Source organism: Streptomyces sp. CB02366, from assembly GCF_001905905.1.
Classification (GTDB): Bacteria; Actinomycetota; Actinomycetes; order Streptomycetales; family Streptomycetaceae; genus Streptomyces.
In genome coordinates, this window is record NZ_LIVT01000001.1 from 1,191,178 (window position 1) to 1,248,848 (window position 57,671).

The 57,671-nt window shown below is 71.6% G+C and carries 44 protein-coding genes, 3 pseudogenes, 3 CRISPR repeat arrays and 1 riboswitch (1 of these 51 running past the window's edge); of the genes and pseudogenes, 26 read left to right on the forward strand and 21 right to left on the reverse strand.

The annotated features are described in order from the left end of the window. Positions 1–204, forward strand: a pseudogene (locus tag AMK24_RS33900) (sugar kinase); the annotation flags it as partial. A 34-nt stretch (positions 205–238) separates the two neighbouring features. Here AMK24_RS33900 and AMK24_RS05285 read toward each other — a convergent pair. Both AMK24_RS05285 and AMK24_RS05290 read right to left on the reverse strand, forming a co-directional pair. Continuing rightward, positions 239–511, reverse strand: a complete 273-nt coding sequence (locus AMK24_RS05285) for a DUF4031 domain-containing protein (RefSeq protein WP_073765360.1) — start codon at positions 509–511, stop codon at positions 239–241. Continuing rightward, positions 508–879 carry a hypothetical protein gene (locus AMK24_RS05290; RefSeq protein WP_073765361.1) on the reverse strand — a complete coding sequence of 124 codons (372 nt, stop codon included), beginning with the start codon at positions 877–879 and terminating at the stop codon, positions 508–510. The genes AMK24_RS05285 and AMK24_RS05290 overlap by 4 nt, the downstream gene beginning before the upstream one ends. Before the next feature lie 105 nt (positions 880–984). Here AMK24_RS05290 and AMK24_RS05295 point away from each other — a divergent pair, with 105 nt between their 5' ends. From AMK24_RS05295 to AMK24_RS05310, 4 genes are all read left to right on the forward strand, one after another. After that, positions 985–1,902, forward strand: coding sequence for a MurR/RpiR family transcriptional regulator (locus tag AMK24_RS05295; RefSeq protein ID WP_073765362.1), 918 nt, complete (start codon positions 985–987; stop codon positions 1,900–1,902). A 94-nt stretch (positions 1,903–1,996) separates the two neighbouring features. Continuing rightward, positions 1,997–2,977 carry an N-acetylmuramic acid 6-phosphate etherase gene (gene murQ / locus AMK24_RS05300; protein ID WP_073765363.1) on the forward strand — a complete coding sequence of 327 codons (981 nt, stop codon included), beginning with the start codon at positions 1,997–1,999 and terminating at the stop codon, positions 2,975–2,977. A gap of 50 nt (positions 2,978–3,027) precedes the next feature. Continuing rightward, positions 3,028–4,602, forward strand: a complete 1,575-nt coding sequence (locus tag AMK24_RS05305; protein WP_073765365.1) for a PTS transporter subunit EIIC — start codon at positions 3,028–3,030, stop codon at positions 4,600–4,602. Positions 4,603–5,015: 413 nt separating this feature from the next. Next, positions 5,016–6,125, forward strand: a complete 1,110-nt coding sequence (locus AMK24_RS05310; RefSeq protein ID WP_073765367.1) for a hypothetical protein — start codon at positions 5,016–5,018, stop codon at positions 6,123–6,125. A 121-nt stretch (positions 6,126–6,246) separates the two neighbouring features. Here the strand turns inward: AMK24_RS05310 and AMK24_RS05315 are convergent, their stop codons facing one another. The 4 genes from AMK24_RS05315 to AMK24_RS34575 form a co-directional block, all read right to left on the reverse strand. Continuing rightward, positions 6,247–6,786, reverse strand: a complete 540-nt coding sequence (locus AMK24_RS05315) for a hypothetical protein (RefSeq protein WP_143203689.1) — start codon at positions 6,784–6,786, stop codon at positions 6,247–6,249. A gap of 199 nt (positions 6,787–6,985) precedes the next feature. Continuing rightward, complete coding sequence (locus AMK24_RS05320; RefSeq protein ID WP_073765713.1) at positions 6,986–7,453, reverse strand: hypothetical protein; 468 nt, start codon at positions 7,451–7,453, stop codon at positions 6,986–6,988. A gap of 152 nt (positions 7,454–7,605) precedes the next feature. After that, positions 7,606–7,950, reverse strand: coding sequence for a hypothetical protein (locus AMK24_RS05325; protein WP_073765371.1), 345 nt, complete (start codon positions 7,948–7,950; stop codon positions 7,606–7,608). 211 nt (positions 7,951–8,161) lie between these two features. Continuing rightward, positions 8,162–8,398: a hypothetical protein gene (locus AMK24_RS34575; protein WP_073765373.1), complete on the reverse strand. Its 237-nt coding sequence runs from the start codon at positions 8,396–8,398 to the stop codon at positions 8,162–8,164. A gap of 137 nt (positions 8,399–8,535) precedes the next feature. On the opposite strand from AMK24_RS34575, the gene AMK24_RS05335 reads away from it, so the two are divergent. The 4 genes and pseudogenes from AMK24_RS05335 (at position 8,536) to AMK24_RS05360 (ending at position 15,727) form a co-directional block, all read left to right on the forward strand. Next, positions 8,536–9,894 carry a hypothetical protein gene (locus AMK24_RS05335; RefSeq protein WP_073765375.1) on the forward strand — a complete coding sequence of 453 codons (1,359 nt, stop codon included), beginning with the start codon at positions 8,536–8,538 and terminating at the stop codon, positions 9,892–9,894. A 751-nt stretch (positions 9,895–10,645) separates the two neighbouring features. Further along, positions 10,646–11,772: direct repeats of the CRISPR family, unit length 29 nt; unit sequence GTGGTCCCCGCGCACGCGGGGGTGGTCCC. Positions 11,773–11,841: 69 nt separating this feature from the next. Then, positions 11,842–13,185: a transcriptional regulator gene (locus AMK24_RS05340; RefSeq protein ID WP_073765377.1), complete on the forward strand. Its 1,344-nt coding sequence runs from the start codon at positions 11,842–11,844 to the stop codon at positions 13,183–13,185. 619 nt (positions 13,186–13,804) lie between these two features. Then, positions 13,805–14,545: an alpha/beta hydrolase gene (locus tag AMK24_RS05350; RefSeq protein WP_073765381.1), complete on the forward strand. Its 741-nt coding sequence runs from the start codon at positions 13,805–13,807 to the stop codon at positions 14,543–14,545. 376 nt (positions 14,546–14,921) lie between these two features. After that, positions 14,922–15,727 (forward strand): annotated as a pseudogene (locus AMK24_RS05360) (transposase family protein). Positions 15,728–16,247: 520 nt separating this feature from the next. On the opposite strand, the gene AMK24_RS05365 reads toward AMK24_RS05360, so the two are convergent. Then, the gene (locus AMK24_RS05365; RefSeq protein ID WP_073765383.1) at positions 16,248–16,907 is read right to left on the reverse strand and encodes a peptidase inhibitor family I36 protein; all 660 of its coding nucleotides are present in this window, start codon (positions 16,905–16,907) and stop codon (positions 16,248–16,250) included. A gap of 849 nt (positions 16,908–17,756) precedes the next feature. Next, positions 17,757–18,580: a CRISPR direct-repeat array (repeat unit 29 nt; unit sequence GTGGTCCCCGCGCACGCGGGGGTGGTCCC). 84 nt (positions 18,581–18,664) lie between these two features. On the opposite strand from AMK24_RS05365, the pseudogene AMK24_RS05370 reads away from it, so the two are divergent. From AMK24_RS05370 to AMK24_RS05380, 3 genes and pseudogenes are all read left to right on the forward strand, one after another. Next, a pseudogene (locus AMK24_RS05370) lies at positions 18,665–19,851 on the forward strand (dihydrofolate reductase family protein). A gap of 423 nt (positions 19,852–20,274) precedes the next feature. Continuing rightward, positions 20,275–21,423, forward strand: coding sequence for a MarR family transcriptional regulator (locus AMK24_RS05375; protein ID WP_073765384.1), 1,149 nt, complete (start codon positions 20,275–20,277; stop codon positions 21,421–21,423). Between the two features lie 250 nt (positions 21,424–21,673). Continuing rightward, positions 21,674–22,434: a CRISPR direct-repeat array (repeat unit 29 nt; unit sequence GTGGTCCCCGCGCGTGCGGGGGTGGTCCC). Positions 22,435–22,674: 240 nt separating this feature from the next. Next, positions 22,675–23,295 carry an NADPH-dependent F420 reductase gene (locus tag AMK24_RS05380; RefSeq protein ID WP_073765386.1) on the forward strand — a complete coding sequence of 207 codons (621 nt, stop codon included), beginning with the start codon at positions 22,675–22,677 and terminating at the stop codon, positions 23,293–23,295. 12 nt (positions 23,296–23,307) lie between these two features. Here the strand turns inward: AMK24_RS05380 and AMK24_RS05385 are convergent, their stop codons facing one another. After that, positions 23,308–23,919 carry a Uma2 family endonuclease gene (locus tag AMK24_RS05385; RefSeq protein ID WP_073765388.1) on the reverse strand — a complete coding sequence of 204 codons (612 nt, stop codon included), beginning with the start codon at positions 23,917–23,919 and terminating at the stop codon, positions 23,308–23,310. Positions 23,920–24,358: 439 nt separating this feature from the next. Here AMK24_RS05385 and AMK24_RS05390 point away from each other — a divergent pair, with 439 nt between their 5' ends. Together AMK24_RS05390 and AMK24_RS05395 are read left to right on the forward strand one after the other, a co-directional pair. Next, entirely contained in the window at positions 24,359–26,170 is a 1,812-nt protein-coding gene (locus AMK24_RS05390) for a PP2C family protein-serine/threonine phosphatase (protein WP_073765390.1), read from the forward strand. After that, positions 26,167–26,616 carry a response regulator gene (locus AMK24_RS05395; protein ID WP_073765392.1) on the forward strand — a complete coding sequence of 150 codons (450 nt, stop codon included), beginning with the start codon at positions 26,167–26,169 and terminating at the stop codon, positions 26,614–26,616. The genes AMK24_RS05390 and AMK24_RS05395 overlap by 4 nt, the downstream gene beginning before the upstream one ends. Here the strand turns inward: AMK24_RS05395 and AMK24_RS05400 are convergent. Next, positions 26,582–29,137 (reverse strand): ATP-binding protein, encoded by a 2,556-nt coding sequence (locus AMK24_RS05400; RefSeq protein ID WP_073765394.1) that lies wholly within the window; start codon positions 29,135–29,137, stop codon positions 26,582–26,584. The two genes, AMK24_RS05395 and AMK24_RS05400, sit on opposite strands and share 35 nt — an antisense overlap. A 310-nt stretch (positions 29,138–29,447) precedes the next feature. Here AMK24_RS05400 and AMK24_RS05405 point away from each other — a divergent pair, with 310 nt between their 5' ends. Then, positions 29,448–29,801, forward strand: coding sequence for a PRC-barrel domain-containing protein (locus tag AMK24_RS05405; RefSeq protein ID WP_073765396.1), 354 nt, complete (start codon positions 29,448–29,450; stop codon positions 29,799–29,801). Between the two features lie 172 nt (positions 29,802–29,973). On the opposite strand, the gene AMK24_RS05410 is transcribed toward AMK24_RS05405, so the two are convergent. Then, entirely contained in the window at positions 29,974–30,225 is a 252-nt protein-coding gene (locus AMK24_RS05410; RefSeq protein ID WP_073765398.1) for a hypothetical protein, read from the reverse strand. Further along, positions 30,215–30,457 carry a hypothetical protein gene (locus tag AMK24_RS05415; RefSeq protein ID WP_073765715.1) on the reverse strand — a complete coding sequence of 81 codons (243 nt, stop codon included), beginning with the start codon at positions 30,455–30,457 and terminating at the stop codon, positions 30,215–30,217. The genes AMK24_RS05410 and AMK24_RS05415 overlap by 11 nt, the downstream gene beginning before the upstream one ends. Before the next feature lie 311 nt (positions 30,458–30,768). Here AMK24_RS05415 and AMK24_RS05420 point away from each other — a divergent pair, with 311 nt between their 5' ends. Continuing rightward, positions 30,769–31,812, forward strand: a complete 1,044-nt coding sequence (locus AMK24_RS05420) for a LacI family DNA-binding transcriptional regulator (protein ID WP_073765430.1) — start codon at positions 30,769–30,771, stop codon at positions 31,810–31,812. Positions 31,813–32,007: 195 nt separating this feature from the next. Here AMK24_RS05420 and AMK24_RS05425 read toward each other — a convergent pair whose 3' ends face one another. After that, positions 32,008–34,833, reverse strand: coding sequence for a glycosyl hydrolase (locus tag AMK24_RS05425; RefSeq protein WP_073765432.1), 2,826 nt, complete (start codon positions 34,831–34,833; stop codon positions 32,008–32,010). Between the two features lie 234 nt (positions 34,834–35,067). Between AMK24_RS05425 and AMK24_RS05430 the strand changes: the two genes are divergently transcribed. The 8 genes from AMK24_RS05430 (at position 35,068) to AMK24_RS05465 (ending at position 43,795) form a co-directional block, all read left to right on the forward strand. Then, positions 35,068–36,372: an ABC transporter substrate-binding protein gene (locus AMK24_RS05430; RefSeq protein WP_073765434.1), complete on the forward strand. Its 1,305-nt coding sequence runs from the start codon at positions 35,068–35,070 to the stop codon at positions 36,370–36,372. Between the two features lie 168 nt (positions 36,373–36,540). Next, positions 36,541–37,521 (forward strand): carbohydrate ABC transporter permease, encoded by a 981-nt coding sequence (locus AMK24_RS05435; protein ID WP_073765436.1) that lies wholly within the window; start codon positions 36,541–36,543, stop codon positions 37,519–37,521. Further along, complete coding sequence (locus AMK24_RS05440) at positions 37,518–38,432, forward strand: carbohydrate ABC transporter permease (protein ID WP_073765438.1); 915 nt, start codon at positions 37,518–37,520, stop codon at positions 38,430–38,432. Before AMK24_RS05435 ends, AMK24_RS05440 begins: the two co-directional genes overlap by 4 nt. A gap of 277 nt (positions 38,433–38,709) precedes the next feature. Continuing rightward, positions 38,710–40,134, forward strand: coding sequence for a GH1 family beta-glucosidase (locus AMK24_RS05445; protein ID WP_073765440.1), 1,425 nt, complete (start codon positions 38,710–38,712; stop codon positions 40,132–40,134). Between the two features lie 884 nt (positions 40,135–41,018). Beyond that, positions 41,019–41,633, forward strand: a complete 615-nt coding sequence (locus AMK24_RS05450) for a DUF417 family protein (protein WP_073765442.1) — start codon at positions 41,019–41,021, stop codon at positions 41,631–41,633. A 106-nt stretch (positions 41,634–41,739) separates the two neighbouring features. Further along, complete coding sequence (locus AMK24_RS05455; RefSeq protein ID WP_073765444.1) at positions 41,740–42,165, forward strand: hypothetical protein; 426 nt, start codon at positions 41,740–41,742, stop codon at positions 42,163–42,165. Further along, positions 42,165–43,307: a hypothetical protein gene (locus tag AMK24_RS05460; RefSeq protein WP_073765446.1), complete on the forward strand. Its 1,143-nt coding sequence runs from the start codon at positions 42,165–42,167 to the stop codon at positions 43,305–43,307. Before AMK24_RS05455 ends, AMK24_RS05460 begins: the two co-directional genes overlap by 1 nt. Next, complete coding sequence (locus AMK24_RS05465; RefSeq protein ID WP_073765448.1) at positions 43,304–43,795, forward strand: hypothetical protein; 492 nt, start codon at positions 43,304–43,306, stop codon at positions 43,793–43,795. The genes AMK24_RS05460 and AMK24_RS05465 overlap by 4 nt, the downstream gene beginning before the upstream one ends. Before the next feature lie 334 nt (positions 43,796–44,129). Here AMK24_RS05465 and AMK24_RS05470 read toward each other — a convergent pair whose 3' ends face one another. From AMK24_RS05470 to thrC, 8 genes are all read right to left on the reverse strand, one after another. Beyond that, the gene (locus AMK24_RS05470) at positions 44,130–45,449 is read right to left on the reverse strand and encodes a mannosyltransferase family protein (RefSeq protein WP_073765450.1); all 1,320 of its coding nucleotides are present in this window, start codon (positions 45,447–45,449) and stop codon (positions 44,130–44,132) included. A 122-nt stretch (positions 45,450–45,571) separates the two neighbouring features. Continuing rightward, positions 45,572–46,117 carry a hypothetical protein gene (locus AMK24_RS05475; RefSeq protein ID WP_073765452.1) on the reverse strand — a complete coding sequence of 182 codons (546 nt, stop codon included), beginning with the start codon at positions 46,115–46,117 and terminating at the stop codon, positions 45,572–45,574. Continuing rightward, positions 46,110–46,613, reverse strand: a complete 504-nt coding sequence (locus AMK24_RS05480; protein WP_073765454.1) for a SigE family RNA polymerase sigma factor — start codon at positions 46,611–46,613, stop codon at positions 46,110–46,112. The genes AMK24_RS05475 and AMK24_RS05480 overlap by 8 nt, the downstream gene beginning before the upstream one ends. Positions 46,614–46,854: 241 nt before the next feature. Further along, positions 46,855–49,290: a hypothetical protein gene (locus tag AMK24_RS34580; protein WP_073765456.1), complete on the reverse strand. Its 2,436-nt coding sequence runs from the start codon at positions 49,288–49,290 to the stop codon at positions 46,855–46,857. A gap of 410 nt (positions 49,291–49,700) precedes the next feature. After that, positions 49,701–51,323 (reverse strand): chaperonin GroEL, encoded by a 1,623-nt coding sequence (gene groL / locus AMK24_RS05490; RefSeq protein WP_003967345.1) that lies wholly within the window; start codon positions 51,321–51,323, stop codon positions 49,701–49,703. Positions 51,324–51,734: 411 nt separating this feature from the next. After that, positions 51,735–51,941: a cold-shock protein gene (locus AMK24_RS05495; protein ID WP_003967346.1), complete on the reverse strand. Its 207-nt coding sequence runs from the start codon at positions 51,939–51,941 to the stop codon at positions 51,735–51,737. A gap of 569 nt (positions 51,942–52,510) precedes the next feature. Then, complete coding sequence (locus AMK24_RS05500; protein ID WP_073765458.1) at positions 52,511–52,789, reverse strand: MoaD/ThiS family protein; 279 nt, start codon at positions 52,787–52,789, stop codon at positions 52,511–52,513. Between the two features lie 35 nt (positions 52,790–52,824). Continuing rightward, positions 52,825–54,126: a threonine synthase gene (thrC, locus tag AMK24_RS05505; RefSeq protein ID WP_073765460.1), complete on the reverse strand. Its 1,302-nt coding sequence runs from the start codon at positions 54,124–54,126 to the stop codon at positions 52,825–52,827. Between the two features lie 19 nt (positions 54,127–54,145). Continuing rightward, a riboswitch (SAM riboswitch) is annotated at positions 54,146–54,273 on the reverse strand. Positions 54,274–54,426: 153 nt separating this feature from the next. Between thrC and AMK24_RS05510 the strand changes: the two genes are divergently transcribed. Both AMK24_RS05510 and AMK24_RS05515 read left to right on the forward strand, forming a co-directional pair. Beyond that, positions 54,427–55,377, forward strand: a complete 951-nt coding sequence (locus AMK24_RS05510; protein ID WP_073765717.1) for a glucosyl-3-phosphoglycerate synthase — start codon at positions 54,427–54,429, stop codon at positions 55,375–55,377. Between the two features lie 63 nt (positions 55,378–55,440). Beyond that, on the forward strand, positions 55,441–56,832 hold the full coding sequence (locus AMK24_RS05515; protein ID WP_073765462.1) for an alpha,alpha-trehalose-phosphate synthase (UDP-forming): 1,392 nt from the start codon (positions 55,441–55,443) through the stop codon (positions 56,830–56,832). A 157-nt stretch (positions 56,833–56,989) separates the two neighbouring features. On the opposite strand, the gene otsB is transcribed toward AMK24_RS05515, so the two are convergent. Then, on the reverse strand, positions 56,990–57,671 hold the 3' portion of the coding sequence (gene otsB / locus AMK24_RS05520; RefSeq protein WP_073765465.1) for a trehalose-phosphatase. It continues 170 nt past the right edge of the window; 682 of the gene's 852 nt are visible here — the last part of the coding sequence; its start codon lies off the right edge, out of view — the gene reads right to left on this strand; its stop codon occupies positions 56,990–56,992.

Consider the following 57,671-nt stretch of genomic DNA (forward strand, 5'->3'; position numbering starts at 1 on the left):
ATCGCGAAGAGCACGGGGAGCGGCACGGCCCGCGCGGCGGACGGTACGGGCCGGGCAGGGGACGGTACGGGTCGGACGGCGGACGGTACGGACCGCACGGCGGACGCCGATCCGCGCGGCCGGGCCCGGGTCGCGGAGGCCGTCGAGCAGGCCGAGCGCCCCCGGGCGGCCGACTGCGCGGCGGGCGGCGCGGCCCCGGCCTGACGCACCCGGCCGAAGGGGCGGCCGGCCCCGGGAATCACCCCGGGGCCGGCCGCGCCTTCGGCCTTCGCAGGCCGGCTGCCGTGAGCCTCCGGACCAGCTCCTTCGACCCGATCTCCCGCGCCCCGGCCCGCACCGCGTCCGCGTAGTGCGCCTCCGGTACGTCGTAGTGGTCGCGCTCGAAGGCGCGCGGCGGGCAGCCGATCGCGGCGGCGAAGGCGTGCAGCTCCTCGAACGAGACGTCGCTGACCAGGTGCGACCAGAGGCGGCCGTGGCCGGGCCAGGTGGGCGGGTCGATGTAGAGCGTCACCGCCGCAGTACCTCGCCCAGCGCCCCCACCGGGGCCACCGCGACGGCCGCCTTGGTGCAGACCCAGTGCGGGTCGGGGCCCAGCTCCGGTTCCACGTCCAGCGCGTGCGGCTCGTCCTCCGCCGAGCACGCGGGGCACAGCGGCCACCGCCCGTACCGCTCCAGCAGCGCGTCCTGCACGTCCTGGGCGACCAGACCGGCCAGGAACTCCGCGCCCTCCGGCCACTGCTCCACCCACCACCGCCGGTGCGTCACCGCGTCCTCGACCAGCGAGACGATGTCCGCCTCCGCCACGCCGGCCGCCACCAGGTCGGCCATGACCAGCGCACGGGCGGTGTGCAATGCCTGCTCCAGGGGGTTCAACTCCATGCCCCCATTGTGCGCCCGCGCGCGGAACGTCCCGCCGCGGGCTCCGCCAGAGGTAGAGACCGCTGAGGGGTTGACGGGCCCCAGGGTTGAAAATATCTTTCAGGTGTGACCAGTGACGTGAAGGAAAGTTTCAACAGCGAATCTCCGCCCGCCCCCGCGGCGCTCGCCGCCAAGGTCCGGACCCTCGCCCCCTCCATGACCCGCTCGATGCAGCTGGTCGCCGAAGCCGTGGCGGGCGACCCGGCCGGCTGCGCCGCCCTCACCGTCACCGGCCTCGCCGAGCGCACGGGCACCAGCGAGGCCACCGTCGTCCGCACCGCCCGCCTCCTCGGCTACCCCGGCTACCGGGATCTGCGCCTCGCGCTGGCCGGCCTCGCCGCGCACCAGGAGTCCGGCCGGGCCCCGGCCGTCACCGCCGACATCGCGGTGGACGACCCGATCGCCGACGTCGTCGCCAAGCTCGCCCACGACGAGCAGCAGACCCTCGCCGACACGGCCGCCGGGCTCGACACCGTACAGCTGGGGGCCGCCGTCGCCGCCGCCGCGACCGCCCGCCGCATCGACGTCTACGGCGTCGGGGCCTCCTCCCTCGTCGGCCAGGACCTGGCACAGAAGCTGCTCCGGATCGGCCTCATCGCCCACGCCCACATGGACCCGCACCTCGCGGTGACCAACGCGGTGCAGCTCCGCAGCGGCGACGTGGCCATCGCGATCACGCACTCCGGCTCCACCGGCGACGTCATCGAGCCGCTGCGGGTCGCCTTCGACCGGGGGGCGACCACGATCGCGATCACCGGGCGGCCCGACGGGCCCGTGTCGCAGTACGCGGACCACGTGCTGACCACGTCCACCGCGCGCGAGAGCGAGCTGCGCCCGGCCGCCATGTCGAGCCGGACCAGCCAGCTGCTCGTCGTGGACTGCCTGTTCATAGGCGTCGCGCAGCGGACCTACGAGACCGCCGCGCCCGCCCTGGCCGCCTCCTACGAGGCGCTGGCCCACCGCCACACCCCGCGCGCCCGCTGACCGGGCCCGCACCCGTACGCGTACGCATCCCAGCACACCGAACAGCCCAGCACCCCGAACAGCCCAGCACTCCGAGAAAGCCGAGCCGCACCCCATGACCTCCACCACCGACGCGAACACCCCCGCCCCCGGCGCCCCCGACGCCTCCGGGACCTACGGCGAGCTGCGCGCCCAGCTGGCCACCCTCGCCACCGAGGCGTTCCGCCCCGAGCTGGCCGAGATCGACCGGCTGTCCACCGAGGAGATCGCGCGGATCATGAACGGCGAGGACGCCACCGTCCCCACCGCCGTCGCCGAGCGGCTGCCGCAGATCGCCGCGGCCATCGACGCCACCGCCGAGCGCATGGCCCGCGGCGGCCGGCTGATCTACGCGGGCGCGGGCACGGCGGGCCGCCTCGGGGTGCTGGACGCCAGCGAGTGCCCGCCCACCTTCAACACCGACCCGTCCGAGGTCGTCGGCCTGATCGCGGGCGGCCCCTCCGCCATGGTCACCGCCGTCGAGGGCGCGGAGGACAGCAAGGAGCTGGCCGCCGCCGACCTGGACGGGCTGAAGCTGACGGCCGACGACACGGTGGTCGGCATCTCCGCCTCCGGCCGCACGCCGTACGCGATCGGCGCGGTCGAGCACGCCCGCGCCCGGGGCGCCCTGACCATCGGGCTCTCCTGCAACGCCGGGTCCGCGCTGGGGGCCGCCGCCGAACACGGCCTGGAGGTCGTCACCGGTCCCGAGCTGCTCACCGGCTCGACCCGGCTCAAGGCGGGCACCGCGCAGAAGCTCGTCCTCAACATGATCTCGACGATCACGATGATCCGGCTCGGCAAGACGTACGGGAACCTCATGGTCGACGTCCGCGCCTCCAACGAGAAGCTGCGGGCCCGCTCCCGGCACATCGTCTCCCTGGCCACCGGCGCGTCCGACGCCGAGATCGAGGCCGCCCTCGCGGCCACCGGCGGCGAGGTCAAGAACGCGATCCTCGTCGTCCTCGGCCAGGTCGACGGCCCCACCGCCGCGGCCCGCCTCGCCGAGGCGAACGGCCACCTCCGCGCCGCCCTCACGGCCGTCCGCACCACCTGACCCACCCCAGGGGCACCCCCCACCCCCCGCACAGCAAGGCACCGAGCACCATGGCCACTGAAGACAAGAACCGCGCCACCGCCGCCGCGATCCTGCCGCTCGTCGGCGGCCCGGCGAACGTCGCCTCCGTCGCCCACTGCATGACCCGGCTCCGGCTCGGGCTGCACGACCGGTCCCTCGTCGACGACGAGGCGCTGAAGGCCCTGCCCGCCGTGATGGGCGTCGTCGAGGACGACACGTACCAGATCGTGCTGGGTCCGGGCACGGTCGCCCGCGTCACCCCGGAGTTCGAGCAGTTGGTCGAGGAGGGCCGCGAGGCCGCCCCGGCCGCATCGCCCGCGCCGGCCCCCGAACCCGGTACGGCCCCCGCCACGGCGGAGGAGCTGGCCGCCCAGGGCGCCGCGATCAGGGCGGAGCGGAAGGCGAAGAACGCCACCCCGTTCAAGCTGTTCCTGCGGAAGATCGCCAACATCTTCGTCCCGCTGATCCCCGCCCTCATCGGCTGCGGCATCATCGCCGGGCTCAACGGCCTGCTGGTGAACCTGGAGTGGCTGCCCGCGGTGACGCCCGCGCTGGCGGCGATGGCATCGGGCTTCATGGCGCTGATCGCGGTGTTCGTGGGCTACAACACGGCGAAGGAGTTCGGCGGCACGCCGATCCTGGGCGGTGCGGTGGCCGCGATCATCGTCTTCCCCGGCGTCGCGAACATCGACGCCTTCGGCCAGACGCTCTCGCCCGGCCAGGGCGGCGTGCTCGGCGCGCTGGGCGCGGCGGTGCTGGCGGTGTACGTGGAGAAGTGGTGCCGCCGCTGGGTGCCGGAGGCCCTGGACGTCCTGGTCACCCCGACCCTGACGGTGCTGGTCTCCGGCCTGGTGACGATCTTCGGCCTGATGTACGTGGCGGGGGAGGTCTCGTCCGCGATCGGGACGTTCGCCAACTGGCTGCTGTCCAACGGCGGCGCGGGCGCGGGCTTCGTGCTCGGCGGCCTGTTCCTCCCGCTGGTCATGCTGGGCCTGCACCAGGCGCTGATCCCGATCCACACGACGCTCATCGAGCAGCAGGGCTACACGGTCCTGCTCCCCATCCTGGCGATGGCGGGCGCCGGCCAGGTGGGCGCGGCGGTGGCGGTGTACTTCCGCCTCCCCCGCAACGAGTCGATCCGCCGCACGATCAAGTCGGCGCTCCCGGCGGGGCTGCTGGGCGTCGGCGAACCCCTGATCTACGGCGTCTCACTCCCGTTGGGCCGCCCGTTCATCACGGCGTGCGTCGGCGGGGCCTTCGGCGGCGGGTTCGTCGGTCTGTTCAACCAGCTCGGCGACACGGTCGGCTCGACGGCCATCGGCCCGTCCGGCTGGGCCCTGTTCCCGCTCCTGGACGGCAACCACGGCCTGGGCTCCACGATCGCGATCTACGGGGGCGGCCTGCTGGTGGGCTACGTCGCCGGCTTCCTCGCCACGTACTTCTTCGGCTTCGGCAAGGAACTGCTGGCCGAGTTCAACGTCTCCCGGGAACCGGCCCCGTCGACGGTCGCCGCCACGGGGGGCACGCCCCCGGCCCCGACGGCGACCGGCCCGGACCATCCAGACCCGGGCCCCGACCCGGCGAAGGCTCCGGCGGGGGTCTGACGCCGGGCCCGGCAGAGGGCTGAGACCGAGGTGAGCCCGGATCCGCACGGCGGGTCCGGGCTCCCCCGTGTCCGGCCCCGGGGCGCAGCAGCCCGTCCCGCGCCTCAACCCCGCACGGCCCGGCCCCGCCCCGTCCGGACCCGCCCAGACCCGCCCTGCCCCGTCCGGTCGCGTGTCCCGCCGCACCGGTTCGTCCGCGCACCAGGCACAGCGCAGCGACGGTTTCACCCCGACGCAGCAGCGGAAGCCTCATCAGTCCGACGTTCCGATGTTCGCGACGAGGCGGTTCCGAGCACCGCAAGGGGCGGCCCCACCGGGCCACGGGCGTGACCACCTGGGCAGCGGTGCCGCGCAACACACCTGTTCGGCGGTGAATCCCCCGCCTTGCGGCATCGGTCCGCTCCCATTACCGCATGCCGAAAACCCTGCCCCTCCCCCCTGGCGTGCGCCGCGACGTACGACGGTCCGCCGTCCGTGCCGCGCTGGCCGTCACCGCGGCCGCGACCCTGACCGCCGCCGGTTTCACGGTGGCCAGCACCGGTGCCCGGGCCGCCGACGGCGACGTGGCCACCAGCGTCCTGGCCGACCTCACCATCTCCGACGTACCCGCGGCCGGACTGGACGCCTTCAACGGCGTCTTCGGCACCGCCGGCTCCCCTCCGAACGGGGGGCTCGACAACGGAGACCTCTCCGACCCGTCAGGGGTCCTGAACTACCTGACCGTACGCGGCCAGGCGGTGGTCAGAACGAACGCCGAGACCGCGAGGAACTGGGCCCAGGCGCAGGCGTCCGGGTTCACCCTGTCGCTGAACGAGCGGGACTTCCTCGCCGTGGGATCCCTGGACGCCTACGCCGAGTGCATCCCCGCCCCCATCGGCCCGCTGGCCCTGGCCTACGCGCGCACCGACTCCAACACCATCGGCGTCCTGGGACGCCAGGTGCCCACCGGTACGACGCAGATCGAGGTCACGGGAGCGGAACTGGGCGCCGCCGGCGTCAGCACGGCCACCCTCACCGTCCAGTACGACCAGATCGAGGACCCCTCGGGCGGCGGCTACCAGCCGCAGAGCTCCGCCCGCGCCGGCCTCGACATCACCATCTCGGGCGCCCTGCGCGACGAGGAGGGCCAAGAGCTGTACGACGGGCCCCTGGTCGACGTGGAGCTCGGGCACGTGGACGTCACCTGCGACGGCACCACCTCACCGCCGGTCACGACACCCCCGCCCACCTCGCCGCCGGTCACGTCGCCACCGCCCACGGAACCGCCCATCACCATCCCGCCCGTCACCGTTCCCCCGGTCACCGTGTCGCCCATCACCGTGCCGCCGGTGACCGACCCTCCCATCACGATCCCGCCGGTCACGGTCCCTCCCGTCACCGTCCCGCCCGTCACGATCCCCCCGATCACCCTCCCGCCGACGAAGCCGCCGGTCACCAAGCCCCCGACGCCCAGCCCCACGCCGACGAAGCCCGGACCCAGCCACGAGCCGGACTACGGCTACGGCGACCGCGGCGACCACTGAGCACACGCCTCGGCAACCCGGTGACCGCGCTCCACACCGGGTCAGCGGCAAGGGGCTGACACCAGCCTCCGGCAGGGGGCCGGCACCGGGCTGAGCCCGGATCCACCCGGTGGGTCCGGGCTCAGCTCCCGGGCCCGCCCAGCTTCGCGCGGATCGCCCGGTTGAACATGAGGGCGACCCCGACCGCGACGAAGACCAGCCCCAGGACCCGGCTGCCCGCGGAGGCGCCGCCGGAGACGAGGACGGACACACCTCCGAGGACGCCGACGACGAAGCCGAGAACCCGCACGCGCAGCTGGCCGGGCCCGGCGTCGGCCGCCGCCGCCCGCCACTTCCCGCGCGGCTTCGGGGGCCGCGGCTCGTCCGGTTCGGCGGCGACGGGTCGGCGGAAGGTGTGGACGGTGTCGCCCGCGAAGACCCGGACCGCCTGGTGGGCCGGTTGGACGTACCAGCTTCGCCCGGAGACGTGGACGGACACGTCGTCGGGCCGGGGCGGCAGCGCCCGCAGCCGACCTGCGGCATCCCGGCAGTCGTCCTCACCGCTGCGGCCGTCCAAGTGCGCCTTAAGCGCCTCCCGCGCCTGTACGGCGGTCGCATATGTGCGCTTGCTGAACTGGACCCGCTCCCCCTGGACGTGCGCCCAGCCCCAAGTCCCCGCCATCTCCGCCCCCGTTCGCCCGGCTCCGACCGGCGGCCCCTGTCGGGGGCCCTGCCGACAGGCCATCAGACCAGCCGCCCACCCGGAAGATGAGAGCTTTCCGGAATGAGCCGGGTCACGCCACGCCTACGGGACCGGGGCTTCGGCCTGCGCGGCCGGGCGGGGCCCACCCAGAACAGCGGCCGGCGACTCGGCCTGTGGGTCAGCGCTCGTCGCAGTCGCCGTGGGGGCCGGGGTCATCGGCGGCGCTTCCGTACGCCCGCTCGGCGTCGCTCCGGATCTGTGCGTGGTGGGCGTCGCGCAGGGGGTCTCTGACGTGGAAGCTGTGGTTGCCGGGGTGGTCGTCGTACAGGTCGCACCACTGCCGGTAGTTCTCCTTGACGTGGTGGATGCGGACGGGGCACAGGGGAAGGGCGGTGAACCGGTGGTGGACGCGGTGGCCGCCCGGACTGTCGGTCCACAGGAACCACAGGCTTGCGGGCAGTTCCGTTTCCGCGGTCCACAGGCGCGCGGCATGCTCGATCGCCTCGCCGTGCTCGCCCAACTCGCAGAGCACGTAAGGATGGTCGCCAAGAAGATCGCCCGCATCGTCCGGGGCTCCAGCCATGCCCACGAGAGCTGCGAGTGCTTGGTGGGGCGGGAGCGCGGTGACGGCAGTGCATTGCAGCACGGTGAGTCGGATCTCTTTCGTCTGTGCCGGCGCAGCGCGAGGCCCCGCCGACGCGTACGTGGGGCAGTACGACGGCAGGTCCCGCCCTCTCACCACGCCGGGCAGCCGCCCGGCGCCCGCACGGGGCACGTTTCCTGCCGTGACGTGGCCGCTCAGGAGAAACCCTCTCCGGTGTCGGACCGGCCGGACGGGGAGGAACACTGCAGTTCCCGCATCCGCTCGAACTCCCGCGCAAACGATTCGAGTTGAGCTGCCATCGCCCGGGTCTCGTCCACGGCCAGGACGCCGAGCCTGATGCGGTAGGCGTCCTTGACATCGGTGCAGGCGTGACAGACCTTCTCGGCCGATACCTGTTCCAGGTTCACCCCGAACCGCAGCAGGGCGTTGACCAGCCGGACACCGGCCTCCACCGCCACATCCCGGTCGGGGTCGTCCAAGTACTCGGGCCCGACCGGGTCGCATACAGCCAGTCCGTCCACGGGGCTGCGGTGAAGCATCACACGATCCATCTCTCTGTGCGGGACGCCCGCCCGGCCCTCATTCCGGCCAGCCACGGGAGAAATCGTCAGAACATGCCGCCGACCGCGCCCAGGGAAGCGGGGTCGGTCTCGACACGGGCCGACGCGACACGGCGCATCCCGTACGAGTACGCAGGGGAACAACACCTGTGCGCAGCCGACTTGCCGAGCAGCCGTCAGCGCCAGCCGGTCACAGCACCTCGCCCCGGCTCCGGGCGTTCACACGAGCGATCTGAGCACGCAGACACTCGGCAGTCGTCGCCGGCCGTACGCGCTCGGGCACCGGCTCCCACTCGACACCACCGCCCACGGGCCGCAACGACCAGTACGGACCAGCGACTCCACGGAATGCGCCCACGCGATCGGAGCGCCCTATGTCCACCACGAGCGTGCCGACCCTCGGCAGCGGACTCGCTTCCTGTTCCATTTTTCACCTTCGTGGGAACTTGCTTGATTGCACCCGTGCACCTCGTTCGTGCACGCTGAGCTAACCGTGCGAGCCACATTGCCCGGTACCGTTGAGAGGACGCCGGATCATAAGATCCATAAGCCCTAGGGGTTGGGATGGTCGCAGAGCCAGGAGCACGGCGTAACCAAGAACTGTGCACCCTGCTTGAGCAGGCCGGATACTCGGAAACCAAATTCGCCCGCGCTGTGAATCGTGTGGGGGCCGAGGCTGGACTGGTTCTGGCCTACAAGCAGCCCTCCGTGTCTCAGTGGAAACAGGGAACACAGCCGAAACCGCAGGTGAGAGCCGTGATTCTGGCCGTTCTCGAACGCCGGCTGGGGCGCCCGGTGACCTATGCGGAAGCAGGATTGCAACCACCGGCAGGCGACCGGAACGGATCTCGGCGCGACACCGTGGAGTCCTTGATCAATCTAGGGAAGGAAGACATGAACCCCTCCCGTCGCAAACTCTTGACCACGGGCCTGTACTCCGCCGCCCTCACCGTTCCAGCCTTTTCTGCTCTCACTTCCGCCGCAGAGGCTGATGATCGCGACCGTTTCACCCGGCCGACCGGCAGAATTGGCCCCGGAGAAGTCGAGACTGTCCGCCGGATGACGGGCAAGATCGCCGATATCCTCGATGAACTGGGGGGCGGGCACGCCCGGCCGATGGCAGCCGCGTTCATGGTGAACACGGTCGCGGGCTACTTGCGCGCCGCCGCCTCGGAGAAGGTTCACCGCGACATGCTTTCGGCCGCGTCGGACCTTACGTATCTCACTGGCTGGATGGCGATGTACGAACGGGCCCACGGGCTCGGCCAGACCTACTACCTGCGGGCGCTGGACCTGGCTCAGGAGTCGGGTGACCAGCTCACCTACAGCCGCACTCTGCGCGGTATGAGCTTGCAGGCATCCCACCTGCGGTACGGGCAAAAGGCCCTGGACTACGCCGATTCAGCAGCCGAGGCGGCCCCACAGGCGGGCCCGCGTCTCGTCGCGTTCCTGCGCGGGCAGCAAGCTCACGCTTCGGCCATGGTGGGTGATCGGCAGGGAGCGATCGCCCGTCTCAAAGAAGCGGAAACCGCTCTGGCCCGGGCGGATTTCCGACGCGACGCCGTAGGCGGGTACGACCAGGCCGCGTTCCTCTTCCACGTGTCCCACGTGCACTACGAAACGCGCGAACTCGCGGCCTCCATCAAGGCACTTCGGTCCTCCATCCGGATCATGTCCCCCCTGGAGCGGCAAGGAAGGCTCCATGCGCACGCGGTGCTGGCGCAACGACAGCACGAGTACGGGCACGTGGAGGAGGCATGCGCCTCGTGGGGCCGCTTCCTCGACGACTACGAGGGGCTGTCCACAGCGCGGGGCGACGAGCATTTCGACAAGCTGCGCGCCCTGAGCACACCGCGGCCTTCGGCTGCCGTACGCAAGCTCCAGGACCGCATCCAAGCGGTGGCCCGGCTCAAAGCTGCATAACCCCGCTCCGGAAACCGGGACGGCTCCGTCGCGCCCTCATGCCGGAGTGCGGCAAACCCCTTCACACGACGCATGGCCGGGGTTCACTTGCTCCTCTGCGGACGCATCGCTTCACTGCGCGCCCGGGGTCGCCGCGTTCCGAGGACGCGATGGACGACATGCGGCTGCCTGACGCACCCGTCCTCGACGCCACGCACGCGCTACGAACCCGGCTGGTTCGGTAGTGATCGGGGTGCCGCGTGCGGACCGATGGGCATGTTCGCCTGATCCGACCCCAGGCCGCGCAGACTTGGAACGAGTGCGCCCGCTCAGCCGTCCGGCCCGAGCCGGCTCCTGCGGTCAGCGAGGACGGCGTCACCGGGTTCCTCGTCTCGCTCGACCGCATCATCCTGCAACCCGCCTGTCCCCTCAGCACACCTTCCGGAGACGCGTGCCCCACCCGTACGCCCTACCGCCCGCCTGGGCCGCAACGACAACCGTCTCGTCCTCTCCACCGACGACTGCGCCACCCACGAACCCCTCGGAAGCGCGCGGCCCGCTCGCGGCGTGCGCACCGACTGGAACCACGTCCCCCGAGAGGCAGAACCCCGCCTCTTACGCCGAAGCCGGACCGACCAAACTGCCAGCGGGCAGAATGACACCGACTGCACCATGCTCTTGACCGCTTCGTAACGGAAGACCAGATATGCCGGTTTCTCAAGAAGTAAGTAAAAACCGCCACCCCGCCCCCTAAACCCGCAGGTCACGAACTGTGGTCCCCGCGCACGCGGGGGTGGTCCCGCACCGCACCGCCGCGCCGGATGGATATCACCGTGGTCCCCGCGCACGCGGGGGTGGTCCCGCGGCCCTTGAGCGGATGTTCGGCGGCACGCAGTGGTCCCCGCGCACGCGGGGGTGGTCCTCTCGGCGTTGCGCTTGCGGGCCTTGCGCCAGCGTGGTCCCCGCGCACGCGGGGGTGGTCCCCGGTAGAGGGTGCCGACGTCGAGCTGCTCCACGTGGTCCCCGCGCACGCGGGGGTGGTCCCGCCGCGCGCGACGTCGGCGCACCTCTGGCACTGTGGTCCCCGCGCACGCGGGGGTGGTCCCCGACCTCACCCGGGACCGGTACGGCTACGTCAGTGGTCCCCGCGCACGCGGGGGTGGTCCTGCTCGTCGACGAGCGCCTGGCCGTCATCGACCGTGGTCCCCGCGCACGCGGGGGTGGTCCCCGGTTGCGCACCGGGTTGCCGAACCGGTTGTGGTGGTCCCCGCGCACGCGGGGGTGGTCCCGGCTTGACGTGCCCCTTCAGGGCGGGCGCCCGGTGGTCCCCGCGCACGCGGGGGTGGTCCCAAGAAGCTCGCAACTGTCCTCCCGGCCGTCGCGTGGTCCCCGCGCACGCGGGGGTGGTCCCTTGCTCGTCTTGCCATCCGCCTGCGGCGGAACGTGGTCCCCGCGCACGCGGGGGTGGTCCCCTCGGCGCCCGCGAACTGCGCAAGAAGGACGGGTGGTCCCCGCGCACGCGGGGGTGGTCCCATCCGGCGTTGCGATCACCGGGCCCTGGACGGGTGGTCCCCGCGCACGCGGGGGTGGTCCTGGCCGGTGAGCCCTGTGGCCCGCTACCGGGGAGTGGTCCCCGCGCACGCGGGGGTGGTCCCGCCGAGACCCCCCGTCGCGGTGACGGGGGGCCGTGGTCCCCGCGCACGCGGGGGTGGTCCCTCCTCCAGGGCGCGGGCGAACAACTCCCGCGCGTGGTCCCCGCGCACGCGGGGGTGGTCCCTGGGGCAGCCCGCGCTCATCGACGGTGAGCGGGTGGTCCCCGCGCACGCGGGGGTGGTCCCGAGGCGTCACAGTAGGCACAGCTCCACCACTCGTGGTCCCCGCGCACGCGGGGGTGGTCCCGGGTTGGGAAGCGCGCAGGGTTTAAGGGCGTTAAGCGATGGGCTGAGTTGTGCAGGGGGTTGAGCGACCGTGGGCACCAGCGGGCCGAACACAACGTTAGAACGTCTGTTCCGCGAGACCGGCTGGACGCTGCGGCAGTGCGCGCAAGCGATCAACAGGGTGGGAACCGAGCGCGGCACCCCCAAGCAGTACCGCGCGCCCTCGGTGCATCAATGGATGAGCGGGAGTCTTCCGCGCGACGATGCCCGCTCGCTGATCTTGGAAGCGTTCGCCCGACGGCTCGGGCGCCCCGTCACACACGCGGAAGCCGGCTTTCCGCACCCTGCCGAGGCAAAGGGGGCGGAGGTCAGCACAGTTGACGGGATCATCGATCTTGGGAGGCTGGACATGGACCCTTCCCGCCGTGGCGTACTGGGCGTCGCCCTGTTCTCCGTCGCGTTGACCGTCCCCGAGTGGCCGGACGTGGTCGGGCGCATCGAAGCCGCCCAAAACGGCGCGCGGACCCGTATCGGCATGTCCGATGTCCACACGGTCTCCGCGATGACAGAACAGCTCTCCACCATGGACGACCAGTTCGGCGGCCGCACGGCGCGTCCTCTGGCCGCAACCTTTCTCGTGAACACGGTCGCACCGTTCCTGCGTGTGCCAGGACCCGAGGATGTACGGAAAGCCATGATGTCCGCGGCGTCCGATCTCTGCTATCTCACCGGATACATGGCGGTTGACGAGGGCTTGCACGGTCTCGCACAGCGCTACTACCTCAAGGCACTGGAGCTTGCAGGAGCGTCCGAAGACCACTTGACGTACTGCACCACGCTCCGAGGCATGAGCGTGCAGGCCGTCGACCTCGGCCAAGGCCCGGTGGCGAAGCGGCTCGCCGACTCGGCCGCCGCATCGTCGCCGCAGGCCGGTCCACGCATGCGCGCCTTCCTCGCGGGACAACAGGCCCACGCCGCCGCCCAGATCGGGGACCGCAGGTCCGCACTCATGTATCTGCGGGAAGCGGAGACGGCCATGGACAAGGCGGAATCAGGCGCGAAGGTGTTCGGCTCTTACGACCCGGCTTCGCTCAACTACCACACCAGCCAGGTCCGTTATGAGATGGGCGACCTGCGCGGCGCGGTTGAGGCCCTGCAAGAGTCGGACCGGCTTCGGTACAGCGTCTACCGACGCACACGCGTCAAGGAACGAGCGATCCTTGCCGAGCGGCAGCTGTCCATCGGCCACCTGGAGGCCGCATGCCAGACATGGGGGCTCGCGCTGGACGACTATCCATTGGTCAACAGTGGCCGTATCGACAAACGCATGACGGACATGTTCAACCTGATCCGGCCCCACGTCCGTAACCAAGCCGCCCGAGCCTTGAACGAGCGCGCCCGTTCGGTCGTCCGACCCGAGCTGATCCCGGCGTAGCGAAGCCCGCCACTCCCTGAGCCGGGAACGTGCCAGGAGCCACGCGGGCGCGGGCGCCCTGCCCTTGACCGACCGCAACGGCGTGCAGGCCGTAGGCACCCCCGCAGAGCCCGCCTCCGCTCGGATCTTCGATCAGCTCGACCGACTCGACCGACTCGACCAAGCGCTGGCCCCTGCGTTCAGCCAGGACAGCGTCGCCGAGTTCCGCGCTTCGGTCGGCCCCGTGATCGGCGGCTCGGCCGCCGCCTCCGCACACCTTGTCGACGCCGGGGCGACCCTGTCACAACAACACCAACGGGTTTTGTTCACGGAAGCGACAGCATCTGTAAACGAGGTCGGGGGACGGCAGCGGTGCGCTGTGCTCGATATCCATGGGAAGCCACAGCGCCAATGCACCCCGTTTCCTGAGTGGGTCGCTGAAGCGGCGCCACGGAGAACCACAAAACCCGTTGGAGGACGAGGGCGACACCTGCTACGTTCCCGGGAGGCCGTGCGACAGATCGAGGAGGTGGTACCCGTGAACACAGTATTGACATGGGTGCTCCCCTCCGGGGTCACGGTCGGGCGATAGGCAGGTCGTCCGGGAGCGCCGTCCGGTGCACTCCCGAAAGGCACGACCATGCATTTCACTTCCGAGCAGGCCCTCGACGACGGCGTCCTCGAACGCGAGTTCACCCTCGGCGAGGTCCCCGGCATCCTGTGGACGCCTGATTCCGCATCCGCATCCGCACCGGTGCCGCTGATCCTGCTCAGCCCCCCGCCGCTCGGACTGCGCAAGACGTATCCCCGACTGGTGGCCCGAGCCCGGCACGCTGCGGCGGACGGCTTCGCCACAGCCGCCATCGAGCTCCCCGGAAGCGGCGACCGGCCCCGCCTGCCCGGCGCCGAGCGGGCCCTCTCCGACCTGCGCCGGGCGCTGGAAGCCGGCGAGCCGGTCAACGACGAGACCATCGACACCCTCATCCTCCCCCTGGTCGACAAAGCGGTCCCAGAATGGCAGGCCGCCCTGGACGCCATCCTGGCGCTGCCCCAGATCAACGGCCCAGTCGGGTATTCGGGGGGAGTGATCTCCATCGGAACCCGCTTGGCAGTGGTCGAGCCGCGCATCTCGGCTGCTGTTCTGTTCGCCGGAAGTTTCGTGCCTCGCGCGATGTTCGAGGAGGCCCGGCAGGTCACCATCCCGCTGCATGTCCTGCTGCAGTGGGACGACGAAGGGAACGACCGGCAGGCGGCCCTGGACCTGTTCGACGCGTTCGGCTCCAGGGAGAAGACCCTGCACGCCAACATGGGCGGACACACCGGTGTCCCGCAGTTCGCAGGGGACGCCGCGGCCCAGTTCTTCACTCGCCATCTGAAGTGAGTCCGGGCCGTCAGATCGGCAACACACATGAGCTGGTATCGGCCGACATGACGCTCAAGGAAGGTAGGTAGCGGTCCTCCGAAGGGTTCGTCACCGTGGGCCCCTGCTGAACTCTCAGCAGGGGTCTGTTCTTCCCTGAAGCCATGAATCATTCGATTTCTACAGAGCTTCGAGTGCTGCCGAAACCCGTGTACAGGCGCTGCCGGTTCTCGAGTTCCGGCGCAGCTTCTGTGGTGGATCGTTCTCAGGCGGGGAGTGGGCTCGTGGGCTCCGCAGCGTCGTGGACCAACTCAGTGAACCTCTTTCATCCTGTGCTGGAGGGTGAAAGAGGCTGGTCAGCGAGGGTGGTGACGAGACAGGGCCCCTTGTCGTTGGCGTGGTGATTCCACTCATCACACCGGCGACCGAAGGGGCCCTGTTGGTTCCGTATGCTGCCACGCTCGACGTCCCTCATGAGCTGGTCGAGCATGTCGCTTGGCTGCTGCACGAGCACCGCCAGGCCCGCAACACCCGCTGGCGCAAGCTCGGCTGTTTCAAGCAGGCGTTGCTCACGCTGGTGCACCTGCGTAAGAACGAGACGTTCTCGCAGCTCGGGGCCGGTTTCGGGATATCCCAGGCCACCGCCTGGCGTTACGTCGACGAGACCTTGGACGTGCTGGCGGGCTGGGCGCCGGGCCTCCAAGAAGCGCTCACCGGTCTCGGTGAGGGCGATCACGTCATCGTTGACGGCACGCTGATCCCGATCGACCGGATCGGCGCGGACGAGCCGTACTACTCGATGAAACACCGCAAGCATGGGATGAACGTGCAGGTCATCCCCGTCCCGACGGCACACCTCTTTGGTTCTCCCGCGCGACACCCGGCGGACCCACGACCTGACCGCGGCCCGGGCCCACAGCCGTCGTCCAGGCCTGCCTCACCCGGCAGATCCTCGTCCTCGCCGACCGTGCCTACCAGGGCGCCGGCGCCACCTTCCGCACCCCGTACTACCACCACCGCGAACAGCCCGCTCACTATCAGCAGTTCAACCGCGACCACGCACGGCTGAGAGCACCCGGCGAACGCGCCTTCGCACAGCTAAAGTCCTGGCACATCCTCCGCCGAGCCCGATGCTCCACCCGACGCATCGGCACCATCGTCCAAGCCGTCCACACGTTGCTGACCTGCAACTATTCAGGATGAAAGAGGCTCACTGAGGCCGGGCCCACTACGTTGGGCTGACCTCAGAATGTACCTGTGTAAATCAGCTTGCCGTCTCCCCCATACACGGCAACGGGCAAAGACCCAGATTCCGACCGCTGCCACGCCCCAAATGCCCCCGCGAGGAGCTCGCCGTTCTGCTCCGTCGACTGAGCGGCAGACAGCGTCGTCGAGATGAAAGCACGCCCCTGTTTCCTGTCCCAATCGCCGATAATTTTATCAACCGACGGAACCAGCGCGTATACTGCCGCGTCATTCCGACTCGCCTTGCGGAATTCCTCAGCACTCCTTTTTGAATCAGCTGCGTCGTCATCCGGAGGAAGCGTCTTGACTATAGCGGGTGTCTGAGATTCAGCGTCAGGCTCCGCTGTTAGCGAGCAGCCCGTCAAGAGACCGGCGATCAACAAACCAGTAATAATGGCACGAAACCGCATTTACCAATTCCAATCGACTCAAAGTGCCCCTCCATCCGACTCGTGGATGAAGGGGCACGATACAGGACTTACAGACTCAGGTGATCAGCCTTGTTGTTCCAGTCTCCGCCGTACGGGTAGTCCACGTTGTTGAGCTTTCCGCACGTCCCCGTCGGCTGGTAGTAATCAGGATCAGGCAGCCCGGTGCGCCAGTCCGTGAGCTTCACACCGCCGCCGCTTTTGTTGTTGCAGATCGAACCCGTCTTGTCACGGAAGTTATGGCTCCCGAGATTCTTCCCACCACTTACGAACCGAAGCATCCGCCCCGAGTAGGACGTGTAGTCGAATATGCAGCCGTAGCCGAACGGGCAGTCCGCGACAGCTTTCGTACCCACCGACCCCGCCTGAACGGAAGCCGACGCGCCAGGCGCAGCAGGGGACTTCTCAACCAGCGTGCGCTGCTTCATCCCCTTCGTGCTCAGCGCCCCCGGGACCTTAAGGCCTGCGGCTTCTGCGGCAAGGGCATGCCCCAGACTCTCGTCTGCCAGATCGCGCTGTTCATCTTCCACCGTGTCGTAGCAGCGCATGTCCCCCTCGGCTACTTCGGTGCAGATCTGCGCACCCTGCCAGCCCTCACCGAGAATAATGGTTTGACCGTTGTACGTCGCAGTCACCACCTGCTCTACGGACTGCGCCGGATCATCCGGCTCGCCCGAAGCGAAGGCAGACGAAGGTGCCAGCAGCACCATGGATGCTGCCACCGCAGTGGCTGCTATGACTCTACGGAATATCACGAGTTCCCCCCTCTTTTTCCCTGAAGGGCAACTATAAACCCTTTCACAAAACGTCGTACGCTACTCGGCATCATCGAATAATTTCCGCCACATCATTGACTTGAATCGTCCTACGCGTTTTAGGCATCAGACGCAGAAGGGTCGCTGAACCTCTTTCATCCTGTGCTGGAGGATGAAAGAGGTTCAATGAGTTGCAGCAGAAGCCCCTACGTAGCCATTCGGCCGTGGAGGCGGAGGAAGTAAGGCCGGCTGGAACACCTGAAGATCTCCTCGGTAGTGATCGGGGTGCCGCGTGCGGACCGATGGACATGTTCGCCTGATCCGACCCCAGGCCGCGCAGACTTGGAACGAGTGCGCCCGCTCAGCCGTCCGGCCCGAGCCGGCTCCTGCGGTCAGCGAGGACGGCGTCACCGGGTTCCTCGTCTCGCTCGACCGCATCATCCTGCAACCCGCCTGTCCCCTCAGCACACCTTCCGGAGACGCGTGCCCCACCCGTACGCCCTACCGCCCGCCTGGGCCGCAACGACAACCGTCTCGTCCTCTCCACCGACGACTGCGCCACCCACGAACCCCTCGGAAGCGCGCGGCCCGCTCGCGGCGTGCGCACCGACTGGAACCACGTCCCCCGAGAGGCAGAACCCCGCCTCTTACGCCGAAGCCGGACCGACCAAACTGCCAGCGGGCAGAATGACACCGACTGCACCATGCTCTTGACCGCTTCGTAACGGAAGACCAGATATGCCGGTTTCTCAAGAAGTAAGTAAAAACCGCCACCCCGCCCCCTAAACCCGCAGGTCACGAACTGTGGTCCCCGCGCACGCGGGGGTGGTCCCTTGCTGCGGGTGTAGCCGGTGCGGTCCTCCTCGTGGTCCCCGCGCACGCGGGGGTGGTCCCGTGCTGCTGCTCCTGGTCGTGGCCGTCGTCCTGTGGTCCCCGCGCACGCGGGGGTGGTCCCTGCCGCAGATTGGGGCATGAGGTGACGGACCGGTGGTCCCCACGCACGCGGGGGTGGTCCCTGGTCTCGGCTGCGGTCGGCATGTGGACCCGCGTGGTCCCCGCGCACGCGGGGGTGGTCCCCTGGCGGGGGCCTGGTCGAAGCTCGAAGCGGCGTGGTCCCCGCGCACGCGGGGGTGGTCCCCGGCCGCTGCTCCACCACCGGGAGACCTGCTCCGTGGTCCCCGCGCACGCGGGGGTGGTCCTTTTCTCAGGTGGGCGCGGGGCTGAGGTTCTGCGTGGTCCCCGCGCACGCGGGGGTGGTCCCCATGAAGCGCCTCACCGGTGGTGACCCCATCGAGTGGTCCCCGCGCACGCGGGGGTGGTCCCTGATGACGGCCCCGGCGGCGTACCACCGCCCCGTGGTCCCCGCGCACGCGGGGGTGGTCCCCAAGCCGCGAGGTCGCGTCGGAGCCGATGTTCGTGGTCCCCGCGCACGCGGGGGTGGTCCCCGGGACCGCGTCCTGGCGGCCGTCGCCGCCGGGTGGTCCCCGCGCACGCGGGGGTGGTCCCTCGATAAGTTTCGCGGAGATGACCGGGACGAGGTGGTCCCCGCGCACGCGGGGGTGGTCCCGGGTCGAGGAGCGCGGGCGGCTGCTCCTCGGCGTGGTCCCCGCGCACGCGGGGGTGGTGAGGACGGCGTCACCGAGGTCCGCGCATCGCTTGATCGCATCATCCTGCAACCCGTCTGACCCCTCAGCACACCTTCTGGAGACAGCATGCCCCACCCATACGTCCTGCTGTCCGCAGCCGTCTCGATCGACGGCCACCTCGACACCCGTCCTGGGGAGGCCCGGCTCCTGCTCTCCAACAAAGAGGACTTCGACCGGGTCGACTCCGTACGAGCCGGTGTCGACGCCATCCTCGTGGGAGCCGGAACTCTCCGTGCCGATAACCCCCGCCTCCTCGTCAACTCTGAGAAGCGCAGGGCCGCCCGGATCGCAGCCGGTAAGCCGGAGTACCCCCTCAAGGTCACCATCACCGGCACTGGCGATCTTGACCCCGACTGGAAGTTCTGGCATCACGGCGGGGGCAAGCTCGTGCTGGCCGTCGGCGACACGGCCGCGACGAAGGCCCGCTCGAACCTCGGCAATCTCGCCTCCGTTCAGAGCATCCCTGCCGAGAACACGTGGCCCGCCGCTCTCGATCTCCTCGGTGACGTGGACGCCGTCGAGCGGCTCATGGTCGAGGGCGGCGGCACCCTCCACACACAACTCCTCGGATCGGGGCTCGCCGATGAACTCCACCTCGTCATCGCCCCGCTGCTGGTCGGCCAACCGGACGCGGTACGCATGTTCGGCCCAGCCGACTACCCCGGCGGCCCCACCTCCCGGCTCCGGCTCATGGAGGCTCGGCAGATCGGCGACGTGGTACTTCTGAGATACGCGCCCAAGGACACCTCCACGGAGCCCCAATGAGCCCCACTCCTTCGGCCGGCGCCCCTGGTGCAGGCCGCACGCCCAACGCCGCAGACCGGAAGTGGCTCGCGCTCGCATGCGAGCTGGCTGCCCTCTGCACACCCTCCACAACCGCCTTCAGCGTGGGAGCGGTCATCGTCGCTGCAGACGGAACCGAACTGGCCCGCGGCTACTCCCGCGAGAGCGACCCCCACGACCACGCCGAGGAGGCCGCCCTCGCCAAGCTCTCCGCCGCCGATACCCCGCTCACCACCGCCACGATCTACAGTTCCCTGGAGCCCTGCTCCCAGCGCGCATCCCGTCCTCGCCCCTGCGCCCAACTCATCAAGGACGCCGGGCTGCACCGCATCGTCACCGCCTGGAGCGAGCCCGACACCTTCGTCGCGGGCGCGGAAGGCAGTGCGATCCTCGAAGCCGCCGGAGCAACGGTCCTCGCACTGCCCGAGTACGCGACCGCCGCGCAGGCCCCCAACCGTCACCTCCTCTGACAGCCCGGAACTCGAGCTCCGGGGACCGAGACCCGAGACCCGTTCTTCGGGGTGGGACCGGATCACTCGTTCGGAGTACGGGAATGGGGGCTGCGGCCCGAAGCTCGGGGCCCGGGATCCAGGCGTCGGGATACGAGCCCCGAGACCCGAGCGCCTTCTTTAACCGGTAGGGAAATAAGGGGGGTTAAGGAAAACCTCCCACCCTCCCCACCCCGTCACGGCCAGCAAGTATGACTAATGGTGACGGCTTGCGGCACAGCGTGACGACTGTCTACGGTGCGAGAACTAAACGACCCCGACACGGTGTTGCAACCACCGGGCCAGGGTCTCACCGCAAGATCGTTCACCTAGAAAGCCGATCCCGTGGCTACTCAGCACCTTAGCTCCGCCCCGCCCGCTCCAGCAGCCCCCCACGCCTGCCCGATGGCCAAACCCGGCTATGGCAAACGCTCTGCTCCGGGCCAACAACCCCGCTCGCGAGACGATTTCTCTCTGCTTCCGACCCGCGAGCGGTACGTGGCCGGGTTCATCGACCACCTCCCCGAAGGTGCGGCGATGAGCGTGAAGCAGTTAGCCAAGCAACTGCCCCTGTACGGACAGCAGGCGATCGGAACCTCCCTGTCCGTCCTGTCCGTCGCAGGCCACTTGCGCCGCGTACGGTGCCCGGTCGGAGACGGGGAGCAAGTCCGCTGGGTCTACCGCACGTTCTGGTCCCGCACCGCGCGCGACAACGAGTGGTGGAACACCTACCTCGCCACCGAGACCGTCGTACAGGCGATCGCCCCGGCCGGGCCGGAAACCCCCCGCTCCGACACGCCACCTCCACCGGGGGCCCCGACAGTGGAGACGCCGACACGACGGGCAACCGCCGAGGAGCCCCCGCAGGCACCCTCACAGTCGGACGACGCACGTGCGGAAGGGGCCCCGGAACCCACCGCCGCACCCCAGCAACACACCCCGTTCCCGACCTCCTACACCCACCAGCCCCAGCCCGCCGAACAAGGCCCGCCCCCAAGGGCCATGGCGACCGCAACCCCCGTCACCCCGGTGCCCGCCTCTCCCGCCCCTGGTGAAGTCCCGACGGCACTCCGCGCAACCACCGGGCCCCAGCACTCCCCCGCCTACCTGGCGTTGGCCCGCCTGGGCCGCGACGACCACCGCCTCGCCCTCTCCGCCCACGACTGCACCACCCTCGAACCCCTCGCAACCGCATGGCTCGCACGCGGCGTCAGCGTCGACTACCTCACCAGCGCCCTCACCGCAGGACTCCCCGCACAGGTCGACTCCCCCGCCGGCCTCCTCCGCCGCCGCCTCACCGACAAAATCCCACCCCAACTCCCTACGGCGGGAACCATGTCACCGGCCTCCAAAGCCCCCGCACCCGCCCGCCGCATCCTCATCGAATGCACGACATGCGGCCGCCCCGGCCCGGCGGAAGCGCTCCCGGACGGCCTCTGCCGCCCCTGCCACCACACCCACACCGGGACCAGCGAAAGCATTCCCGCCCCCGCCGAAATCACCGCCGTCAAAGCCCACATGGCCAACCTCCGCACCCTCCTCAAGCCCGTGTGACTCGCAACCAGCAGACCAACCCATCCGCCGCACCCTGGGGGCAGGGAAGGCGCCCACAACCCACCTCCAGGACCACGCTTAAGGGGTGCGGAGCCCCGCTTCTTACGCCGAAGCCAGACCGACAGCAGGCAGAATGACACCGGCTGCATCGCACTCGTGACCGTTCCGCAACAAAGGGGCAGCTATGTCGGTTTCTCAAGAAGTAAGTAAAAACCGCCTCCCCGCCGCCTAAACCCGCAGGTCACGAACTGTGGTCCCCGCGCGTGCGGGGGTGGTCCCCTGTACCGCAACCTGGTCAAGTTCCAGCAGGAGTGGTCCCCGCGCGTGCGGGGGTGGTCCCGACCGCGACCGCAGCCGGCCCTTTCGGCTCCCGTGGTCCCCGCGCGTGCGGGGGTGGTCCCCATTTGGGTCGCGAGCTGCACTTGATTCTGGGGTGGTCCCCGCGCGTGCGGGGGTGGTCCCTCTGTCAACCCTTTCCCTAGGTTGTCCGGGGTGTGGTCCCCGCGCGTGCGGGGGTGGTCCTCAAAGAGATGGCCTTGCCATCGCAGTGATGGCGTGGTCCCCGCGCGTGCGGGGGTGGTCCTGGAGCAGCTCCCCACCACCCGCGCCGTACAGGGTGGTCCCCGCGCGTGCGGGGGTGGTCCCAGGGCGCGGATCTCGTCGTCGCTGAGGTCGTCGTGGTCCCCGCGCGTGCGGGGGTGGTCCCCGCCCGAACTTGGTCCCGGCCGGGGTGGTCTTGTGGTCCCCGCGCGTGCGGGGGTGGTCCCCCCTCGAACCAGGTTTACGGCGTCGCCCCGGCGTGGTCCCCGCGCGTGCGGGGGTGGTCCCCGGCCGGGCCCCTTACCCGGCTCGGCCCACTCGTGGTCCCCGCGCGTGCGGGGGTGGTCCCTTTGGTACTCAAGTTTTCCGGGGTTGCCACGCGTGGTCCCCGCGCGTGCGGGGGTGGTCCCGTTTCTGGTAACGGGAGTTCCGGGGCACCGTTGTGGTCCCCGCGCGTGCGGGGATGGTCCAGCCTCCCGCCGAGCCGCGGTCCAGGCGGAGGCTGGGGTCCCTGCGCGTGCGGGGGGGTCCTGGTCATTCCTCCTCACGCTCGCCATGCGCGGGTGGTCCCCGCGCACGCGGGGTCGGCCCCAACACGGACTCCCGACCCGGCCCGCCCGTCCCCCACCCAGCGGACTACGCCGCAGGTACCGGTACGCCCCCGCCCCCGGCCCGATACGCCCGCCCACACCCCCAACTAGCGTCACCCGCATGCGAATCGGACTGCTCGGCACCGGAAATGTCGCCCGCACCCTGGCCCACCGCTGGCGCGCCGCAGGGCACGACGTCCTCCTCGGATCGCGCCGTCCACGGGAGCGGGGCGGCCTCGGTCTGGCGGTCGCGGGGCTGGACGAGACCGCCGCCCACGCGGAAGTCCTCGTCAACGCCACCCCCGGCGGCGTCTCTCTGGACCTGCTCCGCTCCATCGGGGCGCCCGCGCTGGCCGGCACGCTGCTGATCGATGTCGGGGTCGGCCTCTCTGACGACTTCAGCACCCTCACCCATCCCAACAACAGCCTGGGCGAACTGATCCAGGAGGCATTCCCGCTCACCCCCGTCGTCAAGACGCTCTGCACCATGGACGCGACCACGATGGTCGCGCCGGGCGACCTCACCGAGCCGGGCACCGTCTTCCTCTCCGGCGACGACCCCGAGGCCAAGGCCACCACCGGAAAGCTGCTCACCGACCTCGGCTGGCCGGTCTCCTCCCAGCTGGACATCGGCGGCATCACGACCGCGCGCGGGCAGGAGCACTTCGCGTTCCTGTTCATGGGGATCGCGGGCGGGGTGGGCTCCCACACCTTCAACGTCAAGGTGGTCACCCGCCCGTAACCGCACCACGTCTCAGGCGGGTGCCGGGAACTCCCCCGTCAGCAGCTCGACGTCGAACGGGGAGGGCACCGTCAGCGGCTTGCCGAACGGCACCGCGTCCGTGTGCTTGTAGGTGCCGTCCTCGTTCGGCTCGGAGAACAGGGTGGCCATCGGCCCCCGGGTGTCGAACCGATCGATCAACAGGTACATCGGAATGCTCGCGCGGGCGTAGGCGCGGTACTTCTTGGTCCGGTCCTCCCGGGCGTTGCCGCGCGACGTGATCTCGACGACGAGCAGCGCCTCCGAGGCATCCATCGGGTCGCTGGTCTCCGGATCGGCGGCGGCGATCAGCTCGGTGGGCATGACGACCAGGTCGGGGACGTACAGCTTGCCGAGGGGCGCGATGTGGATTCCCAGGGTCTGGTAGATCCCCAGCCCCTCAGGAAGGCCCCGATAGAGGCGGCGCTGCACCGCTTCGGCGATGCCGTTGTGGTGTGCGTGCGGCGGCGGTACCAAAACGATCTGCCCCTCGTCGATCTCGGCGCGCCATCCCTCGGGCACGTCCAGTTCACGCCATGTCTGCAGGAGGTAGTCCCACGCGCGCCCATCCGATGCCTGGCCGTTCTCGACAAACGCTGCGGTCATCGCGGGTCCCTTCTTCCGTGGCCTTGCCGAGCAGGCTAGATCCGGGGGGTCACGGCCGCCGGCCGTTCTCCCCCAGCGTCCCACGGACGGGTGGCCCCACGCAGGCAGCACGCCCCGGGGCGCATCTCGGGGCCCTGCTCCCCGCCGCTCTCGAACCGGGCGGTGGAGGGGAAACCGGCGACTCCGACGACCCGCCCCTCCGCCCCGCCCCTCAAGCCTCGGCGACGGTCCGGTCCCGCCCGTCCGCACCCGTACACCGAGGCTCCGAGCCGCACCCGTACGCCCAGGCCCCCGGCCGCACCCGTACGCCGAGGGCCCCGGGCCGCCGCCGAGCGGCCGGAGCAGTCCCCGTACGGCCCCCGGCTTCACGTATGAGTGTCCGACCCTCCGGTCATACTGGCCGTGGAGACGCGAAAGCGACGGAAGCGGAGGCGGGAGCATGGGCGACGACGACGCCTGGTCCGGTGCGCTGCACCGGCTCTGGCAGGCCGCTTCGCGGGCCGAGGAGGTCGGCGCGCTGGCGGACGACGTCTACGCGCCGCTCCTCGCCACTCCCGGCGTCCACCTCGTCGTGGGCACCCGGTGGGACGAGGACGCGACCCTGCGGTACATGCGGGCCCTCCGCGCCGGGAGCGACACCCCGGTGATCGTCGCGGCGGCCCGCTCGATGCCGGGGGCCGCCGCCCGCGAACCCGACGGGGAGCCGGTCGTGGCCCGGACCGCCGTCGCCGACCTCGACGACGGGGCGTGGCCGGAGGCGGAGTTCCTGCGGCAGTCGCCGGGGGCCTCCGTCGTGGCGTGCACGTTCCGGCTCGACCGGCGCGGCTGGGCGGCCCTCAGCCTCGCCGTGGACCCCTCGGCCGACACGCAAGAGGTGGCCCGCCGCCTGGCGCAGGCCGTCGACGTCATCGTCGCCTGCCACACCGGCATCCTCCAGCGCGGCCGCGAGGCCCGCCGGGCCGCCTCCGACGCGCTGCTCGCCGAGGCGTCGCTCCAGATGGACTCGTCGCTCGACATCGAGGACACCCTCAGACGGGTGGCCCGGATAGCGGTCCCGGCCGTCGCGGAGGGGTGCCTCGTCCACCTGCTGCGCCAGGACGGGCCCGAGTTCGTCGCCGCCACCCACGTGGCCGTCCGGCAGCAGCGCGCGCTGGAGGCCGTGGGCCGCGACGACCCGTGGCTGGCTGCCCTGCTCGGCCGCCGCGGCGACGCCGACCAGGCGGTCTTCCTGAGCGGCGCCGCCCTCGAAGGTTCTCCGTTCGTCGCGTACGGGCCCGCCGGACCGGGACCGGCCGACCAGCACCCCACGGTGGTCAGCGTCAGCACCCTGCGGGCCCGCGGCCGCGTCGTGGGCACCATCACCTTCGTCTACCAGCGCGCCGAGGACCGGCTGCCCGGCAGCGCCTTCCTCGACAGCCTCGCCTCCCGCGCCGCCCTCGCCATCGACAACGCCCTGCTGTACGAGATGCGCCGCCACGCCGTCCTCTCGCTCCAGGAGCACCTGCTCCCCTCGACGCTTCCGGCCACGCCGGGGTGGGACCTGTCGGCGAGCTACGAGGTCGGCGACCCGATGCTCGACGTCGGCGGCGACTTCTACGACGCCGTGGTCCGCCCCGACGGCAGCCTCGCCGTGCTCATCGGCGACGTCTGCGGGCGCGGCGCGGAGGCCGCCGCCCTCACCGGGCTGGCCCGGCACACCCTGCGCACCCTCCTGGAGGAGGGCACCGATCCGGGCACCGCCCTGAGCCGCCTCAACCGGGCGCTGCGCCAGGAGGGGGCGAGCCGCTTCCTCACCGCGGTCGTCGTGACGATGGCGCCCCGCCCCGACGGCACCGCCCTGCTCACCACGTGCAGTGCCGGCCACCCGCGCCCCCTGGTGCTCCGCGCGGACGGCTCCATCGGGGAGATCGTCTCCGGCGGCCTGCTCCTCGGCGTCCTGGACGACGTCGCGTACGAGAGCCACGAGGACTCCCTGGGCCCCGGCGACGCCCTCGTGCTGTTCACCGACGGGCTGACGGAGTCCCGGGAGGCGGACGGCACGTTCTTCGAGAGCGTCCTGCCGCAGCGCCTCTCGGCCCTGCGCGGCGGCGACGCCGCCCGCATCGCGGAGACCCTGGCCCGGCAGGCCAGGGCCTTCCGTGCCTCCGGGCAGGACGACATCGCCCTGCTCGTGGCCCGATGGAACGGCGTCCCGCCCTCCGACGGCCCCCATCTTCTGGAAACCCTGCTCGAACAGGCGGCGACGCGATGACCGGTGACGGACTGATCCTGGTGGTCGAGGACTCGGAGGAGGACACCGAGGCCATCCAACGCGCCCTGTCCCGCTCGCGCCCCCTGGTGGACCTGGAGTTCGCCCCGCGCAGCGAGGCGGTGCTCCCGCGCCTCCTGGACCCGGCCGCCCGGACCCCCGACCTGCTGCTCCTCGACCTCAACATGCCGGGTGTGAACGGCCTGACGCTGCTGTCGCAGCTGCGCGCCCACTCCGCGTGCGCGTCGCTGACCGTGGTGGTCTTCACCTCCTCCACGGCCTCCGCCGAGGAGGACGCCTGCTACGCGGCGGGCGCGGACAGTTACATCTACAAGCCGGTCAACTTCGAGCTGTTCCGGACCGTCCTCCAGGGAGCGGTCGACTTCTGGCTGCCGCGCGGGGCGGCCGGCGGGGTCACCGACCCTCCTCGGACTGCTCCCCCAGCGTGAACCAGACGGCCGTGCCCGGCCCTCCGCCGCAGTCGGGGTCCGGTGCGGCGGCCGGGCTCTCCAGCCACAGGCGGCCCCCGTGCCGTTCCACGATCCGCTTGACCACGGCGAGGCCGACGCCCGAACCGCCGCCCCGCTCGTCGCGGCGGTGCAGCCGCCGGAACAGCTGGAGGACGTCCGCCTGCTGCCCGGCCGGGATGCCGATGCCGTTGTCCCGGACGACGAGGGCCGTCACCGTACCCGTGCCCGTACCCGTACCGGCGCCCGTGCCCGCGTCCGTGCCCGTACCCGTACCCGCGTCCGTACCCGCGTCCGCGCCCGTACCGGCGCCCGTGCCCGTGGTCGCGCCGCCGCCGCCCTCTCCGCGCGTACCGTCACCGGCCGGCGCCGGAACCCGTACCGCCTCGATCCACACCCGGCGCTCCCCCGTGCCCTCGTCCGCCGCGTACTTGGCCGCGTTCACGAGCAGGTTCTCCAGCACCTCGCGCAACCGCTCCCGGTCCGCCCGCAGCCGGGGCAGGGCCGCCGGGCGCACCAGCGTCACCCCGCGCTCGGCGAGCCGCCCCCCGGCCACCTCCAGGGCGTCGTCCAGCACCTCGTCCACCGACAGCGTCTCCCGCACCAGGCCCACCTGCCCCAGGCGGGAGAAGTGCAACAGGGAGTCCAGCAGCCCGTCCATGCGCTCCGCGAGCCGCCGTACGGTGGTCAGACGGCGCAGGGACGTCGCGTCCAGTACGGTTCCGGCGTCCTCGACGATGAACGCGGCGGCGTTGGAGATCCCCCGCAGCGGCTCCTTGAGGTCGTGGGCCGCCGCGTGCGCGAACGAGTCCAGGTCCTCGTTGGTCCGGGACAGCTCCGTGTTCCGCGCCTCCAGCTCCACCACCTGCCGCGACAGCACCCCCGACACCTCCCGCCACAGCTCGGCGGCGACCACCCGCTGGGCCGGGCTCCACGGGGCGCTCCGCCCCCGTACGGTCGCCCGGTAGACCGCCGCCGAACCGCGCGGGGTCAGCCGCTCGCCGCCCGGCCCCGTGCGCACCGGGCGGGCCGGGTCCGCGGCCCACTCCCGGGGTGCGGGCTGTTCGTGGCGCCACCAGGCCAGCAGGTCGCCGTCCCGGTTGAAGGGCAGGAAGAGGAGCCCGGCGGGCACGCCCCGCTCCTCGGCCCCCTCCGCCTCCTCCCGCTCCAGGCCCAGCACCTCGGGCAGCCGGTCGGTGCTCCACACCTCCCCGACCGGCGCCTCCCGGGCGAGCCGGTCCAGCAGCCCGGGCAGCGCCTCGGGCACGGGGTCCCCCACCGTCAGTATCTCCGCTCCCCGCAGCAGTACCGCCCCGTCCGCGGCGAGCAGTTCGGCCATTCCGGAACCCGGGCGCATCAACGCGTCCGGCGCCAGGGAGGCCGAGCGGGCCAGCAACGTGGCGAGCGTCCGCCGGCTGCGGGCCAGCTCGTCCGCCTCCTCGCGCCCGGCGACGGCGGCCAGTTGCAGGGAGAGCGCGATCCCGAAGAACTCGCACGCCGCCCGCACTTCGGGCGTCAGCCGCGTCGGCTCGTCGCCGTGGCAGGCGATCAGCCCCCACAACTCCCCCTCGTGCAGCAGCGATACGGACATGGAGGAGGCCACCCCGATGTTGCGCAGGTACTCCAGGTGGTAGCCGGAGACCGTCCGCAGCACGGACGCCGACAGGTCCAGCGGCTGCCCCGTCTCCTCCCGCAGCTCGGGGACGAGCCCGGCCGTGCGGTCGTCCACGTCGCCGATGACCCGGATCCAGTTGCGGGCGTAGAGGCGGCGGGCCTGCGGCGGGATGTCGGTGGCCGGGAACCACAGCCCGAGCCACGGTTCGCGCCCCTCGTTGCGCGCCTCCGCGATCACCTGGCCGGGCCCGTCGCGGCCGTCGAAGCGGTACGCCACCACCCGGTCGTACCCGGTGAGCGCCTGGACCTCGCGGACCGCGGCCGTGCAGCACGCGGTGACGTCGGTCGCCCCCTGGAGTTTCTGCAGGGCCCGCCGCACTTTGGGGTAGAAGTTCTGGAACACGAACGGTCCGCCCGCGGGGCGGGGTTCGAACTCCAGGACCAGCAGGTCGCCGTTGCGGTGGACGGTCACGTCGTACGACCGGGGCCCGCCCCCGCCCTCCACCGTCAGGGGCAGCACGCCGGAGGAGGCGGTCACGTCCCGCGCCCCGGCGTCCGGGTCCGCGTCGGGCGAGGCGGGGTCCACCGCGGCCTCCAGGACCGATGTGCTCTCCCGGACCAGGGCCCACTGCTCGTCGCCGATCAGCTCCGTGACCGGGCGGCCCAGCAGCTCCCCGGCCTCCCGGCCCAGCACGTCCCCCGCGTTCCGGCTCACGGTGTCCACGACCGCGTCGTCCAGCCGCGCGGCGATCAGCGCCCCGTACGACTGGACGCCGCCCAGCAGGTGGATCGGCTCGCGCACGCACTGCGTGAGGTCGAACTCCTGGCTGACGTCGGCCTCGGCCTCGACCGCCCTCGGGGTCAGCCAACCCCGCACCTCATCGGACACCGTCTGTTCTCCGTCCCTCGGGGTCAGCCCTTCCTACCATTCCGGTTCCGGGCGGCGGCGGCCGGCCGGGGCGGAAATCATCCGAGTATTCCCCGCGCCGGGGAAAACACCGGGAACCGACGCACGGATTCCTTTCCCTCTCCTTTCCGGCCCGCCCTTTCCCCGCCCCTTCCGGCAGGCTCTTCCTCCGGGAGATCCGCCAGGTGTGGGCCGCCCCTTCACGGGCACACGGAGGTCAGCGGAAATATCAAGGGCATATCGATGGTCCGCCGCAGAGAACGAGCTGAGCGATGTCGCGAAAGGAGCCACAATGAGCGACTCCCTGTGGGGCTACCAGCCGTCGAGCGGTCATATCGCGGGCAGCGACCTGACCGGCTATTCGGTCGAGGCGACCGACGGCAGTATCGGAAAGGTCGACAAGCACTCCGACGAGGTGGGTTCGTCCTACCTGCTCGTGGACACCGGCGTCTGGATCTTCGGCAAGGACGTCCTGCTCCCCGCGGGCACGGTGAAGCGCATCGACCCCGAGGACCGGAAGGTCTACGTGGACCTCACCAAGGAGCAGGTCAAGGACTCCCCGGAGTTCGACCGGCACCAGCAGACCGAGGACCCGGCCTACCACGAGCAGCTGTCCGCGTACTACACGGCGTTCCGCGTCGTGTGATCCGGCGCGCTCCCACGAACGGCGGCGGGCCCGACCCCGAGGAGGGGCCGGCTCCGCCGTCCCGCGTGTTCGCCCCGGGGCGCCGGGCGCACGACCCGGCTCAGCCCTCCGGACGAGGCGGCGCTCCCGCCTCCCGTCGCGTCGCGTCGCGCCCGCGCCGGGCGCGTCCGCCTCAACGCGGGAGCTGGCTCTCCCTGTTGGCCTCCGCCACCCGGGCCCTGAGCACCACGCCCGGGGACGCCGGCCGTACCGCGTCGGACGGGCACTCCCACTCCGGTCCGCCCCCGGGCGGACGCAGCCGTACGTTCGTCCCCGCGCGGCCGACCACCCGGCCGACCCGGCCGTCCCGCGCGTCCACCGCGAACGCGCCCGCACCGGCCGCACCCGCCTCGGAAGCGCCCGGTGCGCATCCCTCACCCGTCATGACCGCTCTCCTTCTCCGCCAGCACCTCGCACAGCCGCAGCGCGGTGTCGATGTTGCAGCGCCCCAGGTCGACCAGGGGCGTGGGCTCGTCGCCCGCGCACGAGACCGGATCGACCCGCAGGGACGGCAGCTTCACCCCGGCCCCCGCGAACCCCGCCTTCAACCGCTCCACGGCGTCCTCCGCCGTCCGCACCCGTTCGGCCGCCGCCCTGCGCCGCTCCATCGCTTCCATGCCGCACACCTTCCACTCTGCGTGATGGACATGCATACCCAGCGTGTCCAACGCGCAGGTCGCCCGGAAGAGGCGCACTTCCGGCAACCTCCTCACCGCTACCGTCCGTCACCCTCTCCGGAGCGGCGCCCGGCCGGTCGCTCCCCGGCTCCCCGGGAAGGGCGCTTGGGAGCGCTCTCAGAGCCGTCCGCGCTCGGCGTTAGGCTGTAGGAGGTCAGGCGACGACACCGAGCACACGCACCGCCCCGCGCACCGCTGCGCACCCCGCACCCGCCCGCGTATCGCCGCCCCGTCGACAAGGAGCGACCGCATTGCCCGAGCAGTCCCGCGGGCCCCGGCCCACCCTGGAAGCCGTCGCCGCCCGCGCAGGGGTCTCCCGGGCCACCGTCTCCCGGGTCGTCAACGGGGGCGACGGCGTCCGCAAGCCGCTCGTGGACAAGGTGCTCCAGGCGGTCGAGGAGCTGGGGTACATCCCCAACCACGCGGCGCGGACCCTCGTCACCCGGCGCACCGGGGCGGTGGCCGTCGTCGTCGCGGAGCCCGAGACCCGGTTCTTCTCGGACCCCTTCTTCTCCCAGCAGATCCGCGGCATCAGCAAGGAGCTGACCGCCCACGACACCCAGCTCGTCCTGCTCCTGGTGGAGGGGCCCGGGGACTTCGACCGGATAGCGCGCTACCTGGCGGGCGGGCACGTCGACGGGGCGCTCGCCTTCTCCCTGCACACCGACGACCCGGTGCCCGCGATCACCCGGCGGGCGGGCATTCCGGCGGTCTACGGGGGCCGGCCCAGCTGGACCGCCGACCCGGGCGACCAGGGCGTCCCGTACGTCGACGCGGACAACCGGGGCGGGGCGCGGCTGGCCGTGCGGCACCTGCGCGACCTGGGGCGCGAGCGCATCGCGCACATCGCCGGACCCGCCGACCAGACCTCCGCGACGGACCGCCTCGACGGCTACCGGGACGTGCTGCCGGACGCGGACCCCACACTCGTGGCGGACGGCGCGTTCACCGTGGAGAGCGGGGCGCGCGCCATGGCGGAGCTGCTGGAGCGCCACCCCGACCTGGACGCGGTGTTCGCCGCCAACGACCTGATGGCGTCGGGGGCGCTGCGGGTGCTGCGCGAGCGGGGGATCGCGGTGCCGGAACAGGTGGCGCTGGTGGGGTTCGACGACATGGACTCGGTGGCCGCGGAGACCGATCCGCCGCTGACGACCGTGGCCCAGGAGATCGAGGGCCAGGGGCGGCTGATGGCCCGGCTGCTGCTGCGCGCCCTGGACCGGGACCGTACGGGCGACGGCGAGGCCCCGGAGTCGGTGATCACCCCGACCACCCTGGTGCGCCGCGCCTCCGCCTGAGGGGACCTCTACCTGAGGGGCCCCCGGGGGTGCGCCCCTGGCCGGGTGCGGCCCGGCGGACACGAGGGCGGCGGGCCGCCGCCCTGAGGAGCCGGAGACCCGCCGCACCGATCGTGCCCGTACGTCGTCGTTCTACGCGTACGGGATGCCGTCCCGCACAGGATCTACACGTACGGGATCTACGCGTAGGGGGGCCTACGCGTACGGGATTCTGAGGACCGCCGCGTCCGTGCCGGTCTGCACCTGGGACGTGCCGTTGCCGAGCGCGTTCCAGATCTCCAGCCGGACCGTGCCGTTCCTCAGCTCGCCCAGGCTTCCGGTGACCGCCTTCGTGCCGGACGCCTGGGTGTACTCCTCCCACCCGTTGACCGGGTCGGTCGCGAAGTAGCGGAAGGTCTCGGCCCGGTCGAACGTGCCGTCGCCCGTCAGGTCGTAGCTGACCCGGACCTGCGGGGCGAGGCCGACCTTCGTGCCCGCGTCCACCCGGAGGCGGAACGCGGTGGCCGCGCCCGCGGCGACCTTGCCGTTGACCTTCTTGATCTCGTAGACGTTCGGCCGGTACGGGGTGCCGTCCCGGTTGACGCCGTCCGCCGAGGCGATGGTGTCCACGCCCGCCGGGTCGGTGGTGGATGTGGTGAGGACGCCCCCGGACTTCAGCCGGAAGGCGTTCCCGGTGGACGGCTCGCCGGGCTCCCCCGGGCCCGGGTCGGTGCCGCCGGGCCCCGTACTCGTGGCGGTCGAACGGGCCGGTACGGACAGGGTCTTGCCGTCCGAGAAGGTGACCGTGCGGGCGGTGGAGCCGTGGTTGTGGGCGGTGTAGGTGCGGACCCCGTCCTTCGAGAAGACCGCGGAGGTCGGCAGGTCGCCGCTGACCGCCATGTCGGGCGCGCCGACGGAGGCGAGGGTGGAGAGCCAGTGGTAGGTGTGCGCCCTGGACTCGCCCTGCTCGGGGGTGTAGTTGCCGTTCACCCCGTCCCACTTGGCCTTGGCCGCCGCCGGGTCGGAGAGCGATTCGAACTCCCAGAGCAGATCGCGCCACTCCTGGGCCGGTCCGCCGTTCTCGCGCTCCATCTCGGCGATGTTCCGCTTGACGGCCGCCTTCTCGCGGGCCAGGTGGAGTGAACCGCCCGTCACGGGGAGGACGTTGATGCCGTGGATCTCCTCGGGGTTGGCGGTCCACCAGGTGGAGTACGCGCCGCCGCTGCCCCAGACCATGCCGACCGTGTCGTGGCCGAAGGAGGCGGGGAAGACCTGCTGGTTCGCGTCGAACCAGTACTGGGTGATCGCCTCGGACTCGGTCGTCAGCAGGTAACTGCCCAGGTCCCGCAGCGCGTTGTCACCGGTGGCCGCGCCCCACAGGACGAGGCCGGCGCTGAGGTTGATGGACTCCGACGAGGACTCCTGGTTGTTGCCGGCCGCGAAGCCCTGGTGGCCGGAGGCCCAGCTGTGGCCCGCGTACACGTCGAAGCCGCGCAGGAACGGGTAGGCGGAATCGGTGCGGCTGGGGTTGGCGGTGTCGCGGATCAGGTGCTTGACCATCGTGCCCCAGGCCGGGTCGGCGGCCCATGCCTGGTCGTACTGGGCGATGATCGCCGCCGCGTACACGTAGTAGCTGTAGTGGAAGTGGTGGTCGTTGAGTTCGGTGTCGCTGCCGTAGGAGGCCGGGTAGCCGGTGAGGGTCTTCCAGTCCTTGTCGTAGCTGAACTCACTGGGGCCGCCCGCCGTGAACCACTCCTGGAGCCGGCCCTTCATCAGGCCGAGGAGCTTGTCGCGGGTGGCGGTCTGGCCGATCTGGTCGGCCACGGGCACCAGTTGGGCGAGGCGGCCGAGCGCCTTGCCGGTCCAGTAGGTGTCCGAGGCGCCGGAGAACGGGTCGGCGGCGTTCGCCACCTCGTCGAGGTAGCCGGTCAGCCGGGCCTTGTCGACGCCGCTGGAGGCGGGCAGGGCGGGCACGACGCCGTTGTTCTTCTGGCTGGTGGTGAAGGACGCGGACTCGCGCACCTTCATCGTGCCGCGCGGCGACACGTACGTGTACGGGGTGAGCGCGTCCGTGGTGTGCAGCCACTGGTGGCGGTAGAGGGCCTGGAGCGTGGAGCGCTCGGCGCCCTCCTTGGCCTCGGTGGTCAGGCTGTAGGTCGCCTTCACCGTTCCGCCGGTGGACTGCCAGGCCACCTGGGAGCCGGTGACGAAGCTGAAGGCGTACTTCCGGTAGGTCGCGAGCGCGTCCTGGGAGGGCAGCACGGCGAGCGAGAAGTAGTCCTTCCCGCCGAGCCCGGCCGTGATCGCGGTGCCGGAGACGTTCCAGTCGCTGCCGGTCGGCGCGAAGAGGGCGTAGTGGTGCCCGGCGACGGTGAGGCCGAGGACGTTGCCCTGGTCGGAGAAGACGGTGGGCGTGGAGGCGGTGGTGATGCGGGCGTCGCCGCCGGAGCCCTTGGCATACACGAAGGGCATGCCGTGGCCGATGGTGGCCCGGAAGGTGCGGGAGCCGTCGGCCCAGTAGGGCGTGACCGTCCAGTCGGACCAGGCGTCGGCCTTGGTGTCCGGGGAGTTCAGTCCGCTCAGCCCGACGGTCAGGTCGGCCTTGTGGGCGTACTCGTACTGGCGGCCGTCGCCGACGATCGCGGGCGTGGTCGGATAGCCGACCTCCAGGCCGGACGCCTTGGCCTGGTAGGTGAGCGGGTGGCCGTACATGGGGGTGCTGTACGGGTTGTCGCCGTAGCGCTGGAAGGCGAGCGAGGACCACCAGTCGTTGGTCGGGACCGGCTTGTCGCGCGCGGCGGTGGTGAGTTTCGGGGTGACGGGCGCACCGGTGTTGGTGGTCGGGCCCGAGGCGCCGGCGGGACGGGAGTCGGTGTAGCTGCCGGCGCCGGCGGGGAGGGTGGCGGCGGCAGCGGGAGAGGCGGCGGGCCCCAGGCCCACGGCGGCCACGGCGACGGCGAGGAGCGTCGCGGCCACCGGTCTGGGAGTGGTGCGGAAAGCGGGTCGGGAGAGGGAGGTTCGCACGAGCAGCACCTCGATCATGGGGGGGGAAGAGCGCTTTCGAGAGCGCTCTCAAGTGCCAAGGAACGTAAAACTCCTGAAACGTGAGTGTCAAGAGAACCCGCACGCAGGGCAGTTGGAGCACCTCCCGGGCAAAGCCAAGCCGTTATGCGTTCGAGTCTTGACGGGGCGGAGGTGGTGGGAGACGCTCCAGACGCAGGTTTTGAGAGCGCTCTCAAGGCGCTCGGTTCATCCCGAAGCCAAGGGAGGCTTCCCATGCCCATCGCCCGAGCCGCCAAGAGAGCCACCGCCCGCCTCGGCGCGGTCGTCCTCGCCGGGGCCCTCCTCGCCGCCTGTGGATCCAGCGACCCGTCGGACTCCTCCGGCGGTGCGGGCGGAAAGGTCACGCTCAACGTGGACCTCTTCGGGTCCTTCGGCTTCAAGGAGGCCGGGCTGTACGAGGAGTACCAGAAGCTCAACCCGGACATCACGATCAAGCAGAGCGACACCCAGGACGAGGCGGACTACTGGAAGTCGCTCCAGACGCGGCTGGCGGGCGGCGGCGGTCTGGCGGACGTGCAGGGTGTGGAGGTCGGCCGCATCGCGTCGGTCACCCAGCAGCAGGCGGACAAGTTCCAGGACCTGAAGGAGTTCGGGGCCGATAAGCTCAAGGGCGAGTTCGCCGAGGCGAAGTGGTCGGCGGCGACCACGAAGGACGGCAGGATCCTGGGTCTCGGCACGGACGTCGGCCCCGAGGCGATGTGCTACCGCACCGACCTCTTCGAGCAGGCCGGACTGCCCACGGACCGCGAGGAGCTCGCGAAGAAGTGGGCCACGTGGGACGGCTACCTGGAGCTGGGCAAGGAGTACAAGAAGAAGGCCCCCGCCAAGAGCGCCTGGCTGGACAGCGTCGGCTCGCTCTACGGAATCATGATCGGCCAGGAGGAGGAGCGGTACTACGACGCCTCCGGCGAGCTGATCTACGAGAAGAACCCGGCGGTCAAGGCGGCCTGGGACACCTCCGTCGAGGCGGCCGAGGCGGGGCTGAGCGCCAAGCTCGACCAGTGGTCCCCGCAGTGGAACCAGGCGTTCGCGGCCGGTTCGTTCGCGACGATCCCGTGCCCCGCCTGGATGCTCGGCTACGTCAAGGGCCAGGCCGGCGACGCGGGCAAGGGCAAGTGGGACATCGCGAAGCTGCCCGGCGGCGCGGGCAACTGGGGCGGCTCGTATCTCTCCATCCCGCGCGCGGCCAAGCACAAGAAGGAGGCGTACGCGCTCATCGAGTGGCTGACCGCCCCCGAGCAGCAGGCGAAGGTCTTCCAGAAGCAGGGCAACTTCCCGTCCTCGACGGGCGCCATCGAGAAGATCTCGGGCGCGACGGACGCGTATTTCTCGGGCGCCCCGATCGGCCGGATCTTCGGTGAGGCGGCCAAGGCGTCCCCGGTGCAGGTGCTGGGGGTGCACGACCAGAACGTGATGCAGCAGATCACGAACGCGCTGAGCGAGGTCGAGCGCAAGGGCGTGTCGTCGGACAAGGCGTGGCAGACGGCGAAGAAGGGCGTGGACAACGTGATCGGCTGACCCGCCGGCACGACCGCCCGGCCTTCTCGACCCCGGGCGGGGCCGGTCCGCCCCGCCCGAGGGGGACGGACCGGCCCCGCCCCCGTATCGCACCCCCCTCGTCACACCCCCCGCGCCCGCCCCGCAACGCCCCCTCGCCCGCCCCCCCCGATCCCGAAGGGCCGAACCGTGTCCCTCACCGCCACCGCGAAGGCCGGGCCCCGCGGCCCCGCCGGAAACGGGCCCGGCCCCGACGACGGCCGGGCCGCCGCGCTGCGGCGCACCTGGCGCAAGGCGTCCCCGTACGCCTACATCGCCCCTTTCTTCACCCTCTTCCTGGCCTTCGGCCTCTTCCCGCTCCTCTACACCGCGTTCGTCTCCCTCTACCGGGTCGAGCTCCAGACGAGCGGCGAGATGGAGTGGCGGGGCATCGCCAACTACACGGCGCTGTTCACCGACGAGTACTTCTGGACCGCGCTGCGCAACACGTTCACCATCGGCGTGCTCTCCACGGTCCCCCAGCTCGCGATGGCGCTGGGCCTCGCCCATCTGCTCAACTACAAGCTGCGCGGGCGCACCTTCGTCCGGACCGCGATCCTGCTCCCGTACGCCACCTCCGTCGCCGCCGCCACGCTGGTCTTCGCGCAGCTCTTCGGCAAGGACTTCGGGCTGATCAACTACGTGCTGGGGCTGGTCGGTTTCGACCCGGTGGACTGGCAGACCGGCACCGTGGCCTCGCAGATCGCGGTGTCGTCGATCGTGGTCTGGCGGTGGACCGGCTACAACGCGCTGATCTACCTGGCCGGCATGCAGTCCATCCCGCACGAGCTGTACGAGGCCGCGGAGATGGACGGGGCCTCGCGCTGGCGGCAGTTCATCCACGTGACGCTTCCCGGCCTGCGCCCCACGATCGTCTTCACCGTGATCATCTCGACCATCGGGGCGACCCAGCTCTTCGGTGAACCCCTGCTGTTCGAAGGGTCGATCTCGGGCGGGATCTCGCACCAGTACCAGACCCTCGGCCTGTACATGTACGAGCAGGGCTGGGGCTTCTTCCACCTGGGCCGGGCCGCCGCCATCGCCTGGGTGATGTTCGTCCTGATCGTGGTGCTCGTCGGGGCCAACGCCCTGCTCGTGCGCCGCCGCGCACGCAAGGAGGCCGGCCGATGACCGCGCTCGCCGCACCGCCGACCGCCCCCGAGAAGGACGGTCCTCCGCAGAGCCCGCCGCCCGGCAGGCGGCTCCGCGGAGGAGGCGCGGGCCGCACGATGAAGGCTGGCCTGCTCTCCTACGTCATCCTCGGCTTCGCGCTGCTGATCTCCGCGTTCCCGTTCTACTGGACCATCGTCACGGCCAGCCGGTCCAACGCCGACATGGCGAAGGTGCCGCCGAGCCTGCTGCCGGGGCCGAACCTGATCAAGAACTTCGAGCAGGTCCTCGAAGAGGCGGACATCGGCAAGGCCCTGCTGAACTCGCTGATCGTGTCGGGGTCGATCACGCTCGGCACGGTCCTGTGCTGCACCCTGGCCGGGTTCGCCTTCGCCAAGCTGAGGTTCAAGGGGCGCAACGCGCTGCTGACGCTGACAATCGGGACGATGATGATCCCGCCGCAGCTCGGGGTGATCCCCCTCTTCATGCTGATCGCCGAACTCCAGTGGGTGAACCAGCTCCAGGCGGTGATCCTGCCGGGCCTGGTGTCGGCGTTCGGAGTCTTCTTCATGCGCCAGTACCTGGTGCAGTCGCTGCCGGACGAGCTGATCGAGGCGGCCCGGGTGGACGGGGCGTCGACGGCCCGCATCTTCTGGTCGATCGTGATCCCGATCGCGCGGCCGGGGATGGCGGTGCTCGGGATGCTCACGTTCATGACGGCGTGGAACGACTTCTTCTGGCCGATCATCGCGCTGTCCTCGCAGGAGCCCACCGTGCAGGTGGCGCTGCGGCAGCTCGGCGGCGGGTACGTGAACGACCAGTCGGTGATCATGGCGGGCACGCTGCTCGGCACCCTGCCGGTGCTGCTGGTGTTCGGGCTGCTGGGGCGGCAGATCGTCGGCGGGATCATGCAGGGCGCGGTGAAGGGCTGAGGGAAGCGTCTTCCCCCGGGGGGCCCGGCCGAGGCGTCGCCCCCTCCTCCCGCCCGCCGCCACCTGCTCCCGCTCCCCGTTCCCTGTTCCCTGTTCCCCGTTCCCTGTTCCCTGTTCCCCGTTCCCCTTCCGTTCCCCGTCCCCCTTCCGTTCCCCGTCCCCCTTCCACTCCGCTCCGCTCGTCGCCCTCCCTTTCCTTCCGCAGTCCGCGTCCACCTCGACGCCCCTCGCTCTCTCCTCGTCATCCCTCCTCCCCTCACTCTGGAGTGTCCGTCTCATGACCGCTGTCGATTCCCGCCCGGCGACCGCCGAGGACGCCCTTCCCGAGACCGGTACGGTGCTCCGCTTCCCGACCGGGTTCCGGTGGGGCACGGCCACCGCCGCGTACCAGATCGAGGGCGGGGCCGCCGAGGACGGCCGTACGCCGTCGATCTGGGACACGTTCAGCCGGACGCCCGGCAAGGTGCGCAACGGCGACACCGGCGACATCGCCGCCGACCACCTGCACCGGATGCCCGAGGACGTACGGCTGATGAAGGAACTGGGCGTCACCGACTACCGGTTCTCCGTCTCCTGGCCCCGGGTGCAGCCGACCGGACGGGGCCCGGCGGTCGAGCGCGGTCTGGACTTCTACCGCCGTCTGGTGGACGAGCTGCTGGAGGCCGGCATCAGACCGGTCGCGACGCTCTACCACTGGGACCTGCCCCAGGAGTTGGAGGACGCGGGCGGCTGGCCGGAGCGGGACACGGCATACCGGTTCGCGGAGTACGCGGGCCTGGTGGCGGGAGCGCTGGGCGACCGGGTGCCGACGTGGACGACGCTGAACGAGCCGTGGTGCGCGGCGTTCCTCGGGTACGGGAACGGGGTCCACGCCCCGGGCCGCACCAGCGACCTGGCGGCCCTGCGCGCCGCCCACCACCTGAACCTGGCGCACGGGGCGGGGGCGAGGGTGCTGCGCGACCGCCTCCCGGAGACGGCGGAGATCTCGCTGACGCTGAACCTGCACGCCCTGCGCCCGCTGAGCGACACCGACGCGGACCGGGACGCGGTGCGCCGGATCGACGCGGTGGCGAACCGGATCTTCCTGGACCCGGTCTTCCACGGCAGGCTGCCGCAGGACCTGGTGGCGGACACGGAGGCGGTGACGGACTGGTCGTTCGTGCAGGACGGCGACCTGGAGGTGACGTCGACGCCGATCGACTCCCTGGGCATCAACTACTACTCCCCGAGCGTGGTTTCGGCGGGCTCCTCGGAGTCGCCGTCGCCGTGGGCGGGCGCGGAGCAGCACGTTGCGTTCACCCCGGCGGAGGGGCCGCGCACGGCGATGGACTGGCCGGTGGACGCGAACGGGCTGTACGAACTGCTGACCCGGCTGCGCGACGAGTTCCCGGCGCTGCCGGTGCTGGTGACGGAGAACGGGGCGGCGTACGACGACTACGCGGACCCGGAGGGCGACGTGCACGACCCGGAGCGGGTGGCGTACCTGGACGCGCACCTGACGGCGGTGCACCGGGCGATCGCGGACGGGGCGGACGTACGCGGCTACTTCCTGTGGTCGCTGCTGGACAACTTCGAGTGGGCGTACGGGTACAGCAAGCGGTTCGGCATCGTGCACGTGGACTTCGCGTCCCAGCGGCGCACGGCGAAGGACAGCGCCCAGTGGTACGCCGATGTGATCGCCCGCGGCGGCCTGGAGGGCTGACGCGGGGAGGTCGCCGGTTCGGAGGGCCGCTCCCGGGGGTGTCGGCCTGAAGGACGGGACGGCCTGGAACCGGGGGGTTTCGTGGAGGGTCCGGGACGCGTGTCCCGGACCCTCTCGCATGCCGCGGCCCCTCCCGCGCCTCCCGGACCCCCTCGCGTGTCCCGGGCCTCTCGCGTGTGTCCCGGGCCCTCACGCGCGGCCCGGCCCTCCCCGCCTGTACCGGCGCCCCTCTCGCGTGTCCCGGACCCCCTGGCCGGGCGTACGGTACGGGCGGTGTGCGTTTCGTGCCGGAATGGTCCGGTCGGTTTTCGGCCGGACGAAACCCCGGCGGTGTCCGGCGAGTCGGCGGTCGGCGGGCCCGACCGGCCCAGGTCCGCCCGTATGGCCGGAAGAGACCGCGAGCAGGCCGACGGCCGGGCCCGATCCGGGTAGGTCCAGGACGCCGACCGGGGAAACAGGGCTGATCATCAGCGAGGTCCCGCGGAGCGGTCCGCACCGGCGACGGAGGTGGAGGGCGTACCGCCCCCGCCGACCCGGCGGCGGGGGCGGCGCGAGCAAGCGCGTACCACACGACTTCCGTCCACCCGGTGCAACTTGGCGCGAATGCATGGCCTCCGACCGTGGCGGGTTTCCTCACCTCTTGACCTCCCCGCCCCCGCCCGTATGGTCTAGACCAAGCAGTGAGAGGCAGGCGGCGGCGCACCCGGGCCGCCCCTGCCTCGTCCATCTCTTCCGGCCGACCGCGCCCACCCCGCGCACGGCCCGCACCCCCCGCGCCGAAGCGGCACAGCCGTCGCTCCGCCGCACAGCCCCACCAGGCGGGCCCCGCGGACCCGCCCATGCACGCTTCTTCCCACCCCCACGGACACAGCGGGAGATCGCACATGAGGAGCTACACCGCAGAGCCGAACCTGCCCTCGCCCGGCCGGACCCCCCACGCCCCGCCCCAAGCCGCGCTGCACCGGCCCGGCGCCGGCCCCGGGCCCGGCCGCGAACGCACGCCGATCACAGCGGCGGCGACCGGCGCCCGAGCGCTCCAGCGGCTGGCCGACCACGTCAACACCCACGCACACGCGCTGCTGAGGATGACGGTGGGCCTCGTCTTCGTCGGCTTCGGCGTCCTGAAGCTGTTCCCCTCGGCGAGCCCCGCGGAACAACTGGCCGTGGACGCGGCGACGAAGATGACGCTGGGCCTGGTGCCGGAGACGGTACTGCTGCTCTCGCTCGCGGCATTGGAGACGGCCATCGGCATCGGCCTGATCATCGGCCGACGTCTGCTGCTCCCCGCCCTGATCGCGTTCTTCCTCCACATGGGCGGCGTGTTCTCGACGCTGCTCCTCCTCCCCGACGCCATGTGGCAACCCCACTCGCCCGCCCCGACGATGGAGGGGCAGTACGTCGTCAAGAACGTGGTCCTGGTCGCGGTGTGCCTGGTGGTGGCCGCGCACGAGTGGAGCGGCAGGACCGCTCGCGAGGCCGGCCGGGAGGGGGCGGGCTGAGCCCCCGGACGCGACCCGGGAGCCGCGGCCGTCTCGTCCGCCCCCTTAGCCTGTGGGAAGGATCCGCCTACGGGGGCGTCCTGACGGATGAAAGAGAACCTCACACATGACCAGGGAATCGGCCGCCGGAAGCGGCGACGAACCACTGCCCTACGCGCCTCTGCCGCCCGGTGCGCGCGGCCCGCTGGACCCGCCGCCGCTGGGGGCGCCTCCTCCGGGCTTCGGGCCCCGGCTCGTCATCGCGGAAGGCGTCCTCACCAAGGCGGCGGGTGCGGCCGACCGGATCTTCGACGACTTCCACAAGCCCGCCCGGTCGGTGGACGAGCCGACCGGGAAGGCCGCACGTGAGCTGGCGGGCTGGGAGAGCGCGGCGGCTCTGCGGACCTCGTTGAAGAACTGGCAGAACCAGTCGAAGGCCGCCGAGACGTGGCTGACCCGTATCGCGGAGAGCCTGCGCGCCTCGTCGCACACGTACACCTCGACGAACCAGGGCGTCGAGCAGCAGTTCAGCGTTCTGAGGACCTACGGCTGATGCCCGCCTTCTACCGTGAACTGCTCGACACCGACCTCTCGGTGCTGGACGGCCTCGCCGACGCATGGCAGAACACCCACACCCGTACGGAGAAGCTGCCGAAGCGGATGATGGACGAAGTCCTCAAACCGCTGCGGGACAAAGGGTATTGGGAAGGCGCGGCGGCCCCGCACGCCTGGTCGCTGATCGACGACATCGCCCGCCAGCTGGCCGCCGCGAACAAGGTGGCCAAGGCGCTGGCAGGCGTCATCGACGACGCGGTGGCCGACCTCAAGGTCATCCGACGCGATCTGAAGGACGCGGTGCGGCGGACCCGGGACCAGGGGCTGGCTGTGGACGCCTCGGGCAGGGTCTCCGGATACATCACGGCCGAGCAGCACATCCCCATGGGCCAGCGCGTCTACAGCGCCCGCTACGCCGAACTGGCCCAGGAGGAGATCAACGGGATCGTCCGCCGGGGCATCACGGCGGACCAGAGCCTCTCCATGGCGCTCATGGCGGACGTGGGCCTCGGCGCGTGGTTCAACACCGGCCCCCGGCACAGTTCGATCGACACGACCGACCGGATCAGCGTCGACGAGTACAACGCGTACCACCGCGCCCTGTCGGGGAAGGACCCCTACCCCGAGGCCAAGGACGACAGCCCCTACGGACTGGGGCTGGACTACGTCACCGGCATCGGACCCCGCCACAAGGACTTCACCAACGGCGACCGGATGGCCGACCTGATGCAGTCCATGGAGAGCATGCAGGACATCCGGAAACAGACCGTCGAGCAGTGGGAGGCGACCGGCGACAAGGAGGGGCAGGCCGCCTTCTCCATCTCCGCGTCCGGCAAGGTCGCCGCGGGGAAGAAGCTGCTCACCGAGGACCTGCCGGCCATCGTCACCAACGACCCCGACCACCTGGGCGAGGCGTTCATGGGCTCGTACAACGTCGACTACGTCGTGCGGGGCACGGATCCGGACGGTTCGCTGGTGGTCGAGTACACGCTGAACAACACCACCAGTTCGGAATCGGCGCTGCACTACATCGGCTACTACGACTGGCTGAAGTACGCGGAGATCGCCGACGGCCCGATGACCAGTGCGGTCAGCCAGACGGTCACCTGGACCGAACGCATCCCCGGGAAGACGTCGTGAACCGCGTCCGGCGGACGGCCCGCCGCCGCCTCTTCGCGGCAACCGCCCTGGCGGCGTGCTCCCTCCCCCTCACCACCGGCTGCACCGAGGCGGCCCGCTGCGGACCACCCGCCCTGGACGAGGTCAGCCAGATGGACCTGTACGGCACGTATGCCGGCCCCCACGGGTCACGGCTCACCCTGACGAACACCGGCGGCACGACCGTCACGTTCACGGCCCGCGACTGGCCGGCGGGGAACGGGGCGGGCATCCTCGCGGAGGACGCCCCCTCCTTCGACGGCACGGGGACGTGGTCGGTGGTGAGCGCCCCCGGTGAGCCCGGCCGTGTCCGCCTGAGCTTCGAGAACCGCGAGACCGGACGACCGGGGCCGCCCTTGCAGCAGTTGGAAGTCGGCAAGGGCGAGGGGGACGCGCCGCCGATGCTGTTCGCCAGGCTCGGCGACCCGGATGTGTGCCGGGTGTACGAACTGGAACGAGAGAGGGGATGAGGATGAGGTAGTACCGACACCGCCGCGGTGCTCCCTCGGTCCCGCGCAACGGTACGGGCAACACCCGCTTCGCCTCACCCCCCGGATACCGGCAATCGGCAATCGGCAACCGGTGGACAGGGGATGACGCACCGGCCGCCGACGACACACCGGAGCAGTTGCGCGCGCTCTGGCAGGGGGTGGTCCCCGGGCAGGCGGGGGTGTTCCCGGGTGGCCGCGCAGCGCCCGGTCCACCAGGTGGTGGTCCCCGCACAAGCGGGGGTCGCCCCGGCCCGGGCCTGAAGGGCTGGGGCGTACGGCAAGAGGTCGTGCCCCCGCGCGGGCCGTCCGCGCCTCATCCCGCCCATCTCCCCGTCAGGAACGTCAGCGATACCAGCGTCGTCACGGGGGTCGCCACGCACAGGTACGCCGTCCTGAACCACGGGTGGCGCAGGCTCAGCGCCGCCAGGCCGATCCACAGCGGCCACCACAGCAGCGTCGCGCGCGGGATGGACGTGTACCAGTACGAGGTGCCGAGCGCCCACAGGCTGAGGACCACGTACACCGCCTCGGGCCAGCGGCGCCGGTACAGGAGTACGGCCGCCAGTGCGATCCCCACCACCATCGCCGCCAACTCCGCCTGGAACATCAGCGCGTAGCCGGTCGTCTGGGTCTGGCCGAACGCCCCGGTCCACGTGTTCGCCCACGCCTCCCAGGGCGTGTGGAACGTTCGGTACCAGCCGCGTTCCTGCGCGTGCTTCCAGGCCATCCAGTCGCCGGTGTGCGCGTGCAGGTACCAGCTGTACGCGGCCGGGGGCAGCGCCGGAAGCAGCGTCCAGCCCACCGCCCGCCAACTCCGCCGGCCCTCCCGCTCACGCACCGCCGTCAGGATGAACAGCAGCCCGATGGCCGCCGCGAGGAACAGGCCGCTGATCCGCACCGTCGTCCCCAGCGTGGTCAGTACGGCGGCGAGCGCCCACCGGTGCCTCATCGCCGCCAGCCAGGCGGGCAGCGCGAACGCCAGGAACAGCGCCTCCGTGTAACCCGCCGCCAGGAACACCGCACACGGGGAGAGGAGGAAGAGAACCGCTGTGCGGGAGCCCGCCGCCTCCGCCGGCAGGCACGCCCGGGCGATACGGGCCAGGGCCACGACCGCGACGGCCCCCGCGACGAACGAGATGAGCAGTCCGGCCGCCGTCCAGTCCGGCACGACCGTGTGCACGGCCCGGAGGGTGAGGGGGTAACCGGGGAAGAACGCCTCCCGGTTGTCCCAGCCTTCCGTCCAGGGGCCCGTGCCCGCCGGGAAGTAACCGTCGCGCGCCAGGTGGAGGTAGTGGTTCGCGTCCCACTGCTGGAAGGGGGCCAGTACCGGGGCCGTCTCCCGGGCGCCGGACCGGGCGGGGAACAGCCAACGGGCCAGGTGGGCCGTGATCCCCAGGGATATTCGGGTCAGGAGGTAGAGCCCGAGCACGGCGCGGTCGGCAGGGGTCACCCGCGCCGCCGCCCGGCGGAACCGTCCCCCCGGGGGCCCGGGTATGGGCCCGGGGTCGTCGTCGGACCCCCGGCGTTCCGGCGGTACGGCGGGGCCCCGACGCCCGGAGCGCACGGAGGTGCGGGGCTCGGGGGTCGCCGGGAGAGCAGCTGACGGCTGCGGACCGGGGGAAAGCGTGGTCAACTCAGGCACCTTTCGGGCGCGCCTCGCGGAGGCGCCGGGGCATGGGCGTACGGGGTCTCCCGGGGGAGCCGCCGGGGCGCGGGAAGGACGGCGGAGGGAACGGGCTGTCTCTTCGCCCGGGGTCAGGGCATCGACTCCGCCCCGTCCTTCGCCGACTCCGTCCCGTCCGTCGTCGCGGAAGCCGTCGCGGAAGCCGCACGGGTCGCCGGAGCCGTCGTCGGGGCCGTGGCGGTCGGCGGTGTCCGCGGCGTCCCGGTCGCGCTCATGCCCGTACTCGTCCGCGTGGGACGGCCGGACGGGTCCTCCGCCCCGGTGCCTCCCGTGCCTCCCGTGCCTCCCGTGCCTCCCGGCAGGGTCGTGGCCGGTGACGGCGGGGAGGGCGGATCGGTCGACAGCCGGAGATGGGGCGGTACGGGCGGCGGATGGCCGGGGGACGGGTCCGTGGCCGGGGCGACCGCTTCCGGCCGTACCGGCAGCATGCCCACCGCCGTCGCACCGCCCCCGCCGACGACGAGGCAGACGCCCACCGCGACCGCGGCCATCCGCCGGCGCCGGGCGCGCATGCCGCGCTGGGCGATCCTCGACGCGTCGTCCGGGTCGGCGCGGACCTGCCCGAACTCACCGGCTTCCCGGAACAGGGACCGCAACGGATCCCGCCGTTCAGACATCACGTGCCTCCTCGATGCGGGGGTCTCCCAGCCGATGCGCGAGCGCCACCCGGCCGCGGACCAGATGCGTCTTGATCGTGCTGGTGGAAAGCCCGGTCTCCCCCGCGATCTGCTCGACCGTGAGGTCGCACAGGTAGTGCAGGGTCAGCGTCCGCCGCTGCTGGGCGGGCAGTTCCCGGAGCGCGGCGACCAGTGCCACATGGTCCGGGCCCGGCGGTGCGACGTGCTCCGCGAACGGCCCGCTCCCCCGGCCCCACGCGTCCGCCGAGCGCCGCCGGAACCGCCAGCGGCTCACCGCGAGCCGCCAGGCGACCGTACGGATCCACGCCTCGGGCTGCCCCTCACGCTCCAGCCGAGCGCGCCGGACCCACGCCTTGACGAACGCTTCCTGCACGACGTCCTGCGCCTCCTGGAGGTCGCCGGTCATCACGTACAGCTGGCCTGTGAGACGCGCGACCGCCTGGGCGTAGAACTCTTCGAACTCCTCGACGGTCACCAATCGCTCCCGGGTCTTTCGCTTCACCGGGTATACGCCCGCCGCCGGTCATCCGGTCGACACTACCCACCGGGGAATCCGGGTGACGGCCGTCACAGCGGCCGAAAGGCCGGTGCGGGCCCCGGGCGCCCCGCCCGCGCCGGGAAGCCCGGGCTTCTCCCCCTGCCGGTACGACCGCCCCGCCACCCCGCCGCCCCGCCGCCCGACCGCCCGACCGCCCGGCCGCTCTGCCGCCCGGCCGCTACCTCTGCGCCCCCGCCTCCCGCGCCGCGTCCACGACCGTCCGCACCGCCGCGAGCACCGCCTCGTCGCTGAGGACGGCGCGCCACTGGCCGTGGCCGACGGGACGCTCATCGGCGTCGAGCAGGCGCCGCACCCGCGGGGCCGCGTCCGCCGCGCACCGCGGGTCGGCGGCGGCGACCTCGGCGAGGAGTTCCAGGGGCTCGACGATCGTGGGCGGGTAGCCGCCCGGCGGGCAGATCCGCACCAGCTCGACCAGGGCCGGGGCGGTCCGCCGCCCGTCCCGCGTGAGCTTCCACAGGGCCCGGAGGATTTCCAGCGCCTCGGAGCGGCAGCCGCCCTCGATGCGCGCCCGGGCGGTGGCGTACAGCCGCCGCGCCACCCGGCCGGCCACGGGCGGATGGGTGGCGGCGACCTCGGCGAGCAGGAGCAGCGGCTGGACGCCTCCCGGCGTCGTGTGAGCCTTCCGCGCACTGTCGGCGGTCAACTCCATGAGCGCCGGAACGACCTCCTCCGCGTCGCCGGTCACCCGCCACAGGGCCCGCGCCCTCTCCACGGCGTCCTTCGGGGCGGAGGAGGGACTGCGGGGTTTCTCGCGAAGGGCCTCCCGGAACAGTCCGCGCAGCCAGTCCGCCGATCCGGACGCGAGCGGTCCCAGCGCGGCGCAGGCGCGGACGCGGTCCCGGTCGGTGGCCTCGGCGCTCAGTTCGGGGAACCGGCTCTCCCCGGGGGAGCGCAGCAGGGCCAGCAAGGGTTCGCCGTCACCGGTCAGGGCGAAGTGGACGAACGGATCGACCCGCGTGACGTCCGGCCAGAACCGGGGCGGGCCCAGGCTCTCCCGCAACCGGTCGCGGTGGGCGGCCGCGACCGGGCCGGCGCCCAGCATCCGCAGGGCCTGTGCCGCTTCGACCAACGTCTCGTCCTCGTCCAGCAGTCGGGTCAGACGCTCGACGACGGGGCCGCCCTTCTCGTGCCACCGTCGCAGGATCGCGTAGTACGCGCCCCGCTCGAACGACGACGCGGCCCGGGCCCGCGCCAGCAGGGGCCCCAGAAGCGTCTCCACGCGGTCGGCGAACCCGCCCAGCGCCTCCGGGTAGTTGAGATCGCTCACCTCCCAGGCGCAGGTGGAGACGGAGGGGGCCCACGACGCGAACCCCGTGGCCCGGCCCGACAGCAGCCCGGCTGCCAACGGCCCGACGCACCGATCGTCCCCCATCCGGCCCAGCGCCCACAGCGCGTGCCGCCGCGCTGGCTCGTGGGGTTCGTCGTCCACCGCCAGGTGCGCCGCCACCCGGTCGGCCCACGGGCGCGCCGCAACCCCGCACATGGCGAGGACCCGCAGCGCGAAGGCCCGGTTCACGGCATCCGCGTGGTCGACGAACTCCGCTACCTCCGGAAGGAGTTCGGGAACGGCTGACCGCCACCGGGACATCAGCGCCGCCGCGACCCGCAGGCCGCCCTCGTGGTGGGCGGCGGTCTCGTGGCGCAGCAGCTGTCGTGCGAAGGCGAGCCGCCCCGGCAGGTCGCGTCCGAACCCCGCGTCGGCATCGGTGACGTGGGCGACGTACAGCGCGCGGTCCCCCCGGTAGCGAGCGGCATCGGCGGGCGACGGCCTGAGCAGGACATCGGCGGCGGTACGGGCGTCCGCCGAGTCGGGGCGGCCGGGAAGGGCACGGCGCAGCGCGGCGATCGCGGACAGCCGGACGTCGTGCCCGTGGTGTTCGGTCCACGCGATCCACGCGTCGATGTCCTCGTCGAGGTCGGGTTCCTCGCCCTTTCCCGGGTCGCTCGCCCGCTGCCGCAGCCAGGCGACGGCCTCATCGCGCCGGGTCTCGGCGCGGGCGGCCAGTTCGCCCACGCCCAGCACGAGGCGTTCGGCCACCGCCCGTTCGGGTTCGTCCTCGAAGCGGGCCCGGAAGCGGTCGACGACCTCGTCCGCCCGGAGGGCGGCCTGGGCGAGTACGGTCACCGTCCCGGCCCGTACGTCTTCGGCGTCGTCCGCGAGCCCCGGCAGCAGCGCGTCGACCGCCCGCTCCCACACCGCCGGCCAGGCCGCGGGGGCGGGGGGCCGCCACCCGCCGGGCTTCGGATCGGGCGCCACCGTACGGGCTCCGTTCCCCGCGCGGGCGAGGTCGGCGAGCGTGGACAGGAGCTGGGGCCGCACCTTCACGGCCGGATCCCGTACGGCCTCGACGAGGAACGTGAGCACCTCGAACGCCGCGGGCCGTACCGAACCGCCGTGGCCGCAGCAGGCGAAGTGGAGGGCGTCATGGGCGTCGTCGGCCGTCCGCCGGTCGGGCGACCAGAGCCGTTCCAGCAGATCCGGCCCGTACCGTTCGGAGGTGTAGGGGTCGACCACCTTCGACCAGTCGACCTCCGCGGCGAACCGGGCCGACAACTCCGCGCCCGCGCCGCCCCCGAAGTCCCGGGCCCCCACGCCTTCCGCGCCCGCCGTACCTGCCGTACTCGCTGTACTCCCGGCATCCGCGGGCCCGGGCCTCGGCCCCCCCGCGTCCTCCACCCCGTCCGCGTCCTCCACGTCGCCCGCTCCCCCCGCGTCGTCCACACACTGCCAGAGCCACCTCTCCACCGCGCCCGGGACGAAACCGGTGGGATACCCCGGCTGGAGCCAGGACCCGGAACGGCCGGAATGCACCGCCTGCGGGAAGCGAAGGGAACACCTGCTGACAGGGGAGAGCGCGGAAGCCGAATAGTCAGCAGTCCGACCCGCGCGTGACCCACAGCCCTCCCTCTCGACGCCCCCGCGAACGCCTCAGGGGCGGTACCCCCGTGAAGGAGGTACCGCCCCTGAGGGACGTACGCGGAACTTCGCGATCGGCAGGCCGATCAGAAGTCCATGTCACCGCCCGGCATGCCGCCCGGGGCGGCCGCGCCGGCCTTCTCGGGCTTGTCGGCGATGACGGCCTCGGTGGTGAGGAACAGCGCGGCGATGGACGCGGCGTTCTGCAGGGCGGAACGCGTGACCTTCGCCGGGTCGAGGATGCCCTCGGCGATCATGTCGACGTACTCACCGGTCGCGGCGTTCAGGCCGTGACCGATCGGGAGGTTGCGGACCTTCTCCACGACGACGCCACCCTCGAGACCACCGTTGACGGCGATCTGCTTGAGCGGGGCCTCCAGCGCGAGCTTCACGGCGTTGGCGCCGGTCGCCTCGTCGCCCGTGAGGTCGAGCTTCTCGAAGACGGCCGAGGCCTGGAGCAGAGCCACGCCACCACCGGCGACGATGCCCTCCTCGACGGCGGCCTTGGCGTTGCGCACCGCGTCCTCGATGCGGTGCTTGCGCTCCTTGAGCTCCACCTCGGTGGCGGCGCCGGCCTTGATGACGGCCACGCCGCCGGCCAGCTTCGCGAGGCGCTCCTGGAGCTTCTCGCGGTCGTAGTCCGAGTCGGAGTTCTCGATCTCGGCACGGATCTGGTTGACGCGACCCTGAACCTGGTCGCTGTCACCGGCGCCGTCGACGATCGTCGTCTCGTCCTTGGTGATGACGACCTTGCGGGCGCGGCCGAGCAGGTCCAGGCCGGCGTTCTCCAGCTTGAGACCGACCTCCTCGGAGATCACGGTGCCGCCGGTGAGGATGGCGATGTCCGCGAGCATGGCCTTGCGGCGGTCGCCGAAGCCCGGAGCCTTGACGGCGACGGACTTGAAGGTGCCCTTGATCTTGTTGACGACCAGGGTGGAGAGCGCCTCGCCCTCGACGTCCTCGGCGATGATCAGCAGGGGCTTGCCCGACTGCATGACCTTCTCCAGCAGCGGGATCAGGTCCTTGACGCTGCCGATCTTCGAGTTGACGATCAGGATGTACGGGTCGTCGAGCGACGCCTCCATACGCTCCATGTCGGTGGCGAAGTACGCCGAGATGTAGCCCTTGTCGAAGCGCATACCCTCGGTGAGCTCCAGCTCCAGACCGAAGGTCTGGGACTCCTCGACGGTGATGACGCCTTCCTTGCCGACCTTGTCCATCGCCTCGGCGATCTTGGCGCCGATCTCGGTGTCGGCGGCGGAGATGGAGGCGGTGGAGGCGATCTGCTCCTTGGTCTCCACGTCCTTGGCCTGCTCCAGCAGAGCGGCGGAGACGGCCTCGACGGCCTTCTCGATGCCGCGCTTGAGGGCCATCGGGTTGGCGCCGGCGGCAACGTTGCGCAGACCCTCGCGGACGAGAGCCTGGGCGAGAACGGTGGCGGTGGTCGTACCGTCGCCGGCGACGTCGTCCGTCTTCTTGGCGACCTCCTTGACCAGCTCCGCACCGATCTTCTCGTACGGGTCCTCGAGCTCGATCTCCTTGGCGATGGAAACACCATCGTTGGTGATCGTGGGCGCGCCCCACTTCTTCTCGAGGACGACGTTACGGCCCTTGGGGCCGAGGGTGACCTTGACGGCGTCGGCGAGCTGGTTCATCCCGCGCTCGAGACCGCGCCGTGCCTCCTCGTCGAACGCGATGATCTTGGCCATGTGAAGTGGTCCTCCCGGACAGGGGTGGATTGCTCCGGACCGAGAGGCGCCCGCGACGGACGGCCTGCCGTGTGGTGGTTCCTTGCCCCACCGCACCTGCGGACCTCACCGGCCCGGCCCAAAATTCTGTCACTCTCACCTGGAGAGTGCTAACGCCAATGATTAGCACTCGACCCCCGAGAGTGCAAGCGCCTCGGGCGAGTGCCCGCCATGCGGTACGGGGCCGCCGGCCGTGCGGTACGGGGCCGCCGGGCGTACGGCCCCTGGGGGTGGCGGCCGTACGGCCCCTGGGGGCGGCGGGCCCCCGGGTGCGGCGGGCCCCGGACGCGCGTAGGGCCCGATCCCCGGTTGAACGCTCCCGGGGTCGGGCCCTACGTGCGTGAGTGGTGTCGTCGGACGACCGTGCCGAGCTCAGCCGACGGCGAGCTTGACCATGTCGGCCTGGGGCCCCTTCTGGCCCTGCGAGATCTCGAATTCAACTCGCTGACCCTCTTCGAGGGTGCGGTACCCGTCCATCTGGATCGCGCTGTAGTGGACGAAAACATCCGCACCACCGTCGACCGCGATGAAGCCGTACCCCTTCTCCGCGTTGAACCACTTGACGGTGCCCTGAGCCATGCCTAACTCCCCTATTACTGGCCCTTGCACGGGACCGCACTTCGCGGGCCCGGGTCGCGACTCACCCTCCGACAGGAGAGGGTGGGCGGCGCCGCAGCGCGTCGACCGCGGCCGAATGTATCCGTCCAACTGCCCTCTGCAACAGGTCAATCGGACGAGAAATCTGGGCGCACTTGAACACGCGAATATGCGGGTTTCCTGAGATTTACGGGCAAGTCGGGTCAGACAAACGGCACTTATGCCGCAAGAGGTTCACGCACTTTGGCTGCTTCTTATCGGGGCCGGGCGCATTCTCATATGCGGGCGGCACGAGCAGCGGACGGGGCTTCCCCAACTGTACCGCGCTCAACCATGCAGAATTGCCCCCTCCGCTTCTGGAGCGGAGAGGGCAACTGCGGTCACAAGAAGGCGCCATGGCCTCAGAGGGCTCGACGGCCCCCCAGGGCGCCACCGCCCCACGGGGACGCCACCGCCCCACGGGCGCGACGGACCCACAGGGCTCAGTCCGGGCCGGACCGGCTCAGCTCGGCCCGGGACGGCTCAGCTCGGCCCGGGACGGCCCGGGGCGTTCAGCAGCCGCCGGCGACCGCGGGGATGATCGAGACGCCCGCGCCGTCCGGGGTGGCCGCGTCCAGGCCGCCCTCGAAGCGCACGTCGTCGTCGTTGACGTACACGTTGACGAAGCGGCGCAGCCTGCCCTGGTCGTCCAGGACGCGGGCCGCGATGCCCGGGTGGTCCTTCTCCAGGGACTCGATGACCTCGGAGAGCTTCGCGCCCTCCGCCGTGACCTCGGCCTGGCCGCCCGTGTAGGTGCGGAGGATGGTGGGGATGCGGACCTTGACGCTCATGGCGGACGCCTTTCTCGGTGCTGCGGTCGGGGTGGTCAGGCGGAGGCGAGGCCCGCGGCGCGGAACGCGTCCAGGCTCGGCTTGATGGTCGCCGTGGCCTGCGAGGTGGGGGCGACCGCGTCGAGCGTCTTGAGGCCGTCGCCGGTGTTCAGGACGACGGTGGTGAGCGTCGGGTCGAGCACGCCGGCCTCGACCAGCTTCTTCGTCACGCCGACGGTCACCCCGCCCGCCGTCTCGCCGAAGATGCCCTCGGTGCGGGCCAGCAGCTTGATCGCGTCGACGACCTGCTCGTCGGTGACGTCCTCCACCGCGCCGCCGGTGCGGCGGGCGATGTCCAGGACGTAGGGGCCGTCCGCCGGGTTGCCGATGGCCAGCGACTTGGCGATGGTGTTCGGCTTCTGGGGCCGCACGACGTCGTGGCCGGCCTTGAAGGCGGCGGAGACCGGGGAGCAGCCCTCGGCCTGGGCGCCGAAGATCTTGTACGGCTTGTCCTCGACGAGGCCGAGCCTGATCAGCTCCTGGAACCCCTTGTCGATCTTGGTGAGCTGGGAGCCGGACGCGATCGGGATGACGATCTGGTCCGGCAGCTTCCAGCCGAGCTGCTCGCAGATCTCGTACGCCAGCGTCTTGGAACCCTCGCCGTAGTACGGGCGGAGGTTGACGTTGACGAAGCCCCAGCCCTCGCCGAGCGGGTCGCCGATGAGCTCGGAGCAGAAGCGGTTGACGTCGTCGTAGGTGCCCTCGATGCCGACCAGCTCACCGCCGTACACCGCGGCCATGACGACCTTGCCCTGCTCCAGGTCGTGCGGGATGAACACGCAGGAGCGCAGTCCGGCGCGGGCGGCGGCGGCGCCGACGGCTCCGGCCAGGTTGCCCGTGGAGGAGCAGGAGAGGGTGGTGAAACCGAAGGCGCGGGCGGCCTCGACGGCGATCGCGACGACGCGGTCCTTGAAGGAGTGCGTCGGGTTGCCGGAGTCGTCCTTCACGTACAGGCCGCCGGTGACGCCCAGCTCGCGGGCGAGGTTGTCGGCCTTGACGAGCTTGGTGAAGCCCGGGTTGATGTTGGGCTTCTCCGCGACGTCGGCGGGAACGGGCAGCAGCGGGGCGTACCGCCAGATGTTGTCCGGGCCGGACTCGATGCGCTTCCGCAGCTCCTCGGGGGAGCCGGTGGGCAGGTCGTACGCCACTTCCAGCGGCCCGAAACAGGAGGCGCAGGCGAACAGGGGGCCCAGCTCGAACCGCTCGCCGCACTCGCGGCAGGAAAGCGCCGCGGCGGGGCCGAGGTCGACGGCCGGGGCGGAAGGAGTGGTGCTGCCTGCAACGGTCTGAACAGCCATGATGGCGGAGGTCCCTTTCTCCTCATCTTCCTCGCGACGCATTTCGCCGCAAGACGGAATTGGCACCTTCCCCACCGTGACCTCGCGGTCGGCAGGAGGGTTGCCGGGACTTCAACGGGCCGTTCCCTCAGTCCCTCTGGATGAGCTCTGTGGCACTGGATCTTCGATCCAGGCGTTTATGCGCGCTCCGACCCCGACATGCGATGGCTCCGCGCGTTGCTCAAGACTGTAACCGAAGCACCGGACCGTCGAGATAGTCGTCCGAACCGCGAGATGGATCACACACAGGGAGTGCCGACCGTGCTCGAAGAGGTGGAACGCTGGCTGACCAGGCGGTCCTGGTCGTCCGGCGACCGCCCGCTGGACCGGCTCACCGACGCGCGGGCCGCCGACCCGCGGCGTACGACCGTGAGCGTGGTACTGCCCGCGTTGAACGAGGAGGCCACGGTCGGCGCGATCGTGGCGACGATCCGGCGGGAGCTGATGGAGAAGGTCCGCCTCGTCGACGAACTCCTGGTGATCGACTCCGGCTCCACCGACGCCACCGCGGCCGTGGCGCGGGCGGCAGGCGCGCGGGTGGTCCACCGGGACGCGATCCTGCCCCGGATCCCGGCGGTGCCCGGCAAGGGCGAGGTCCTGTGGCGGTCACTCCTGGTGACCAGCGGCGAGATCGTCTGCTTCGTGGACGCGGACCTCAGGGACTTCTCGGCGGACTTCGTCTCGGGGACGGTCGGGCCGCTGCTGACCGATCCCGACGTGCAGTTCGTCAAGGCGATGTACGACCGTCCGCTCGGCGGCGAGGCGGGCCAGGGCGGCCGGGTCACCGAACTGGTGGCACGCCCGCTGCTCAATCTGCACTGGCCCCGGCTGGCCGGATTCGTGCAGCCGCTGGGCGGCGAGTACGCGGTGCGGCGCATCCTGCTGGAGCGGCTGCCGTTCCCGGTCGGTTACGGGGTGGAGCTGGGGCTGCTGGTGGACGCGCTGCACACGGTGGGCCTGGACGCGCTGGGCCAGGTCGACGTGGGCGTACGCGTCCACCGCCACCAGGACGGGCGGGCGCTGGGCCGGATGGCGGCGGCGATCTACCGCACGGCGCAGCTCAGGCTCTCCCGGGGCCACCTGGTGCGGCCGGCGCTGACCCAGTTCGAGCGCGGCGAGGACGGCTTCGTCCCCCGTACGCATCCGGTGGACACCGAGGAGCGGCCGCCGATGCGGGAGATCGCGGAGTACGCGGCGCGGTGGGCGGCGTGAGGCGGTGGCCGGGCGGAGGGCGGGGGCGTTTGGGGGCCGGGCTCACGGGCTAGGTTCCGGTACATGGTCTCCGAGCACACGCCTTCCCCCGCTTCCCAGGTCCTCGTCGCGTCCAACCGCGGCCCCGTCTCGTACACGCTCGGTGAGGACGGGACGCTCGACGCCAAACGCGGCGGGGGCGGCCTCGTCTCCGGGCTGAGCGCCGTCGACGACAAGGTGTGGGTCTGCGCGGCCCTCGGCGAGGGCGACCGCGAGGCGGTCCGCCGCGGGGTCGGGGAGCCGGGCGTCCGGATGCTGGACATCGACGCCGAGGTGCACGCCGACGCCTACAACGGCATCGCGAACTCGGTGCTGTGGTTCGTCCACCACATGCTCTACCAGACGCCGGTCGAGCCGGTCTTCGACGCGGAGTTCCGCCGGCAGTGGGCCGCGTACGAGACGTACAACCGGGCGTTCGCGCGGGCGCTGGCCGAGGAGGCGGAGCCGGGGGCCTCGGTCCTCGTCCAGGACTACCACCTGGCGCTGGTCCCCGGCATGCTGCGGGAGCTGCGCCCGGACCTCAGGATCGGCCACTTCTCGCACACGCCGTGGGCGCCGGTGGACTACTTCCGGCTGCTGCCCGACGACATCGCCGAACAGCTGCTGCGCGGCATCCTCGGCGCGGACCGGGCCGCGTTCCTGACCCGCCGCTGGGCGGACGCGTTCATCGCCTGCTGTACGGAGATCCTCGGCGGGACGGGCCGGACCCGGATCGGGGTGCACGGCCTCGGGGCCGACGCGGAGTTCCTGCGCCGACGCGCGCACGAGCTGGACGTGGACGAGCGGATGGCGGCGCTGCGGGAGCAGGTGGGCGAGGGACGGAAGACCATCGTCCGGGTGGACCGCACCGAGCTGTCCAAGAACATCGTGCGGGGCCTGCACGCCTACCGGGCCCTGCTGGAGTCCCGCCCGGAGTGGCGCGAGCGCGTCGTGCACATCGCCTTCGCCTACCCCTCCCGCCAGGACCTCGCCGTCTACCGGGACTACACGGCGGCCGTGCAGTCGCTGGCGACGGAGATCAACGGCCAGTACGGCACCGAGGGTTGGACCCCGGTCGTCCTCCACGTCAAGGACGACTTCGCCCGCTCGCTGGCCGCGTACCGGCTGGCGGACGTGGCCCTGGTCAACCCGATCCGCGACGGCATGAACCTGGTCGCCAAGGAGGTCCCCGTCGTCTCGGACCGGGGCTGCGCCCTGGTGCTGTCACGGGAGGCGGGGGCGTACGAGGAGCTGGGGGAGGACGCGATCACGGTGAACCCGTACGACGTGACGGGCACGGCGGAGGCCCTGCACGAGGCGCTGACGATGCCCGGCGACGAACGGTCCGACCGCACGGAGCGGCTGGCCGAGGCGGCGACGGCGCTGCCGCCGCAGCAGTGGTTCCTGGACCAGCTGGAGGCGCTGCGGCAGGAGTGAGGCGCGGGGCGGTTCCGCGCGCCGGGGCCGTCCACGCGGAGGTGCTGCCGCGCCCCGGGCGGGCGGCTCTCGGCACGCTGCCCGTGACCGCGGGGGCGTGACCGCGGGGGCGTGACCGGCGGCGCACCGCGGGCCGGCCCCGCCAGGGCGGCCGGGCCTACAGCCGCTCGGCCAACGCCGCCAGGAAGGCCACCACCGCCGCCGGGCCCGGTACCGCCAGGTCCGCGCGTTCGGCCAGTTCGGGCACCTCGGCGCTGCCGCTGCACACCAGGAGGCCGGGGACGCCGTCCGGGCCCTCGGTCCGCAGCTTCTCCACGGCGGCGAAGGCGGCGAGGTCCCCGAGGTCGTCGCCCGCGTAGATCACGGACTCCGCGTCCAGCTCGGCGACGAACCGGGCCAGGGCCACGCCCTTGTCCATGCCGGGCGGCCGCAACTCCAGGACCAGGCGGCCGGGTTCGACGATCAGCCCGTGCTGTGCGGCCAACTCGCCGAGGGGCCCGGCCAACGTGTCGAAGGCCGCCTGCGGGTCCTCGGCGCGCCGCGTGTGGACCGCGACGGCCTGCCCCTTCTCCTCGATCCAGGCGCCTTCCCCCACACCGAACTTGTCGAGGATGCCGGGGAGTTCGGCGCGGACGGCGGTGACGCCCGGGTGCGGGGCGGGGGCGTTGACCGTTCCGGTCACGGCGTCCCAGCGCTCGGCGCCGTAGTGCCCGAGCACCACCAGGTGCTCCAGGCCGGGGACGCCCGAGAAACCGCCGTACCGCACCGCCACGTCCGCCGGACGGCCGGTGATCACGGCGACGGCCGCGACCTTCGGCGCGAGCGCGGCGAGCGCCTCG

Excerpts from the sequence above, each read along its gene's own strand:
- AMK24_RS05475 (WP_073765452.1), bottom strand. The coding sequence starts at position 46,117 with ATGTCTGAACGGCGGGATCCGTTGCGGTCCCTGTTCCGGGAAGCCGGT.
- groL (WP_003967345.1), bottom strand. The coding sequence starts at position 51,323 with ATGGCCAAGATCATCGCGTTCGACGAGGAGGCACGGCGCGGTCTCGAG.
- AMK24_RS05455 (WP_073765444.1), top strand. The coding sequence starts at position 41,740 with ATGACCAGGGAATCGGCCGCCGGAAGCGGCGACGAACCACTGCCCTAC.
- AMK24_RS05410 (WP_073765398.1), bottom strand. The coding sequence starts at position 30,225 with ATGACGGGTGAGGGATGCGCACCGGGCGCTTCCGAGGCGGGTGCGGCC.
- murQ (WP_073765363.1), top strand. The coding sequence starts at position 1,997 with ATGACCTCCACCACCGACGCGAACACCCCCGCCCCCGGCGCCCCCGAC.
- AMK24_RS05390 (WP_073765390.1), top strand. The coding sequence starts at position 24,359 with ATGGGCGACGACGACGCCTGGTCCGGTGCGCTGCACCGGCTCTGGCAG.
- AMK24_RS05430 (WP_073765434.1), top strand. The coding sequence starts at position 35,068 with ATGCCCATCGCCCGAGCCGCCAAGAGAGCCACCGCCCGCCTCGGCGCG.
- AMK24_RS05385 (WP_073765388.1), bottom strand. The coding sequence starts at position 23,919 with ATGACCGCAGCGTTTGTCGAGAACGGCCAGGCATCGGATGGGCGCGCG.
- AMK24_RS05335 (WP_073765375.1), top strand. The coding sequence starts at position 8,536 with ATGGTCGCAGAGCCAGGAGCACGGCGTAACCAAGAACTGTGCACCCTG.
- AMK24_RS34575 (WP_073765373.1), bottom strand. The coding sequence starts at position 8,398 with ATGGAACAGGAAGCGAGTCCGCTGCCGAGGGTCGGCACGCTCGTGGTG.
- AMK24_RS05380 (WP_073765386.1), top strand. The coding sequence starts at position 22,675 with ATGCGAATCGGACTGCTCGGCACCGGAAATGTCGCCCGCACCCTGGCC.
- AMK24_RS05375 (WP_073765384.1), top strand. The coding sequence starts at position 20,275 with ATGGCCAAACCCGGCTATGGCAAACGCTCTGCTCCGGGCCAACAACCC.
- AMK24_RS05325 (WP_073765371.1), bottom strand. The coding sequence starts at position 7,950 with ATGCTTCACCGCAGCCCCGTGGACGGACTGGCTGTATGCGACCCGGTC.
- AMK24_RS05305 (WP_073765365.1), top strand. The coding sequence starts at position 3,028 with ATGGCCACTGAAGACAAGAACCGCGCCACCGCCGCCGCGATCCTGCCG.
- AMK24_RS05415 (WP_073765715.1), bottom strand. The coding sequence starts at position 30,457 with ATGGAAGCGATGGAGCGGCGCAGGGCGGCGGCCGAACGGGTGCGGACG.
- AMK24_RS05460 (WP_073765446.1), top strand. The coding sequence starts at position 42,165 with ATGCCCGCCTTCTACCGTGAACTGCTCGACACCGACCTCTCGGTGCTG.
- AMK24_RS05405 (WP_073765396.1), top strand. The coding sequence starts at position 29,448 with ATGAGCGACTCCCTGTGGGGCTACCAGCCGTCGAGCGGTCATATCGCG.
- AMK24_RS05440 (WP_073765438.1), top strand. The coding sequence starts at position 37,518 with ATGACCGCGCTCGCCGCACCGCCGACCGCCCCCGAGAAGGACGGTCCT.
- AMK24_RS05450 (WP_073765442.1), top strand. The coding sequence starts at position 41,019 with ATGAGGAGCTACACCGCAGAGCCGAACCTGCCCTCGCCCGGCCGGACC.
- AMK24_RS05395 (WP_073765392.1), top strand. The coding sequence starts at position 26,167 with ATGACCGGTGACGGACTGATCCTGGTGGTCGAGGACTCGGAGGAGGAC.
- AMK24_RS05515 (WP_073765462.1), top strand. The coding sequence starts at position 55,441 with ATGGTCTCCGAGCACACGCCTTCCCCCGCTTCCCAGGTCCTCGTCGCG.
- AMK24_RS05365 (WP_073765383.1), bottom strand. The coding sequence starts at position 16,907 with ATGGTGCTGCTGGCACCTTCGTCTGCCTTCGCTTCGGGCGAGCCGGAT.
- AMK24_RS05290 (WP_073765361.1), bottom strand. The coding sequence starts at position 879 with ATGGAGTTGAACCCCCTGGAGCAGGCATTGCACACCGCCCGTGCGCTG.
- AMK24_RS05445 (WP_073765440.1), top strand. The coding sequence starts at position 38,710 with ATGACCGCTGTCGATTCCCGCCCGGCGACCGCCGAGGACGCCCTTCCC.
- AMK24_RS05425 (WP_073765432.1), bottom strand. The coding sequence starts at position 34,833 with ATGATCGAGGTGCTGCTCGTGCGAACCTCCCTCTCCCGACCCGCTTTC.
- thrC (WP_073765460.1), bottom strand. The coding sequence starts at position 54,126 with ATGGCTGTTCAGACCGTTGCAGGCAGCACCACTCCTTCCGCCCCGGCC.
- AMK24_RS05350 (WP_073765381.1), top strand. The coding sequence starts at position 13,805 with ATGCATTTCACTTCCGAGCAGGCCCTCGACGACGGCGTCCTCGAACGC.
- AMK24_RS05315 (WP_143203689.1), bottom strand. The coding sequence starts at position 6,786 with ATGGCGGGGACTTGGGGCTGGGCGCACGTCCAGGGGGAGCGGGTCCAG.
- AMK24_RS05500 (WP_073765458.1), bottom strand. The coding sequence starts at position 52,789 with ATGAGCGTCAAGGTCCGCATCCCCACCATCCTCCGCACCTACACGGGC.
- AMK24_RS05310 (WP_073765367.1), top strand. The coding sequence starts at position 5,016 with ATGCCGAAAACCCTGCCCCTCCCCCCTGGCGTGCGCCGCGACGTACGA.
- AMK24_RS05495 (WP_003967346.1), bottom strand. The coding sequence starts at position 51,941 with ATGGCTCAGGGCACCGTCAAGTGGTTCAACGCGGAGAAGGGGTACGGC.